The sequence below is a fragment of the Bacillus sp. EE-W1 genome (assembly GCF_009760835.1).
In the GTDB taxonomy this organism is placed as follows: domain Bacteria; phylum Bacillota; class Bacilli; order Bacillales; family Bacillaceae_G; genus Bacillus_A; species Bacillus_A wiedmannii.
This window is the reverse complement of record NZ_WIPE01000032.1, coordinates 6057-63727: the sequence shown is the minus strand read 5'-3', so window position 1 is coordinate 63727 and position 57671 is coordinate 6057. Positions and strand designations below refer to the sequence as shown.

Below are 57671 nucleotides of genomic sequence, written 5' to 3'. Positions count from 1 at the left end.
TAAATGTACAAATCAATCCAAATACTGCTGGACAAGCAACTCTTCGTCTACGCCAAAATACGACAGCGAAATACAATGAAACTGTAATAATTGATAAGAAATAATGAAGAAGGCAATCCGCATGCGGATTGCCTTTTTCTCACTTCTCTTCTTTCGAGAAAAACATTCTTGAAATAACGATACCTATACTTCCTACAATTAAGAATAACACAGCCCTGATCATCATCGATACTTCTGGTAAGTCCAGAAGGAATAGCTTCCCTATCGTTACGACTAACACGACTAAGCCGGCATACAATATTTCATTCATATTTTTATTCCGTCCAAGCCAAACGGCAAATAATGCATATACCATCCATAATAACGATACAGATACGCTTATTATACTTCCATCTGTAGACAGCACTTCACCGACTCTAGTAATTGCAATAAATACGATAACCATAAACCAATAGAGCGTTATAGAATAAACATATTTTCCGAAGCTCCTTAACACATCTTTCGCTTGTTTCATGCAGTAATAAAATGTACCTATTAAAATAATATGGGCAACAAACCCAGCTGAAATGAAATGATCAAACGGACTAAAAATAGTTTGTATCATTCCAATCGCGTAAATCGTCGCACTAACATACAATTTCACCTGTTGTTTTACTTTAATAGCAGTCACCATACCGAGGAAACCTTGCAATAATAATACAATCGCTGCATTTACTAAACTATACTCATATAAAATCGCTAAACTAAATGCACCCATTGCGAAACCAAATAAAAGATTTGTAAATGTAGAATGTCTATTCTTCCTATATTCAAACACAAACATAGTAGCGTGCACGAGTGCACTAATCATTAATCCCCATGTTGTAAATTCAGGTATTTTTGAAATGGCTAATATAAAGAGAACTGCATTCGCACTAAATATCGCCAAGCGTGGCTCTAATATAAAACTTCTCTCCGTAAACATATGCCAAAATAATAGTAAGTGAATCAAACCATAAACAACCGTTAACTGTATTTGCAAATCCTCTACTAACATTGACATAATAGCAAAGAAAACAAAAAGGACAATAGCAGCAACAGCATAAGAAATCATATATAAATACTGATAACGATTTTTCAACGCATACCATAATAAGCTAAGTGTTAGTATCGTCTCATATCCAAAGAAAATATAAGGATTAGGAGTCGTACTATTTAATAAGAATGGCACGAAGAACGCTCCTACGGCTACGAATATAGTAAGATATTCCGATTGATACCTCTTCGCTACATAAATACCTAAAATGACCCATGCAATATTACATACAAACGCAACACTTGCTGGAATAAATCCATATAAATAATGCGCCGCAAATGTCGTTAAAACTATACCCGTAATACTTCCTCCTGCTAATACTAAACCCAACGCTTGCCGCTCTCGTTTAATTTGAATATCACCTATATAATAAAAACCGATTGATAGGACAATACCAAACACAATTCGTATTACAGGTGTTAATAATCCAGCATCTACCCCTGCTTTAAATAACCAGATTACTCCAAGTAACATAATGCCGACAAATATACGTGGCAACCAAGTTTGGCAAAACTTAATAATATTAAATGGTTCTGGTTTAAATGCAGATATATCTACTTGTTTTACCTCACGTTCTTGCACGGGCTCCTTTATTGTAACTACTTCTTCTTTTTGCTTTTCCTCCATTACCGTTTCAATATATTCTTTCTTTTCTTTACTAACATGTTGCTGAGCATTTTCTACTTCTATTTCTCTTTGTTTTGCTTTCAATTCAAAAAGCGCTTCTTGAATTGTTTCAATTGCCGTTTCGAGCGCTTCTATTTTCTTATTTAAATCCTCCTTCATACGCTCCCCCCTCACCATTCATTCAAAATCTATATATTACCAATTATCTTTATCATACTCTTAGTCTATTCATTTTCAATACTATTTTTCCTAAAAAAAGAAAGGTATCTTCCGAAATAGGAAAACACCTTTTTACTCATTTATTCTTATTTAGAACAACACTAACGATGACACCAATACAAACACCTATAATAGCTGGAACAATCCATCCAACACCTTCTGTATAAAACGGAATGTATTTCAATATTGACGTCCACTGATTCATCATTACATTTTTATTGAAAATATCGATTGCACTAAATACCGCTACAATCCCAACAGCTACTGCATATACGTATGCATACTTTCCAATATATTTATGGAATAACCCTAGAATAATGAGTGTTAATGCAACTGGATAAATAAATCCAAGAATCGGTACTGATACTTTTAAAATTTGTGTTAATCCTAAATTAGCTAAAATCATACTAGCAAAACTTAATATAAATGCCCAAACTTTATACGCTACTTTCGGAAATGCACTTGCGAAAAATTGACTACAAGATGTAACAAGCCCGATTGAAACGCATAAACAAGCGATCGTAAAAATAAGACCTAATAAAACGACTCCGCCTTGTCCAAATAATGTAGTCATAACTTGCGCTAACACGTTCGCCCCATTATCAAATGTACCTAACGAACCGCTAATTGAACCAACATATCCAAGTATGACATAAATAATAGATAATAATAGTCCTGCACCAATTCCAGCAATACTCATATATTTCGCTAAACCTTTATCATCTTCAACACCTTTTGCACGAAGAGCATTTGCAATAACAATCCCAAAAATTAAAGCGGCTAGCGCATCCATTGTTAAATATCCATCTAAAAAGCCTTGGAACATAGGAGCTTGTCCATAGTTTCCAGCAGCCTCTTTCACACTGCCTACTGATGTAAACATACTCTTTATAAAAATAAGGGCAATCATCCCTAATAATAACGGTGTTAAAACTTTTCCGAACAACCCCATTAATTTAGACGGTGATAAACTTAACCAGTACACAATACTAAAGAAAATAACCGTGTAACATAATAAAACTACACTTCCCGATTCTGTGAAGAACTGACCTGGTCCCATTTCAAAAGCTAAACTTCCTGCACGTGGTATACCAAGACCTGGTCCAATAAATAAATACACGATACATGGGAAAATAATGGCGAATGAAGAATGAACCCTCCCCGCTAACGTTTGAAAGCTTCCCGCTTTCGCAATAGCGATAACACCCAATATAGGAAGACCTGTTGCTGATATAATAAATCCTATTAATGAAATCCACACATGTTCTCCTGCTTCATACCCAAGGAAAGGTGGGAATATAAGATTCCCCGCTCCAAAGAACATCGAGAATAACATAAGGCTAATCAGTAAAATTTCTTTTTTCTGTAACAATTTCATTTGTTTCTCCTTCTTTAATTTCATCTTTTATGAAATCAATTTCACATATAAAAAAGTGCAATAATTCGCTTCCTAACAAAGAAAACATAGTCCATAGTCTAACATAAAAGAAACACCCATTCTATAGCTATCCCTCTTTTCCAATTTCTTCTGAAAAATCAACCTTTATTGACTTATAATAGTTAATAAGGTAAAATATTAAATGTACAAAATTATTAACTTTGTTTTTGTTTGTGTCAGGAGGAAAATAACATGGAATCAGCGATACAACTAGAAAGAGAACAACAAAGAAAAAAGAAACATCCTCCAGGTTTATACTTACTCTTCTTTACAGAAATGTGGGAAAGATTTAGTTACTATGGATTACGAGGATTATTAACATTATATTTAACGACAGCTTTAGTAAGCGGTGGTCTTGGGTTTAGTCCTGCGTGGGCACTATCCATTTACGGATTTTACACTGGAGCCTGTTATTTCACACCAATGATTGGTGGATACTTAACAGACCGGTTCCTAGGTAGACGAAAAGCGATCACAATTGGTGGTATAACAATGGCAATTGGTAACCTTACACTATTTGCCATGCAAAACCAAGCCGGCCTATACCTCGGATTAGCGCTTATTATTATCGGTAACGGATTCTTCAAACCGAACATCTCTACACTGGTTGGGGAATTATACGAAGAGAACGATCCAAAACGTGATAGTGCATTTACCATTTTCTATATGGGTATTAACGTCGGATCATTTTTAGCTCCACTCGTTTGTGGTTTTTTATCAGAAAATTTATTCAAAACAACAGTTGATGGCGTTGTACATTACGGATTCCGTTACGGTTTCTTAGCCGCTTCAATTGGAATGATCATTGGACAAATTTTATTTACAACATTATCAAATCGCTTCCTTGGTGATATCGGTAAAAAACCAACTCGTGATTTGCAAACAACAGATGGACAACCATCAGTAGGAGATACACCGTTAACAAAAAAAGAAAAACAACGTACCGCAGTTATCGTCATTTTAACATGCTTCGTTGTCTTCTTCTGGGCTGGCTTTGAACAAGCTGGTAGCTCATTAACATTATATACAAACAAATTTGTAGACCGCTCTGTGTTCGGATGGGAAGTTCCAACATCTTGGTTCCAATCGGTCAATCCATTATTTATTATTTTACTTGCTCCAGTCATTTCAGCATTATGGGCAAAACTTGCAACTCGCAAGCGCGGGGATTTAAAAATCCCAACTAAAATGGGACTTGGTATGATCTTGCTTGGTATCGGTTATATCATTCTCGTTATCGCTACATTAAAAACAGGTAGTGATGAACATAACATTACAGAAAAAGCAAACTTACTATTTATCGTCTTTACGTATCTTTTCCATACGTTAGGTGAGCTATTCTTATCACCTGTTGGACTATCAATGGTTAGTGCACTTGCCCCAGTAAAACTTGCTTCTTTATTAATGGGAGTATGGTTAGCAAGCTCAGGAATTGCTAACATTTTAGGCGGACAACTTGCAAGCTTCACAACTTCACTTGGATATGCTGAAGTATTTACAGTAATCGGAGCTGTAGCAATTGTATTAGGTTGTGTTTTATTACTAATTTCTAAGAGATTAGTGAAATGGATGGATTAAAAAAAGATGAGGGATTCCCCTCATCTTTTTTATTTCTTCGCCTTCGTTCCTACTAAATCACCAGCAACAACGTAACGTTTAGAATTATCTTTCACAGATACACATGTAATAAGCGTTATCTCATCTTTCCCATGATCCTCTACAACTTCCCACTTATCAGGAGTTACTTCAGATACACCAGTAACCGCATATTCATATTCATTTTCATTATCATACAAATAAATTTTGTCGCCTTTTTTTAAAGAGGCTACATCACTAAATAAAACACCTTTTTTAGACATGTTATGTCCTGCTAATGCATAGTTCCCTTTTCCCATTACTTGATTTTCTTTTACTGTTGCTGCACCTGATAATAGGTTTTTCTCAGTAGAAGATTTTAAAACAGGAAGTTCTAATGAAACACTCGGGATCGAAATACGACCAATTACTTGTTTCTTATCTAATGATGCAGTCGCTACTTCTGCCAAGTCTGGTTGATCAATTTTCGAAGCATCTACAAATTCCGTCTCATGTTTTTCATAATCCATTTTTTGAACAGCCTGTACATTTTCAGTCTGTTTCTTTTCAGCCTGATATCCATCATAAAATGGCTTTCCGATTAACACACCACCTACAACAAATAGAAGGATTGCTACTATACTATAAATTCTTTGCTTATTCATATACAATTCCTTTCCCTTACAAAATCTTACTCTATATAAAATGATAAGATAATATTGCTATATGTACAAGTATAAGCTAAAAAGAAACCTTCTCGCACGTGCAAGAAGGTTTCTTTTTAAGCGATTTTATTTCGATATAAGGATACGTGAAAAATCGTCATTTGAATAAAGAAAATACTAAATGCAATATATATTGGATATGCAGGAACATATAGATTAGCAATTGGAGAAAGAGTTAAAAAACCAACCGCACAAGGCAGCACGTACCATAGTGACATAAATGTAGTACGACAAGCCTTTTCTGTAATTGCCTTTTCTCGCTCATCCTCTTGAGGAAATAATAGTGGAAACATCCAATACGAGAGCTCTTTATATTTTTTCTTTTGAATTTTATAAAGAACAGTCGATACAATACCAAATATTAAAAGTAATACTAGCGGCATTAAACTCAGTGAAATTTCAGATGGTACTCTCTCCGTTTGAATAAAATTAGCGACTTCAATAGTAAAATAATACAACTCAATAAACGCCCAACCTGCTAATACCATTAAAAGTACATTTAGCATATAAGAAAATACGAGTCTATTCATCCTCTTCCCCCTCCTTATTTAAAACAAACACATCTTCCATCTTTAACTCGAATACATCACAAATCGTAAGTGCTAATAACAATGAAGGAACATAATCACCTTTTTCAATTGCAGCGATTGTTTGTCTCGTTACTCCAACCTTTTCTGCTAATACACTTTGCGAAAAATTAAATCGAGCTCTTAATTCCTTCACTCTATTTAAAATGGACAAATTTACCACCTCTTAATTTCATTGTATGCTTTCCTTAACAAAATGTAAACTCAACTTAACATTATTTTCACAAAAAATCCAACTTTACGTTTTGTAAAGTTGGATTACGTTTTAGTTTAAAATTGTAACTTTAACATTTTTTCTGCCCCAATTACTAGACGAAGCTTTATCCGGCATTAAAACATCGATTTTGTGACCTTTAATCGCGCCACCAGTATCTGCTGCAATTGCAATTCCATAGCCTTCAACATTTACAGTAGATCCTAATGGAATAACAGATGGATCCACCGCAATTAATTTCATTCCTGGGTTTGCAGTTAAATTATAGCCTCCCCATGCAGAATATACTTGTTGACCTGCTGCATAACCATTTTCAGCTGGGTCTGCTGTATAAGCTGTTGCATGTACATAAAGTTCTTTTCCACCAGCAGTTGGCTTAGAAGGTTGTGCAGGTTCTACCTTCGAATTATTATTAGCAACAGGTTCGGCTGGTTTACTAGCTGGTTTACTAGCTTGTTCTTGCTTTTTCTTTTCAGCAACTTCCGCCTGTGCCTTAGCTAAAGCTTCTTGCTCAGCCTTTGCAGCTGCTTCTGCTTTCGCACGCTCTTCTGCTGCAATTCTTGCTGCTTCTTGCTCACGAGCAATTGTTTCTTGCACTGCCTTCATATTTGACTCAATTTTAGCTTTCTCTTCTGCTGCTAAATTAAGTTGGCTTGCAACCTGATTATATTTATCTTGAACTGTTTGTAAGTTAGCTTGACGCTTTTTCAAGTTATCTTGCAACTCAGCTTGTGCTTTTGCTAATTTTTGTTTGTCTACTACTAAAGATGCTTCTTTTTCATCAATTGTTTTCTTATCTTCTTCAATTTGACGAAGATCTTGTTCTTGTAGACGTAAAATTTCTTTATCAGCTTCTAGAATAGTAGAAACTGCGTTCATACGTTGTAAGAAATCTGCAAAGTTTTTTGACTCTACTACAACTTCTACTACTAAACTCGTATTTGAACTGTTTTGAACAGAAACCATACGTTTTCTCATAATATCCTTACGAGCAAGGACTTTATCCTCTAAAACGACAATTTCATTCTTTTTTTGCTCAATCTGCTTATGTGTTTCATCGATTTTACGTTGAATAGCAGCTTGATCCTCTTTATTTTTTGCAATTGTATTATTTAAATTATGTAGTTCGTTTTCGATACCTTTAATTTCTTTATTAACAGCTTGCTTCTCTTGCTCTTTCTTTTGCATTTCTGCATCGTTTTGCTGCAATTGCTGTTGCATGTTGTTAAGTTTCTCGTCGTTTGACTCTGCTTTAACAGCGACTGTACTAGAAAGACCTATAATTCCTGCTAATACTAGACTACTGATTCGCTTAAAATAGTTCATAATCCGACTCCCTTCTTATACAGTTATACATGATTTATTTTACAGTTTGTTTACAATACCATTAAATACAGTTTATTTTTCATGACAAAAAAAAGGGAATTATGCATAAAATGTAATAGATTCTTAAATATTTAACAATTCCTATATTTAAAAATTATAAAAGATGCTAAAATCCAAATATAGAGAAAATATAACTTCTAAAGGCGGTTGAAATAAATATATGTTTACTCAAAAGAAATCACTCCAACATAAAATTGATCAATTAGAAAGTCGTATACAAGAACTAGAAGCAGAATTAAAACAAAAGGATATCGAACAACAAGAGACTATTTCTTCTATCCACGATCGTGTACAAAGCGTTGTTCAAGAACATAAACTTGTAAATAGCCAGCACCATACACTTCAAAATTTAGTTCAACAATTAAACTTATGTTTCGAAAATGTTTCAACGCGCACGACACATTCCAATGAATTGAATAACGAAATGTTACAAAAAGAACAAAGCTTAATTCAATCTATTGAAGAAATTATTGACTGTTCTAATGAAGGTAAAGAATCTGTTCACCGTTTACTTATTGTAATTAACAAATTAGGTGAACAATCTCAGCGTACGTCTAACAGTATGAATCATTTAAGTGAACGTTCAAAAGAAATCGAGCAAATTGTAGAAGTCATTCAAAACATTGCAGCACAAACAAATTTACTTGCTTTAAATGCGAGTATTGAAGCTGCTCGTGCTGGAGAGCACGGTAAAGGATTCGCTGTCGTTGCTAATGAAGTAAGAAAACTAGCAGAAAGTACAGCGGAAAGTACAAAAAACATAGGCAACTTAACGAAAAAAATTCAAGAAGAAATTGAAAAAGCATACGATAACACAAAAGATAATTTACATTTAGTCGATGAAGGTGTAGAAATGAGTGCCGATACAAACGCTAGAATCGAAAATATTTTAATTATGATTCAAACGTTACAAAACGGTGCTACCAATGTTATTAAAGCTATCGAAAACCAAAAATCTTGTAATGATGATATATTACGTGAATTCGCTAATACACAACAAATGTTCCAAAAGTTAAATACTACTATTATGAATCACATTCATGATGCTGAGAAAGTCGATGTTCAATTAACGAAAAGTCTTGAAGAAACAGTAGTTTCTCATTAATAATAAAAATCCCTTATACTTTTATAAGGGATTTTTATTATATTTCGAATATTTATTTCTTCTCAATATTCATCCGTATCTTTGTTATAATGGACAAGTTGTTTCTTTCGACTAATAAACAAGGAGGTTATTATGGAACAATTTCACTACATTTTAAAATATTTAATTCTCGGTCTGTTCCAAGGGCTAACAGAACCAATTCCGATTTCTTCAAGTGGTCACCTCGTTTTAGCACAACATTTGCTAGGACTAAAAATAGAAGGGTTCAGCTTCGAACTACTTGTTAATTCAGCTTCATTATTAGCTGTATTACTTATTTATAGAAATGATTTAATTCGTCTAACGAAGAATGGTCTATCTTATATCTTTACAAGAGCAGAGGACGCAAAATCAGATTTCTTCTTTATAATTTACCTTGTTATTGCGACCATTCCAGCAGGTGTTATCGGTGTTTTATTTAAAGATTACATCGACCAGTACTTAAAAGGTGTGAAAATGGTTGGGATTTCCCTTCTTATTACTGCTGTCGGCCTTTGGATTATTAGAAACTTACGTGGACGTAAAAATGATGGCGATCTTTCTATGAAAGATGCAATTATTGTCGGATTAGCACAAGCTTGCGCATTAATTCCTGGAATAAGCCGATCAGGTGCAACAATCGTCGCAGCGATGTTACTTGGTATGAAGCAAGAAACAGCTCTTCGTTTCTCATTCTTACTATATATCCCTGTTAGCTTAGGTGGTTTATTACTAAGTATTACAGACATTGCAAAAGATCCAAATCTAGACACATTATTCGTGCCATATATCGTTGCGTTTATCGCAACATTTATCATGACGTACATTTCATTAAAATGGTTTATGAACATTATGGCAAAAGGAAATTTAAAATATTTCTCTTTCTATTGTATTATCGTAGGTGTACTTACTCTTATTTTCTTATAAAGTGAAACTTACAAAGCGAAAAACGAGTCATTCTATTAAACTAGGATGACTCGCTTTTTTATATCTTTATAATGATAAAGCCCCTCTTTCTGTACAGTAAGAGGGGTCCCTTTTATGCGTATACTTTCTTTTCTTGACAATACAAACGAATAACATGTTTATTTTGTTGAAATACATCATGCGTTAGGCGGATAATAATAAAATTTCGTTTTGTTTGATCATCATGAACAAAAATCTGTTCTCCCTCCTGAAAACGCCATGCACTTTCAAAAGTTGTAATATGATCCCCACTTACAGAAAAAAGCTCATATCGCATATCTTGTACCCTCTCTCAACTTATAATAATCACTATATCCTTATATTAAATTTATTATAACTTAATCCCGTTTAAATTTGAAATTTTTTCTATTTCGAAATATTTTAATTTTGTTTTCAGGTTCTTTTAACGTTATAATGATAAACGAATTTTCATTGAAAGGAGCTTCATTTTGACTGCATATTTATTTCCAATAAAAACAGCATTTATTTTATTTCCTATTTTAGCAATGTTTCTATTAATCCCTTTTTTAATATTTAATTATCGTAAATACGGTTATTTAAATAAATGGCGTTCATTTATTTTATATTCATTATTACTTTACTTATTAAATGCCTATTTTCTTGTGATTTTGCCATTACCACAAACGTATGATACTTGTAGCCTACAACCGGCTAATACGCAACATTTGCAACTCTCGCCATTTTATTTCATACAAGAGATTAGTAATCATACCTCGGCGATTTTAACGAAGCCAGCTACGTACTTCTATTTATTAAAGGAATCTGCGTTTTTACAAGTCGCTTTTAACGTTTTACTAACCGTTCCGTTCGGTATGTACTTACGTTATTATTTCCGACGTAGCTTCTTACAAACAGTGTGTATTTCTTTTTGTCTTTCACTATTCTTTGAATTAACACAAGTAACTGGATTATATGGTATTTATAATTGTGCATACCGCTTATTTGATATTGACGATCTGTTTTTAAACACGCTAGGCGGCGTAATTGGTTTTATCATTGCACCAATCTTTACGTACTTCCTTCCGAAAACAAGCGAATTAGATATTCATATTGATTTAGAAACGAAACCAGTCGGATTCATTCGTCGTCTCATCGCTATGCAAATTGATTGGATTTTCTTATCTATCGTTGTACCTTTCATTAAAAATAAAGGAAATTCACTATTTATCGCTAACATCCAATCTTATACAAATGTATACGAACTCCTTTTCATTACATGTTCAATCTTAATTTACTTTATTATCATTCCATACTTTACGAATGGAAGAACAATAGGAAAAGCGTTGCTTCGGATTTACATTAAAGGACAAGCTGAGCGTATTACACTAAAAGAATTATTCATTCGTTACGGGATATTCTATTTCATTTTAGGCGGAATCAATTATATTCTTTCGAGTAGCTCTATCTTAAATCATACAGAGCCTTTAGTATTACTAGTTATACTATTATTCCAATTTGTAATTAACGGTCTATTTATTATTCATGTTTTATTACATGTATTTAGTCGTGATAAGTTACTATTTTACGAGCGCATTAGTCAAACAAGAAATGCGATTATACTAAAAAAAGCTGACAAGTAATACTTTGTCAGCTTTTTTTCATAATCGTAAATAATTTTTCTGTGTAAGGGTTTGAAAACATTTCTGCTTCATCTAGTAACTTTCTCGCCTTTAGAAACGAATGCATTTCTGGATATATATTTTGTAATTTTTCGTACGTTAACGTATGCATTTTCCCCCAATGCGGGCGCCCTTCATACTTTAGAAAAATTTTCTCCACCTCACCAAAATAAGCAGCATACTTCATACCTTTATACATATGAACGGCAATATACGCTGAATCCCTTCCGTACGCTGGACTGAGCCATATATCATCCCTTTTCACATAACGGCATTCAATTGGGAAGTGCACTTTATACTTTTTCTTTTCAATAAGGTTTGAAATATCTTCTACAACAGCCCGCATATACTTTGAAGGAACACTATACTCCATTTCATAAAATGGAACCGCACGCGATGTAGCAAATACTTCATAACTCGGACCAATTATTTTTGTATTCGGTACAGCTTTAGCCGATAATCGACTTACACCTTTACTTATAGAAGGAAACCATTTACATCCTTTAGATAACAAAGAGAACATCTTATTTTCAAGCAACTCTACCTTTAGTTTATACCATTTCAAGTCACTTTTTTTACCCGTTGTTTCATTTGTAAATTTCACTTGTACTTCATCTGAATAAGGAAAAACAAAAAATTCAAAATGGCGATTCTTCTTATATTCTTCTAGCTTGTTCATTACAGTAGATAATGACTGTTTTTCACTTTTATAAACGAGTGAATAGGCTGGAATAACCTTCAATTTTATTTTTACAATGATACCTAACATTCCTAGCGACAACTGAAAGGCTCTCCAATATTCCACATTCTCAGTTTCCGAACAAACTATACTCTCGCCTGTAGATAAAACTGCGGTAATCTCTATAACTTGTGTTGATAAACTTCCAAAGGTAATACCCGTTCCATGAGTCCCTGTACTAATCGCTCCTGCAATCGATTGCGAATCAATATCCCCTAAATTTTCTTGTGCATAACCTTTTTCTTCAAGTAACTTCCCTAAATCATGTAGCTTTGTTCCTGCCCATACTTCGGCAACCATCTTCTCTGCATCCATATCCAAAATACCTTTCAATTCATCTAAAGAAACTAAAATTTCTTCCGTTTGCACAAGAGGTGTAAACGAGTGTCCTGAACCGACAACACGAATTTTCTTCCCTTTTTTTCGAGCAAGCCCTACAACTTCTACTACATCTTGTATACTTTCTGGATACATCGTATAATGCGGCGTTCCTTCTACATTCCCTGTCCAATTTCTCCATTTTTGTCCCTTTATAGAAAGCATTGGCCATCCCCCCGATATGTTGAATACTCCCCAACAATCTCTCCTTCTTTCACACGATATAAAAAAGGAAAACGCTCACATAATTCTCCAGCTTTACTATGGCGAAACAAGATAGAATCTCCTATCTCTACTCGTTCCTCACCGTTATAAAAAATCGGTGTTTGCACTTCGCCAGCGCCTTCTAAAGCTAATAGTTTGGCACCATTTGGTCTCCAAATCTCAGGTTCTTTATCTTTCCCGATTGCACCTGAGGCAATATATCCACCACCTAAACAAGTGTAAATAAACGGGGCTGGTTTACGCACAACTGGTAAAGCAAATCCGACGGCTGGATGAAATTGCACCTCTTTATAATAATCGAACAGCTTCGGGGCATAAAAAGCAGAACCTATTGTAATCTCTGAAACTGAATTATCTTGCTCAGTTGTTTTTATACTTCCTGTGCCTCCCCCATTTACAAACCTTAGTTCAATACCTAGATTTTGTATTTCTTTTACGATATGTCCTCTTCTTTCTTTAACTTCTAACACTGACTTCTTCTTTAAATACGAAATTACTTTACTTTTCACTCTTTGATTCGGTATGTGATCTCCTACCCCAGCAATTTGAGCTTCATATCCCATTACCCCATCTAGTATTAAAAATGATGATTCTTTTACCCTTTTTACTATTTTCAAAGCACCTTGCACATCTTTTACCGGTGATCTGTTTACCCCAAAATGAAATTGAAAAAAACGACTACTCATATCAATATCCAAACAAACACGAAAACACCCTTTAGACTCCTCAGCAATTTTTTCTAAATAAACAATATGGTCTTCACAATCCACCATACAAGTTATAATGAGGCCTTGCTTTGTTAGCAAACTTATTTCATGTAAAGCCCTTTTATCATAAGCAGGATATCCGAGCAATAAATCATTGAATCCTTGTTCAATTAAAAACAAAGCCTCTCTAGGTGAAAAACACATAATACCTTGAAATCGATCATTTGTAGCTAAAATCTTTTGCATAACCGGAACAGAACGTAGCGATTTACTCGCTATACGAATCTTCTTGTTTCCACTTAATTCCATAACCGATTGAATATTTTTATCTAAAGCTACTTCATCCAAAAATGCACACGGTAATGGAACTTCTTTAAAAATTCCTCGATCCACATTTTTCTCTCCTCTTTTCAATATGTCTTATACATATTGGAAAGAAAGTTGAAATTTCCTCTACAAAATAAAAAAGTTTCTTCCTATTAAGAAGAAACTTTTTTAGGACTATTTCATAGAAATAGTTGCCTCTACTGGATAATGATCAGAGTAATCATTATATGTATATTTTTTAAGCCATGATGTAACAGTCCACTGTGGAGATTTCGGTTGTAATACTTTATTCTCTATAAATGACGGATTCGCATGGTCCTTACTTGCAATAATATAATCTAAATACTCGGCAGGGCTATCAGGGAAATTATATTTTGCTATACTGTTTGTCGTCGCATCCCAAGTTGCTGTATGTCCCGTATAAGATGGAATAGAAGCGTGCAATGTTTTGAACATGGATGCGTACTCTGAGTCACTATTGTTCTCTGCATTTATTTTATTCACGTTCATATCACCACCAAATAGGACGTACTCGTCATTTGGTATATTCTTATTTTTAATAAAGTCTTGAATTTCTTTTAACTGATTTGTACGTACAGATGCAGGTGAAGTTTTTCCGCACATACTATCTTCAGCCTGCAAATGCGTCCCGATTACATGAACGAAACGATCATTCTTCTTAATTTTTGTGTATACAAATCCTTTATTTGATAAATTATCTGGCCCGCATCCTTTTGCAAATACATATTGAATCTTTTCAACGATTGGCCATTTACTCACGATTGCAACGCCCCCATCTTCAGGAGTTGAAGATGAATAGCTACCTAACGTTTTATCCCATACATTTCCGTTACTACGACCTAATACCGCTGTTTGATTTGGATATTCTTTCTTCAAATTCCCTAACAAACGATCTGATGCGCTATTATCAAACACTTCATTTAATATAACAACGTCTTGATTCTTTATATAATCTGCCGCCCCAATTAAATCAGCACGCTCACTTTGTCCCCAGTTCGGATATAAATTTGTTGATAGCATGTACACATTATGTGTCATCACTTTCAAAGTATTATTTTGATTTGTAGACGTTTCTGCTTGAGCTGAAGATCCTCCGTATAAAACTCCTAAACCAATCCCAAAGCTAAGTACACCTTTTAGCAATTTTCCTTTCACGCTTCATACCTCCATGTATTAGTTGTAAAAAGGCCAAATACTCTATTGTGAGATTTGACCTTTTTTTTAATACTTAACGATCTCCGTACGTATCAAACCAAAGCTGAATGTATCCGGCAGTAACACGTTGTGCATCCATTAATCGCTTACCTGTCATTGGTGTAACTTCAGCGCGCCATTTATCTGCATATTCTTGTGATACAGCTGCTTTTACGAACCAATCTTTCGTATTATCATTTACAATGCCAGCGTAATCTTGTTTCGCTGCTACTGCCGCTCCGTGAATCCACTCTTCTGGATTTGTACCTTTCCAGTTCCAATATCCATTTCCATCCGTTACTTTATAATTATCTTTTATCGTATCTACAAAGTTTTCATATTTAGAATGGAATCCTTGTGGGTACGAAAGATTTGTAAAGTTTGCCGCATGCATCGGTTGGTTTACATCTCCTAAATAATGAAGAGATAATCCTAAATAGAAGAATGCTTGTTTCATATCTTTATTTTTATATGATTCACCAGCTAATTTAAAATATTTAGCGCCAGTTTCTTTTGCCTGCTTTGCAAATGGAATATATGTTTTTCCATTGTCTGGATCATAGAAATGTGAAGCAAATGTGCTATTATCATAATAAGGATTTTCATAGTCAGCAGCATAAATACCATTTTCTAATTCCGTACGCCATTCATTTAATTGTGCAACTCGATCCTGTTTTACAAGTGTTGTATTGCGAGACATAATATCAATGGCACGGTTTACAATCCATAAATGAGAGTTTACGCCTTCTTTATGTTTATCTTCAGCAGACCAGCGATGAACTATTTTTATTTTACTTCCCCCATCGTTTTCATGAGCAAATGCAACACTTTGTAACGGCGCTACTAATGTAATAGCTGCTGCTAAAGCAAGTACTTTCTTTTTCATCTGAAATCCTCCATTTTATAATTGAATTATTGTAAACTTTTTGTTAGGATCCTATGATATCCTCCGGTTAACCTATGACTAGAATATCCCACCTTTCATGAAATTTCTATCAATAAATTAAAATATGCAAATGTTCATATCATTATAACTTTATACATAGTGAATATAATGAATGCACTTATATTGTAGTAAAGTATTGTTAAGCTACTACGAATGATTGTCTAAACTAATGTAAAAAAAGAGTAAAGCATCCACATGCTTTACTCTTTTTTTCTATTCGATAATATACTTGGCAGTTGTACATTAACTGCCAACTTATGAATAAATCCAAACACTAATCCAATCCCAATAAATATGTATAAGATTGTAAATACCTTTCCGAAATCAGTTTGCGGACTAAAATTCCCATCACCGACAGTCGTCAACGTGACTACACTAAAATATAAAGCGTCAAGAGGACGTAATCCTTCAACTGTACTATAAAAAATCGTACCAGATGTTAATGTTAAAAATGTTAATACGAATAATACTTGAAATTCTTTATCTTTCCACGCTCGTAAACAAGCTTTTAGCATTCGTTTCAATGTCAACATAAATGAAAGCATTAGACTTCCCCTTCCAAACAAAATACCTGTAGTTAAAGGAAAGTCTATCACCTTTCTGTATAGAAAAAAAGTAGCCCTCTTCTATTTCTAGAAAAGAGCTACTTTTTACTATTCTCTATTATTTAGGTGAAACAAGAATTTTCACTTGTGTTTTATCTTTTACAAGTGCTTCAAATCCTTCTTCAACAACTTGATCCACTGTGATTTTTTTCGTAATTAATTTCTCTGCTTGAATTTGGCCAGAGCTAATTAATTTAATAACAGCTGGGAAGATATGACGGTATCCAAGAATACCGATAACTTCTTTTTCTTTTAGTACAAGGTTGTTTGGCGTAATTGTCGCATCTTTTTCCCACACACTAACAATTACAGTTTGTCCTTCAAAGCTTGTACTTTCAATCGCTTGACGAAGTACTACTTCGACACCTGTTACTTCAAAGCTCACATTTACACCTAAACCATTTGTTAAGTTACGAATTTCTGCTAGTACATCTTGAGTAGCTGGATTTAATACATAATCCGCACCTGCTAATTTTGCTAACTCTTGACGTTCTTTAGAAAGTTCTACTGCAATCACAGGAGTTGCTCCTGCTGCTTTAGCTGCTTGAATGACAAGAAGTCCAATTGGACCACAACCAAATACTGCTACAGCTTCCCCTTCTTTTAATTTACTTTGACGTACTGCATGAACTGCTACCGCTGCTGGTTCTACAAGTGCACCTTGTTCATACGTCATTTCATCAGGAATATGGTGGACCATATCTTCTGGTACTACTGTATATTCAGAGAAACCGCCGCCGTCTCCGCCAAGACCGTGGAAAACAAGTTGTTCACAAACATTGTAATGTCCATGTTTACAAGCTTCACATTTACCACAAGAATAAATTGGTTCTACAACGACGCGATCTCCCACTTTATGAGAAGTAACGCCTTCACCGATTTCAACTACCTCACCACTAATCTCATGACCTAAAATAACCGGTGCTTTTACGTGTGTTAATGGGTGCTCTTCTGTTGGAATAAAAATAGGTCCTGCTAAATATTCATGCAAGTCTGTTCCGCAGATACCACACCATTTCACTTTAATCTTAACTGCTCCTGGTCTTACAGTTGGTTCTGGTACTTCTTCTACTCGTACATCGCGTTGATTATGCCAAAGTAATGCTTTCATTTTATACATCCCTCTCTACGTATATACTTAACCTGGTGAAGTTTACAAATCTATTATAATACTTCTATCCATATATTTCAAAAAAACAATCTCATTCCCACTAAATTTTAACAAATAACGTTCAATATTTTGTCACTTTGTACTTTTTGCCACATCTGTTAATGCTAATTTCATTGCGGTTGAAATTAGCATTATGCCATAATAGCATAGGAGAGGTGAATATCGCTTGAAATATTTTATTTACTTTATTGTTATCGTAGCGTTTCTAGATACATTTTCACAATTACCTATTATGAGTACGTTCGCTCAAAGTCTTGGAGGATCTCCTCTTATTATTGGGCTAGTTGTCGGTATGTACTCATTCGCTAATATGATCGGTAATATTATTGCTGGCGCTGCTGTCGATAAATTTGGTGCAAAAAAAATACTTTATATAAGCATGGGACTTACGAGTTTCATAGTCTTGTTATACACCGTTGTTCAAAGTGGTGAACAACTATTAGTTGTGCGCTTTATGCACGGCTTTAGTGACGGATTTTTAATTCCTGCTGCCTTTACGTTTTTATCAAAACAAACAAATTCAGCAAGACAAGGTAAGGCAATGGCCCTATCTGGTGCTGCTGTTGGAACAGCGGCAATTGTAGGACCGGCTTTCAGTGGAATTATGAAAGCAACTGCTGGTATAGAGTTGGTGTTCATTACCATTTCTATTTTAATGGTCCTTGGTACAATCGTATCTCTATTCTTCTTACCAAATAACGTATCAAGAAAAGATACTTCAAGAACACAAATGATGAACAAAAAGGATATGATTGAACTATTGAAATCAGAACCGTTATTGCAAGCATATATTGGTGCCTTCACGCTAATGTTTTCACAAGGAATTGTCACTTATATGCTACCAGTGAAAGTTGAGGCATTAGCACTTAAAGCATCTACAACAGGCATGATGTTAAGTGTATTCGGTATTACCGCTATCCTCTTCTTCTTGCTGCCAACAAACCGTATTTACGATCGATTTAATCGTTCAAAACTCATGCTAATTGGGATTGCAGTAATGGCATTCGCGTTATCTTTACTTGGATTATTCGCAACAAAAGGTATGCTCTTTATCGTTATGATGATTTATGGCATTGGATTCGCTATCCTTTTCCCATCGATAAATGCATTACTTGTTGAAAATACGACAGATGATAAGCGCGGAAAAGCATTCGGATTGTTTTATGCTTTCTTCTCATTAGGAGTTGTTGCTGGATCCTTTACAGTTGGTGCAATCGGGGCATCCCCTAGCGTCAGCTTCGTTATCGGAACTGCATTCTTATTAACATTCGCTGGAATGATTTATGTAAGAAGCAAAATAAAAAGTAAAGCAAACAGCAAAGTAAAAAAGACAATGATGGGTTAATTCCATCATTGTCTTTTTTTTCCTAATATATTACTTTTGTGTCTAACCAAATAACAATGTAAATAAATTGAACTGTAAAGGCAACACTGCAGTTCTTCTTTTACAAAAAAAGTGTATAAATACCAACGATACTTCGACAATTTCCTCGGAAATATTTCCTTTCCCCACATAATTTGATACACTACATATGGACAGACACTTGTATTACATAAGCTAAAATAATAACTTACTGTACAAATTGAAAAGCACACTCTTCATATGAAGAATGTGCTTTTATGTTATTAACGTTTAATCCAAACAGCGCCTGCCGATTTATCCTCTGCCTGTCCAACAACTTGGAATTTAAGTCCAAGGTTTGGAACTTTTCTTCCTGCATCTGCAATTTGTTTGTTACTATATACTTTTGAATCATCAAATGTTGTAACACCTTGTAATCCAGAATAGTTAAACTGTCCACGTGTTAATGAATTTGCACTCCATGCTGGTGTTTGATCAAATGAAAATGCAGCATCTGCAATTTGCATACCTGTATTACCGTAAGTTGGTCTTCCGTTTAAATTCCCAACAAATGCCTCTGGATGCGAATCCACAACACCAAGGAATCCTTCACCTGGATGCACCCCAACCCAGTTATCTTTGAAGCTATCATCTGCATACCAAACGACAAGACCTGTATTATACACTGGACCTTTTCCTGCTTTTAATCCATTATCTGATCCCGCATAGTTTCTCCACTCTAAGTAGTAATAATGAGCTTTCTTTTCTGTCCCATCAGAAACAACAAAACCATTTAAATTCATTTTAGCCTGTCCTTCTGTATCATCAGAAAATACAACTTGTCCATCAACAGTTACATTTACATTATCCATCGCGAAACCTTTATATGTTACAGCCGGATCTGTAATATAATCGAATTGCAGTTTCACTTTTTTCCCTTTAAATTGACTTAAATCATATGATTTATCCATCCATTTTCCATCTGTTGTATCTTTATCTTCTTGGACTACTTTTTCTCCAAGTCTATCAATTAACGTTTTCGTTCCATCTTCTGTTACTGCATGCACTTCGACAAAATCGCACTCTGCTTCTAACTCATAATTTGCTTTATAATCGAATTTTGCATTTGTTCCTTTTGTTAAATCAAAGAATGGTGTCTCTAGTGTTGTATGCATATCATCTCCTCTTGTACTATAATATGCATGCTTTCCAAACTCCGGTTTAATCGTTTCAACACTTTTACCTGGTAAGTTAACACGTACAACGCCTGGACGATTGGATTTTGTAACACTTTGATCAATATATGTAGGAACTCCTACTCCACGCTTAATTTTATCGTAATCTACTTCTAAAATTTTTGCCCAGTTGCCACCCATATTCTTTTGTAAGAAGTCTTTATTTTGTGGTGAGAAACTAGTTGGCTCTGTTCCTGCAATTTTCCCTGTCCAACTACCTCCACTCATTAATGACCACGCTTCGACAGGTGAACCAGTTCCAGTATATTTCGTGTCATATTCATCTGGTAAACCAAGATCATGTCCAAATTCATGCGCAAATACACCTACTGCTCCATCTTCTGGTTCAATTGTATAATCATGCGCCGCTACTTTTCCACCAAAGTAATCTACCTTTGATTTTGTACCTTCAACCGCTACTGGATCTATTGCTAATTTTGAACGATGTGACCAAATTGCATCATCACCTAATTTACCGCCACCAGCTTCTTGACCAACGCCAGCATGGATTACCATTAAATGATCAATTACACCATCAGGTTCATTTTGATTTCCATCACCATTTGTATCATATCTATCAAATTGATCAAATTGAGATAAATCTAGCCCTTTCTCAGCAGCTGCATGTAAAGCTTCTTTCACTAAATCACGTGCGCCTTTTGGTCCTTTATTATCGTGACCACTACTACCATCAGCACCGTAGTCAGACGCTTTTCCTGGAACAGTTAGCCATTCCGTTACATATCCATCTGTCGTATAACTTCCACCAGACTGCTCTTCATAATATTGTTTAAACGTTTTTACTTTTGAACCATCAAATAATGTGTACGGTTCATTACCAAATAACATTTTTTGATAATGCTCTCTACTAAAGTCATTGGAATACATATACCCTGGTGTTTGATCAATATTATTATGTTTATAATCACTAAATTCAACGAGTAATACTAATACTTTATCATTTCGAACTGACCCTTTATATGGCGCTTGCTTTGCTTTAGAAGTTGGGACTTGTCCATTCAATTGTTTTTTATTTGGTTCTGGTTTTTGCTCAGGACTAACATTTTTTTCAGGTTTCTTTACTTTCTCCTTTTCTTCCATTTTCTTCTCTTTTACTTTTTTCACGAAATCAGATGCCTCTTTAGCAGTATCCGCTGGAAGAATTTCTTTATTTGCCTGATCGCCTTGTTTCTTTTCAATATACTTTTCTACAGCTTTTTTCGTTTCTTCTTTAGAAGATGCTGGATTAATTGTTCCCTTTCTTTCAACGCTTCCGCTAAACGATCCTCTTGAATTAAATTGTAATCAATTGGTGTTGTAGATACATTTTCTTTCTCTTTTGCTGGCGTTTCTGCGTATGCTAGCGGAGTACTCATTACAGATGTGCATCCGATAATTGCCGCAATTGCTAATGATGACAACACTTTAAATGGCGTTTTTCTTCTCATTCTATTTCTCTCCTTTTATAAAACTTAAAATTCAGATAAATGAGTGCATTTAAATCGAAATCCCTATTTTCTGCCCTCCCTATATAAAAAGGCATAATTCTATAAACGTTAAGCTTTCTGTTATAGAATCATGCCCCTCCAGTTTTCTGGTCAGAACCTCTACCTTTTTATGTCGAAATATGAAAAATAAAAAGTGATTTGATATATATTAAATAGCTTATATAACAAATTTAAAAGACAATATGCAAAATTGCATGAAAATTCTTTTAAATAAAAAAAGAACCCTAGTCAATTAAACTAGGATTCTCGATTTTCTATTATTTCTCTTGTGTTTTTTCCCAATCAGCTAAGAACTTCTCAATTCCTTGATCTGTTAATGGGTGCTTCACTAATGAAGCAATTACGTTTGCTGGGATTGTTGCAATATGTGAACCGTTTAATGCTGCTTCTGTTACGTGAACACTGTGACGTACAGATGCTGCAATGATTTCTGTTTCAATACCGTGAATTGCAAAGATTTCTGCGATTTGACGGATTAGGTCCATACCGTTATGACCGATATCGTCTAAGCGACCTAAGAATGGTGAAACGTATGTTGCACCAGCACGAGCTGCAAGTAATGCTTGAACTGCTGAGAATACTAATGTAACGTTTGTACGAATTCCTAAGTCAGAGAATGCTTTTACTGCTTTTAAACCTTCTGTTGTCATTGGAACTTTTACAACAACGTTTGGAGCAATTTTCGCTAACTCTTTTCCTTCTTCGATCATTTTATCAGCTTCTAAGCTAATTACTTCTGCACTTACAGGTCCTTCTACAACGTTGCAAATTTCACGAATACGCTCGTGGAAATCTACGCCTTCTTTTGCTACAAGTGATGGATTTGTCGTTACTCCAGCTAATACTCCTAATGCATTTGCCTCTTTAATTTCGTTAATGTTTGCTGTATCAATAAAAAATTTCATTTGTTATTCTTCCTTCCTGATTTTCATTTTATATTTATTTGTTTTTCTTAATAAGCTCTAATTCAATCGGAATAGATTTGTCCACTTTTTTACCTTGTGTTATCTCTTTTGCTGTTTGCATCGCCTTCTCCCCGATTAATTCCGGTTTTTGAGCAACTGTTGCAGCCATACGCCCATCGTTAACCGCTTTTACAGCATCTTCTGTTGCATCAAAACCAACAACGACTACATCTGTTTTTCCAGAAGACTTCAATGCTTCAAGTGCCCCTAATGCCATTTCATCGTTATGCGCAAACACGGCTTTAATATCACCATTCGCTTGTAAAATGTTTTCCATAACAGATAATCCTTTAGCTCTATCAAAATCAGCCGCTTGTTTTGCAACTACTTTTAAAGACTTATCAGCTACGTTATGGAATCCTTTCCCACGCTCACGAGCAGCAGAAGATCCAGGGATTCCTTCTAACTCAGCAACGTTTGCTCCCCCGCCAACTAATTCACGAATGTAATCACTAGCCATTTGACCACCTTCGATATTATTAGATGCAATGTGAGAAACAACCTTACCCGAATTTGCAACGCGGTCTACTGTAATAACAGGAACATTTGCAGCATTTGCCGCACTTACTGCTGAAGCAACAGCATCTGAATCGGTCGGATTAATAACAACTACATCGACACCTTTTTGAATTAAATCCTCAACATCGTTCGTTTGCTTTGCTGCATCATTTTGTGCATCAACAGCAATCAATTCAATGCCGCTTGCTTTCGCTTGCTTTTCTGCTCCTTTTTTCAAAGTCACAAAAAATGGATTGTTTAAAGTTGAAACAGAGAATCCAACTTTAATAGTTTTATTTCGACCTTTATCGCTAGAATCCTTTGCCCATTCTGGTGGTTCCATTGAACAACCAGCAGTAATGACCATAATACATGCAACGAGTATAAGTAACCATTTCTTCATGAACTATCCCTCCATTACGCTTCTTTTCGGCGATCAATTAATACAGCTAGTAAGATTACAAGTCCTTTTACAACTTGTTGGAAGAAAGAAGATACACCTAATAAATTTAAACCGTTATTTAGTACACCGATAATAAGTACACCGATGAATGTACCAATAATCCATCCTCTTCCCCCAGAAAGACTTGTTCCACCTAATACAACTGCTGCAATTGCATCTAATTCATAAGAAGTACCTGCAGTTGGCTGTGCAGAATCTAGTCGTGATGTTAAGACAATACCTGCAAGCGCTGCCAAAATTCCGGAAAGACCGTAAATCATTACTTTAATTCTCGTAACATTTATACCTGATAGTGCTGCTGCTTCTTCATTTCCACCAATTGCAAATGTACGGCGACCAAATGTCGTTTTCTTCAAAATGAAGTACAGTACTGCGAAAGCGATCATCATTGTAACAGCTGGTACCGGAATACCTAGAAAATAACCGCGACCAAACATTTGGAACATTAAATGATCACCAAGACCAGTGATCGGACGTCCGTCCATATAAACAAGCGTCAACCCACGAAAAATAGTCATTGTTGCTAAAGTTGCAATAAATGGAGCTACTTTTCCCTTCGCTATGATGATACCGTTTACAATTCCCATTACAAGACCAGCTAATAATCCAACTGCCATCGCAAGGAACGGGTCCATGCCACTTGCCATCATTCCAGCAACAAGTGCACTTGATAATGCTAAAATAGAACCTACCGATAAGTCAATACCCCCTGTTAAAATTACAAAGGTCATTCCGAATGCAATAAGCGCATTAATCGATACTTGACGCAGTATATTAAATAAATTTGGAATCTCAATAAATGCCGGATTTAAAGCTGTAATTACGACGATAATTAATACTAAACCGATTAAAGAACCGAGTTGTTGTAATACATTCCCCTTCTTAGCCATCCTTACTCTCCCCCTGTAGCTAGTGCCATAATAGACTCTTGTGATGCCTCATCTTTCTCTAAAATGCCGCCGACTTTTCCTTCATGAATAACAAGAACACGATCACTCATTCCTAAAACTTCTGGAAGCTCAGATGATACCATAATAACGGCATCGCCTTGCTCAGTAAGCTTATTCATAATAGAGTAAATTTCTTTTTTCGCTCCAACATCTACACCTCGTGTTGGCTCATCTAAAATGAGTAACTGCGGGTGGATACCTAGCCATTTTGCAATAACAACCTTTTGCTGATTTCCACCAGAAAGAGATTTCACCGCTTGCTCTCCACTAGCTGCTTTCACATTAAGAAGTTTCATCATATCCGCTGTAAACTGTTGTTCTAGTTCGTTACTTAAGACACTTCCCTTTGAAAGACTTTCTAAATTCGGTAAAGCTAAATTTTCTCGAATTGAGAAATCTAAAACTAACCCTTCAGATTTTCTATCCTCTGTAATAAAAGCTATTCTTTGTCTAATCGCATCTATCGGACTATCAATCTTTACTTCTTGTCCATTTATAAAAATTTGGCCAGAATCTAAAGGTTCGTATCCAAATATCGCTTTCATAATATCTGTACGGCCAGCTCCCATCAAACCAGCAACACCAAGGATTTCACCTTTTCTTACTTGAAACGAAACATTTTCAAACTTCCCTTTTTTCGTTCCGTTACGCATCTCAAAAATGACATCGCCAATTTGACTATTTCGCTCTGGGTAACGTTCACCAATGCTGCGCCCCACCATCATACTCACTACTTCATCAAATGATGTTTCCGGAATGAGTCTCTTTCCTACGTATTCCCCATCACGTAAAATCGTAATGGCATCACATATTGAAAAAATTTCTTCCATTCGGTGTGAGATATAAACGAACGAAACGCCTTCTTTACGTAATTTATTAATGACAGTAAACAACGTTTCAATTTCACGATCTGTTAATGCAGCTGTAGGTTCATCCATAATAATAACGCTCGCGTTTGTCATTAACGCTTTCGCAATTTCGATAATTTGCTGTTGTCCAACCGATAACTCTCCTGCCAACATAGCGCCTTTTACATGTAACCCTAACTCCGCTAGTTGCTGCTGCGCAATCGCGTTCATTTGACGCGTACGCAAAATACCTGTCTTCCCATACATTAACTCTTTACCGAGAAACATATTTTCAGCTACTGTTAAATTCGATAATATGTTCAATTCTTGATGTATAAATGCAATACCGTACTCTTCTGCTTCTTTCGCATTTTTAAAAGTTCGTTCTTGTCCATCAATCGTGATTGTTCCACCATCTTTTTTGTATACACCTGTTAAAATTTTCATGAGCGTTGATTTGCCCGCTCCATTTTCCCCCATCAATGCATGGACTTCCCCTGTTTCAATCATAAACTGTGCATTCTTCAAAACAGGATTGCCATTGAACGCCTTTGAAATATTTTTCATTTCAATACGCATTCCCATCACTTCCTTTTATTAAAAAATCACGCCTGCATGTAAAATTACATTGGCATAAGGAGTAGCCTCTCCTGTACGAATAATTGCTTTCGCTTTCTTCGTGTGCTCTTTAAATTGTTCATGCGATACATATTCAAATGCTGACTCTATTAATTTCAGCTCGATTTCTTTATTTACTTCCGCATTATTATTAATGACTTCTTCTGCTAACGTTACTTTTTCAATTGCCATATCATCAGCTACCACTTGCAATACGTCTAAAAAGCTAGGTTTTCCAATCTCAACAGCTAAATCAATTCGTTTTACTCCGGCAGGAATTGGTAACCCGCAGTCTGCAATTACAATCGTATCTGTATGTCCAAGTGAAGCAAGGACTGATGCAATCTCACTGTTTAATACACCGTGCTTTTTCAACCGACAATCACCTGCACTTCACGTACTCTATCTCTCGTTGGCATACCGCCCTGTGCTCCAAGTTTCGTTACAGAAAGGCCACCAGCAATATTCGCAAAACGAATTGCTTTTTGAAGTGTTTCTCCTTCAGAAAGCGCAACTGCTAATGCACCATTGAATGTATCACCAGCTCCAGTCGTATCTACTACATCAACAGCGATGCTAGGAACATGTACAATCTCCGTACCATTATGGAAACGAACACCTTTAGAACCTTCTGTTATCAATAGTTTATTTGGATATTTAGCCAGTAAACCTTCAATTGGTGACGTGAAATCATCTAATACGATGCGACACTCATGTTCATTTGGTGTAATATAAGTTGCCTTTTCTAAAATATCTTCTGATAACACTTGTGCTGGCGCTGGATTTAACATAACTGGAATATTATGCTCCTCACAAATAGCCAATACATATTTTACTGTTTCAAGTGGAATCTCTAGTTGAAGAACAACCATATCTGCTTTTATAAGAAGATCTTTTGAACGATCTACAACCGACTCATTTACAAGAGCATTTGCCCCTTGCACGACAACAATACTGTTATCCTCTTCTGCTAAAACGATATGAGCAATTCCTGTCGCTGTATCTGTAACCGGTACCACATAGTCGATAAAAACGCGTTCGTTCTCTAAATTGTTCCTAACTACAGTTCCATAATTATCGTTTCCAACCGCCCCAACCATCGCTACATTTGCGCCTAATCTAGCTGCAGCAACTGCTTGGTTGGCTCCTTTCCCTCCCGGGATTGTATGAAATGCTTCACCAATTACTGTTTCTCCTGCTTTCGGACGTTTTTTTGAAACAGCCACTAAGTCCATTGAAATACTACCTACCACTGCAATATTTGGCATCTGTTTCATCTCCTTACTTCGTTGTATTTCGTTCTATAATTTCAATCGGTAAACGATAGTGTTTCTCTTCTAATACGTTTCCTTCCATCTGCTCTAACAACAGCTCTGTTGCAATTTTCCCCATTTCATAAATTGGCTGTGCAACAGTTGTAATAGATGGATACATCATTTCTGTTAAAGAAATTCCATCGAATCCGATAATTTGTAAATCATCTGGAATAGAAATCCCCTTTTGGAGTGCAGCCTTTACAATACCTATTGCAATTAAATCATTTCCAGCAACAATTCCATCAATATGTGGGTATTCTTCTAATAATTCCACTGTTACACGCTCACTATTAGCTGGATCAAATGTACTCTCTGCAATCATATAAGAAAGATTATTTTGCGTAATAACGTCTACAAAACCTTCAAAACGTTCATTAGCAGTGCTTACATCACGCGGTCCGCGAATATGCGCAATATGTTTACAGCCTTTATCTATTAATAGCTTTGTCGCTGCCTGACTCCCTGCATAGTTATCTGCATATACAGTAGGGATACGCTCATTAAACATACGGTCAATTGCAACAACTGGAACAGACAACTTCATGTAATTAACACTATTTTGTGGATTCGTTGCTACAATAAATCCATCCACATTATTTTGCCTAAGTACATCAATATATTGCTTTTCTTTCTCTAAACTCTCATCAGAGTTACAAAGGACAACTGTGTATCCTTGTTTATGCGCTACATCTTCTACGGCACGTGCAACTTCTGGAAAGAATGGATTCACGATATTTGGAACAACTAAGCCAATTAAACGTGATTTTTTATTATACAATGAACGCGCTACTGTACTAGGTTTATAATCTAGCATCTCAATCGCTCGTTCTACTTTCTTTAATGTATCTTCATGAACATATCCATTTTTATTTAACACTCTGGAAACGGTCGCCACAGATACTCCCGCTAATTTCGCAACGTCTTTAATCGTACTCATTCTCTTTCCTCTCCATCCCATGTAACCGTTTACAGAAAACAATATAACGTATTTCTAGAAATACGTCAATCATTTCTCATGAAAAAGCTTTTAAGGTTATACTCAAAAAAAGCACCGCCATAAGGCGATGCTTTTTCATTACGAATAGGATACAGTTTGTTCTTTTTCCTCTGTAGCTGGCTCTTCAGCATCTTTTTTACGATCTGACAGTTTAATCTTCTGTAAGAAAATCGTAAAGATAGCGCCTACTACGATAAATACTAATCCTGTTAAGAATACAGTATGAAGTGAGTCTACTAAAGAGTTTTTCAAGATTGGTACAATGCTGTTAGCGAATGCTTCTGGCATTTGTTTTAATGCCTCTGGACTAAATAGCATCGAATATAAACCTTGTGGATCTGTGTGAATCATATCTTTAAATTTCGTTACCATTTGGCCCGCTTCTTTCGGGAACGTATCTAATACAGGTACTAATTTATTTGTTAATGTTGTACCTGAAGTGTTATTCATGATTGACCCTAAAATTGTAATACCAAATGTTCCACCGATTTGACGGAAGAACTGACTTGATGATGTTACGACTCCAAGATCTTTTTTCGGGAAACTTTCTTGTAACGCTAATGTTAATGTCGGCATAACAAGACCCATTCCTAAACCGATAATACTCATATAGAAAGTAGCAGTAAGTTTAGTCGTGTGCATATCCATCGTTGTTAATAACCAGAAACCACCAGCCATAATAAGCATCCCTGTAATAATTTGTGGTTTCACACCAACTTTTAATACAAGTTGACCACCGATAATACTCATCACTATCATTGTAATCATCATCGGTGTCATAATTGTTCCTGATTCAGCAGCACTTACTCCTACAATTCCTTGCATGAAGAATGGTACGAACATAATCGCACCGAACATTCCGATACTCATAAAGAAACCAATCGCATTCAGTATTGTAAACGTGCGATTTTTAAAGAAATGCATCGGTAAAATCGGTTCTTCTGCTTTCGTTTCAACGATAACAAAGCTAATAATACCAATTAGAGCTAATGCAAATAAACCGATAATTTGCCAAGAATCCCATGGATAATCTTTTCCGCCAAACGTTAATGCAAGTAATAAACTTACAACACCGAGAATCATCGTAAAGATTCCAGCAATATCAATCTTGATCGGTCCTGTTTGTTTATGTGACTTTAATCCCATTGCAATAAAGATTGTTGCTAAAATACCAACTGGTAAGTTAATGTAGAATACCCATCTCCAGTTCACTGCGTCTACAATCCAACCACCCACTTGTGGTCCAATTACAGAAGCAAGACCGTATAACGCACCAAAAATACCTTGCCATTTCGCACGTTCTTTTCCCGTAAACATATCTCCGATAATAATCATAGCCATTGGCATCATAATACCGCCACCAAGACCTTGAATACCACGGAAAATAATTAATTCTGTCATACCATTTGCCATACCACATAACGCCGAACCAACCATAAAGATAACTAGTCCTGTAATATATACGTTACGACGGCCAAGTAAATCCGCTAATTTACCTGCAATTGGTACAACTGTCGTTGATGTTAACATATAAGCTGTTGTTAACCACGTCATTAAACTTAATCCGCCTAGTTCACCGACGATACGCGGCATTGCTGTACCAACAATCGTTCCATCTAATGCAGCAAATAGCATCGCGATTATTAAACCAATTAACAGCAACTTTCTATTTATGTTTTCTTGTTGCTCCATGTAATCTCCTCAATTCCTCTTAGTTATTCTCTTTTTTCTCTTGTGTCCCGCAAATAATTGTTTCTAACTTCTCAAAGAGGCGTAACAAATCTTCTCTTTCTTGTAATTCTAAATGTGAGAAATATTTTGCAATATGCTCATTACGAGCGGTCATTGCCTCTTCTACTCTAGCTTTCCCCTTTTTTGTTAACTCAATGATGACAACACGACGGTCATCTTTGTCGTGATAGCGTTCTACAAGCTCTTGGTCAATTAGGCGATCAATCATCACTGTAATTGCACTAGGCTTTACATACATCTTTTTTGCTAATTTTGTCGCTCTTGAAGCACCGTAATGATCTAAAATCTTTAAAATATAAAACTGCGGTGGTGTAAGTCCTGTTGCTTGCATTTGTTCTAATAACTCCGTCTGCATTTTCTTTCCAATCGAAAAGGCAAGAGCTTGAATTTTATCGATATGCGTCATATCATTTGGCATGTTATCCACCTCTTATTTAAGCAATAAAATATTTAACGTATTTAAATATTAATCCCACAAACAAAATCCGTCAACACTTTTTATTTATAAAAACGTTTACATTTCTGTCACAAAGTTGTATAATTTTCGACGAAGTTAATATTGACAGTCACGGAGAATCGGAGTATACGGCTATGAATCATAAAAAAGGAAACTTTTTTATATTTCATGGCCTTTTTATATTCTCTCTGACTTACAACATTTCGAATTCATTAGGGGAGGATTTTCATTTTATGTTTTTCACACAATTATTTAAGCCTGCGCCCTACGCGGAACGCTTACCAGCTGATCGCGTTGATAGCGAATACCGTAAATTACGTTTACAAGTATTCTTAGGTATCTTCATCGGCTACGCAGGTTACTACTTTGTTCGAAAAAACTTTTCACTAGCGATGCCATACTTAATCGAACAAGGCTTTAGTAAAGGGGAACTTGGGGTTATCCTTTCAGCAGTATCTATCGCTTACGGATTAAGTAAATTTCTTATGGGTATCGTATCCGACCGTTGTAATCCTCGCTACTTTTTAGCAGCTGGGCTATTTTTATCAGGTATCATTAATATTATTTTCGGCTCATTTTCTTTCATTACAACGAGCATTATACTTATGTTTGTCCTTCAGTTTTTAAATGGATGGGTACAAGGTATGGGATGGCCTCCTTGTGGTCGTACGATGGTTCACTGGTTCTCTATTAGTGAACGTGGTACAAAAATGTCTATTTGGAACGTTGCTCATAATGTCGGTGGCGCTCTTATGCCTTCTCTTGTGACATTAGGCTTATACTTCTTCGCAAATGACTGGAAGAGTATTTTTTACTTCCCAGGTATTCTTTCAATTTTAGTTGGTATTTATGTATTAATTACGATGAGAGATACACCTCAATCTTGTGGATTACCTTCTATCGAAGAACATACTGGAGAATATCCATCAGATGAAAAAGTAAAAGATCGAGAACGCGAACTTTCAGTAAAAGAAATTTTATTTAAATACGTACTAAACAATAAATTTTTATGGTACATCGCTATCGCGAACGTTTTCGTTTATTTCGTACGTTACGGCGTTGTAGACTGGGCTCCTACCTATTTAGTAGAGGAAAAAAGTTTCACTCATAGTAGCTCCCGTACAGCTTACGCTCTATATGAATGGGCTGGTATTCCAGGTACACTTCTTTGCGGATGGATGAGTGATAAACTATTTAAAGGGCGCCGCGCACCTGCTGGTATTTTATTTATGGTTGGTGTATTTATCGCCGTTCTTGTTTACTGGCTAAACCCTCCTGGTAATCCAATGGTTGATAGTATCGCACTTGTCGCGATTGGATTTTTAATTTACGGACCTGTTATGTTAATCGGCCTACACGCACTAGACTTAGCACCAAAAAAAGCTGCTGGAACTGCCGCTGGTTTAACTGGGTTCTTCGGTTACCTAGGTGGAGCTACTTTTGCTAGCGCAGCTATGGGCTTTATCGTCGATGCATTCGGATGGGATGGCGGATTCATCTTATTACTTGTATCTTGTGTACTTGCAATGTTCTTCCTTGCTCTTACTTTAAAGACAGGATCTGCAAAACCAAAACAAGCTTAAGTACTAATATTATTCTTATCAAAAAAAGAGAGACTGTTCTTTCCAGAACACCTCTCTTTTTTCTACATATAATACTTTTTTCTTACAAAAGATTTATTTCCCTCTCACATATATGTTAGCGTTTTCAACTAACTTCAATCCCTTATATAACAGCATTCAATCTCTGTATAAAAAGATTTTTGAATATTTTCTCAACTTATGCTTGTCAAACATTGTCAATTTATATTAAAATAACAACAACATACAAAATATTTAGTCTTTTCAGAAAAGATGGAGGTATAGCCATGAAGAATCCACTTCTTCGCATTGAAAACTTACAGACTTCCTTTCGCATACAAGATCACTATCATGCCGCAGTTGATGATGTTTCGTTAACTGTCCATGAAAATGAAATTGTCGCGATAGTTGGTGAATCAGGTTGCGGAAAAAGTGCACTTGCCCTTTCTATTATGCGACTGCATAATGAAGCAAATACAAAATTACAAGGGCAGCTTAACTATAGAGATAAGGATCTACTAACTATGTCAGCCGCAGAGATGAATAAAGTACGCGGATCAAACATCGGTATGATTTTCCAAGAACCTCTTACAGCACTCGATCCTCTTATGACAGTTGGAAAACAAATCGAAGAAAACTTAGACTACCACACAAGCCTTTCAAAAGTTGAAAAAAAAGAACGCACCTTAGAACTACTTCATCAAGTTGGTATTCCAAAACCAGAACTTACATATAAACAATACCCACACGAATTATCTGGCGGAATGAGACAAAGAATTGTTATCGCAATTGCAATTGCTTGTAACCCAGCACTCATTATTGCGGATGAGCCAACAACGGCCCTTGACGTAACCATCCAAGCACAAATTTTAGACTTACTAAAATCTATTCAAGAACAAACGAAAATGGGCATCATTTTAATTACTCATGATTTAAGTGTTGTCGCAGAAACAGCAGATCGTATCGTCGTTATGTACGCTGGACAAGTTGTAGAGACAGGAAAAGTTGAAGAGATTTTTAACAACCCTCTTCACCCATATACTCGTTCTCTATTAAACTCCATTCCATCTGCGTATGGTGAAAAAGAAAAATTGCATGTAATTCAAGGGGTCGTTCCTTCGTTAGCGAAGCTTCCTCGCACAGGTTGTCGCTTCCAAGCTCGAATTCCATGGATTAGACCTGATCAACACGAGGAAAATCCAATTTTACATGAAGTAAAACCAGACCATTGGGTACGTTGTACTTGCTACAAGCATTTCAACTTCCAAGATAAGAAAGGAGATGACGTAGCTCATGGCACTGCTTAAAGTAGAAGATTTAAAAGTACATTTTCCAATTAAAGGTGGTTTCTTCGGCCGCACATTAGATTACGTGCGTGCTGTCGATGGTGTAAGTTTTGAATTACAACCGGGTGAAACATACGGGATCGTTGGTGAATCCGGAAGTGGCAAATCAACAACGGGTAAAGCAATTATGCATTTAACGAAAGCAACAGAGGGTAGCATTCATTTTAATAATAGAGATTTAACAAAATTAAGTCGCTCTGAGCTACGTGAACAACGAAAAGATATTCAAATGATTTTCCAAGATCCTTATTCATCATTAAATCCGAAGAAACGTGTTCTCGACATTATTGCTGAGCCTCTTCGAAATTTTGAGAAGCTCTCACCTGATGAAGAACGTAGAGCGGTTCAAGAATATCTTGATAAAGTTGGTCTAAATCCAGAGTCAATTTATAAATACCCACATGAATTTTCCGGCGGGCAAAGGCAGCGGATTGGTATTGCACGCGCACTTACATTAAAACCGAAGCTTATTATCGCTGATGAACCTGTATCAGCACTAGATGTTTCTGTACAAGCTCAAGTATTAAACTTCTTACAAGATTTACAAGCTGAGCTCGGATTAACATACTTATTCATTAGTCATGATTTAGGTGTAATTCGTCATATGTGTGATCGTATCGGTGTTATGTATCGCGGACGCATCGTCGAAGAAGCAACTAGTGCAGAAATTTATAGTAATCCGCAACATATTTATACGAAGCGCCTAATATCAGCAATTCCTGATATTCGTCCTGAAAACAGAGAGAGACAGCGTAAGCTCCGTCAACAAGTAAGCTCTGAATACGAGAAGTCATACGAAAATTATTTCAATGAAAACGGTCGGGCTTATGATTTAAAACCAATCTCGCCAACGCACCGGGTGGCATTACCATAAGGGAGTGATAAAACATGTGGAAGTTTATATTACGGAGATTTTTAGTGATGATCCCGCAATTATTCGTGTTAAGTGTACTTGTCTTTCTATTAGCTAAGGCAATGCCAGGCGATGCCTTAACCGGCAGAGCAATGAATCCAAAAGCGGATCCAAAAGTGATTGAAGAACAACGTGAAAAGCTTGGATTAAATGACCCAGTTGCAACACAATATGTTCGCTGGATTAAAAATGCAGCCCAAGGTGACTTCGGTATTTCCTATGCACATAAAATGAAAGTAACCGATTTAATTGGAGAACGACTTGGAAATACAGTATCTTTAGCACTTGTTATTCTTATCCTTACTTATTTAATTGCCATACCACTAGGAGTTATAAGTGGGCGGTGGAATGATACATGGGCTGATCGACTCATTACCATTTATAACTATCTAGGTTTTGCTACACCACTATTTATATTTGCATTAATTATGCTCTTCCTATTCGGATTTAAGTTTGCAATATTCCCAACCGGCGGTAGCGTTGATCCTCAAGTTGCAACAGGTACATTTGCTTACTATTTAAGCAAATTGAATCACATGCTATTACCAGCTTTATCTGGTGCATTAATTGCGACAGTTGGTACGGTTCAATATTTACGAAGCGAAATTATTGATACGAAACATAAAGATTTTGTGCGTACAGTAAGAGCAAAGGGTGTTCCAGAATCAAAAATCTATTCTAGACATATTTTACGAAATTCATTCTTACCAATTGCAGCCTTCTTAGGCTATGAAATTACAGGATTAGTTGGCGGTGCCATCTTTTTAGAAAGTATTTTTAGCTATCCAGGAATTGGACAACTATTTATACAATCTATCTCTCAACGTGATTTTAGTGTAATAACTGCACTCGTTATGTTTACTGGATTTGCAACGTTACTTGGAACTCTCCTTTCAGATATTATTCTAAGCATCGTCGATCCACGTATTCGTATTGATTAAAGAAAGGAGATGACGTTATGTTAGCAAACCCTGAAAAACAAACTGAAGTTATTCATTACGAAAAAAGCCCTTCTGGTTTCTCTATTATGTGGCGAGAACTTCGTAAAGATAAATTAGCAATGTTTTCACTTATTTTCCTAGCAATCTTATTACTAGCAGTCTACGCAACATCTTTTATTATGAAACAAGAAGATATTGTACGAGTTGATTTATTCGCTATTTATGCTCCTCCCTCTGCTGAACATTGGTTAGGAACAGATTACGGAGGACGCGACATTTTCGGCCAACTTATTATTGGTACACGTAACTCCTTTACAATTGGATTAGCAATTACTATTCTTTCTTGTGTAATTGGCCTTTCAATTGGATTAATTGCCGGTTATTTTGGAGGAGCAATTGATAATATCATTATGCGCATTATCGACTTTGTTATGGTTTTACCATTTTTAATGCTTGTAATTGTATTTATTACACTTGTTCCTACATTCAATATCTTCACTTTCATTTTAATTATGAGCGTGTTCTTATGGACAGGAAAGGCAAGATTAATTCGCTCAAAAGTATTAACTGAAAAAGAACTCGATTATGTCTCTGCATCAAAAACTTTAGGAACACCAAACTGGAAGATCATTCTTTTCCAAGTACTACCTAACTTAAGTTCCATTATCATTGTTAGCGTTACATTAAACCTTGCTGGAAACATCGGTATTGAATCTGGTCTAACCTTCTTAGGATTTGGTCTACCAGAAAGTACACCAAGCCTTGGTACACTTGTTAGTTATGCTAGAAATCCAGATGTATTACAAGAGAAGTGGTGGATTTGGTTACCCGCATCAATCATGATTTTAACATTGATGCTTTGTATAAATTTTATTGGTCAAGCGCTACGCCGTTCGGCCGACGCAAGACAAAGAAAAGGATAAGGGGTGGAAGAAATGACAAATAAGCCAAAGTTTTTCAAAGTATTAAGTACACTTGCAGTTTCAACATTACTACTTTCAGCATGTGGGGGCAGTGGTGGTAGTGAAAAAACGAGCAGCACAAAAAAAGTAGATACAAATAAATTTAGTGCATCTGTTAAAAATGATAAAAAGGAAATTAAAGATGGTTCATTAACATATGGTCTTGTTTCTAACACACCATTTGAAGGACTTTTGAACTTCGCTGTATATGAAGGAGATCCTGATAACCAGGTCATTACAATTTTCGATGAATCTTTATTATCAAATGACGAAAACTGGGAATACACGAATGATGGTGCTGCTACATATGAAATTTCTAAAGATAAAAAGACAATTACACTAAAAATTAAAGATAATGTAAAATGGCATGATGGAAACCCTGTTACTGCTGAGGATTTAGAATACTCTTATCTAGTAATTGGTAGCAAACAATATGCTGGTTCTCGCTATGACACTCAAATGCAAATGATTGAAGGTATGGAAGATTACCACAATGGAAAAGCTGAAAAAATTTCAGGTATCAAGGTAACGGACCCAAAAACAATTTCGATTACGTTTAAAGAACCGAATCCTTCAGTGAAAACTGGACTTTGGGCATATCCTCTTCATAAGAAATACTTAGGAGATGTACCAATCGATAAATTAGCAGAGTCTGATAAAATCCGTAAAAACCCAATTGGTTTCGGACCTTTTAAAGTGAAGAAAATTACTCCTGGAGAATCCGTTGAATTTGAACGTTTTGATGACTATTATGGCGGAAAACCAAAGCTGAAAAGCATGGTTTTAAAAGTTGTTAACCCTTCCGTTGTTAACGCGTCCTTAAAAAATGGTGATATTGACATTGCTGAAGTAAGTGCAGATCAGTATCCAAATGTAAGTAAATTAAAAAATGCACAATTAGTCGGTAAAACCGATTTATACTATAGCTATATCGGCTTTAAGTTAGGCCATATGGATAAAGAAAAAGAAGAAGTAGTGATGGATAAGGAGAAATTTAAAGATGTTCGTGTACGTCAAGCAATGGCTTATGCTATTGATAGAAAAGAAATTGGTGAAAAATTATATCATGGCCTACGTTATCCAGCTAACTCACCAATCCCACCATCTCTACCAAAATATCATAACAATAAAGTTGGTGCCTATGATAAAGATGTAGAAAAAGCTAAAAAGTTATTAGATGAAGCTGGCTATAAAGATACGAACGGAGATGGATTCCGTGAAGATCCGAATGGTAAAGAATTTAAAGCTAATTTCTTATCAATGAGTGGTAGCGATGTAAGTGAACCACTTGCAAAATTCTTTATTCAATCTTGGAAAGACATCGGCCTAAAAGTAGAACTTCTTGATGGTCGCTTACACGAATTCAACTCCTTCTACGATATGATTAAAAAAGATGATCCAAAAGTTGATCTTTTCGCTGCCGCTTGGGGAACTGCATCTGATCCAGACCCTTCTGGTATTTGGGCTAAAAATGCAGCGTTCAATTACACACGTTGGTCTACTGACAAAAACACAGAATTATTAAAACAGGGTATTTCTAAAGAAGCTGCTGATGAAAAGTACCGTAAAGATGTATACGATAAATGGCAAAAATTAGTTCATGATGAAGTACCATTAATTCCACTTCATTATAAATTTGACTTAAAAGGTGTAAATAATCGCGTAAAGGATTATAAATATACACCAGAAGATCAATATAAATGGGGTAACGTTAGCGTAACAAGTGATAAAGCAGAAACAGAGAAATAAGAAAATAGCTCCTAGCACTGAGGTACATGCTAGGAGCTATTTTTTATTTATAACCCTTCTCTCGCTATTAATAACAACCAATTCCTTTCCTACTGTAAGATTAAAAGATTTGATGAATCATCTTTATTACAACAGCTAACGTAACAGATGCAGCAAATCCTCCTAAACAAATTAAGCTTACCCCTTGACTGTATGATAAATTTTGAAATGATTTCATTGCTTCCATCCTCCCTATCTCCCCTTTGATACTCTTATTTTACCAATGGGAAAATTTTCATAACATCGATTTTACTAACAACTAACTTACAAATTTGTAAGTTAATAATTTCCCTTTAAACTTATATATCTAGTATGTCCAAGCTCTCTCCCTTTATACGTCAAAAAAGACCTCGAATTACATCAAGGTCTTGCTTACACTACAAAATATCTCATTCAATTTACTTTATAATCATCACCGGGCATTTTACACGCTTTGCTATTTTATGACTGACACTACCAAGTACCATCTCTTGCAATGTATTTAACCCTCTACTGCCAGCGATAACGAGATCTATATCCCCTGTATTTACATATTGAACAATCGTATCTCCTGGATCGCCATGTAATATCGTAATTTTATAAGAAATGTTCTCTTTCTTTAATAAACCTTCAATCTCTTTTAATTTATCTTTTCGACTAGCCGATATTGTTTCTAAATCTGTTTGACCTTGTATAATATCTGATTTTGCCGTTCTATTATCTACTACGTACACAACTTCAACATTTGTTTCTTCGCTACATTTCGCAATATATGTTGCATGTTCCGCTGCTCGAAGTGCATGTTCAGAACCGTCACATGCTAATATAATTTGTTTGTACATATGCTGAATCCCCTTTTCGTTATCCTACCCGTATTATATAATAAAGCCCCCTAAAAAGGAGGCTTCTAACTTGCGATTCTTTTATTATAAGTAGCTAAATTTGAAATAATTTTCGAGCTTCGTTCATTTAATCCCGTTATACTTACTTTCACGTCACTTTGTTCATACTTCATGATAACTTTATCAATTGCGGCTACTGCTGAATCATCCCATACGTGTGCGTGAGTAAAATTCAACTCAATTTCTTTTACATCTTCCTCAAATGTAAAATTATTTATAAAGTCTGCTGTAGATGCAAAGAAAAGTTGACCATGAATTTCGTATATTTTCTTATTTTCAATATATAAATGTTTCACGTGAATCTTTGCCATATTGAATGCAAATAAAACCGCACTAATTACTGTTCCGATAATTACACCTAATGCTAAATTATGTGTAATTAAGACAATCACAACTGTTACGATCATAACAAATGCGTTTCCTTTTGGTACTTTATGAATCGTTGTTACAGAGTTCCAATCAAATGTTCCAATTGAAACCATAATCATAACTGCAACTAAAGCTGCCATCGGAATATGAACGACATAATCACCTAAAACGAACAGTAATACGATTAGAAATCCACCCGCTACAAATGTTGATAAACGACCTCGTCCACCTGATTTAATATTAATAACAGATTGTCCAATCATTGCACATCCTGCCATTCCTCCGAAGAAACCAGCGACAATGTTTGCGATACCTTGACCACGTGCCTCTTTATGTTTATTACTTTCCGTATGCGTCATATCATCTAAAACTGAAGCTGTTAATAAAGACTCTAGTAAACCGATAATTGCAAGCATAACTGCGTACGGTAAAATAATCCCTAATGTCTCAAGTGTAAAAGGCACGTCAGGCATGCTAAAGAACGGTAATTCTTTCGGCAAGCTTCCCATATCCCCTACTGTTTTTAACTGTAATCCGCTCATAAGTGCAATACCTGTCACAATAATAATGGAAATAAGTGTAGACGGTACAGCTGTCGTAATACGTGGAAATACATATATAATTACAAGTCCTAATGCGACAAGTGCATACATTTGCCAAGTTGCATTTTTAAAATGTGGCAATTGCGCTGTAAAAACTAAAATTCCAAGTGAATTTAAAAAACCACTCATAACAGATTTAGGAACAAACTTCATAAATGAGCTCAGTTTGAACACGCCAAAAATAATTTGGACAATACCGGTTAATATTGTTGTAGCAAATAAGTATTGCAAACCATGATCCTTAACGAGCGTGACCATTAATAATGCCATTGCACCTGTTGCAGCTGAAATCATCCCAGTTCGTCCGCCAACAAATGAAATGGTAACTGCAATACAAAAGGCTGCGTATAACCCAACGGTCGGGTCCACGCCTGCAATAACTGAGAAAGCAATCGCTTCAGGAATTAACGCTAAAGCAACGACAATTCCCGATAGCACGTCTCCTCTCACATTGGAGAACCAGTCATTTTTTATCGTTTGAAACAAAATACCACTCCTCTACTCTTTTATCATTTGATTTTCTCCATAAGAAAATCTCGGCCGACTGCACGAAGGATATTATATAACGAGTAGAGAGATTTTTGCTATGTAAAAGTTTCCTAAAGAAAAAGACGCTACCTTAGCAGCGCCTTTACTCACTTTATTAATGTCCACCGTGCCCTTGACCACTTTCTTGAACAATCTCTAGCCTCTCATCCAATATACCTTGTGTTTCAAATGAAATATCACTCGTACTTCCTAATAAGAAGCCGTGGTTATATGGTCCAAGCGTTGGGTCATCTTTAAACTTCGGCTGAATACTAGCAAGGAAGTCATACACTGGTTGTGAAGCTTTCCCTTCTTCTAACAATACAATAGGTGCGTGTTTACCCATATGTGAAAATGGTGCTCCTGCAACTGCTAAATCTGGTGTTTTGCTTGAAACAAATGATAAACCGTGAACTGGTTTTGTGAACCCCCAGCCAAATTTCGTTTTTTCATCTTTAAACTTCGCAAATGCAACCGAATTTTCTGTTGGAGTCTCTCCACTAATACGCGTTACTTTTCCGTATTTACTTAACTCTTTTGCTACTGCTTTTGAAATGATTTTTTCTGGTCCTAATACATATATATTCGCTTTATCTTTTCTCATTTTTAATGCCTCTATCGTCGCTTCTGGCACCTTATCTTTTTCTGTATATAAAAGCGGTTCTGGCATATGAGAAATCCAATTTACAGCTGGTGTTGTGTATAAACGCCCTTCTTCTTCAGACGAACCGATAATAACACTATTTGGATAACTTCCTGTTATATCGGCATATTCTTTATCCACATCTTTAGCAAATATAGCTGGATCCGTTTCTTTTATTTGCTTTACTTTATATGCTTTTAATTGCTCAAGGATAGATGGACCTACATCCCCCATCACCATAATTTGTGTTCCATCTTTCGTTCCGAGCGGATTTAATCGTTTTATTTCTTTTAACGTCATTTCGGGTACCTTTTCTTTTTCTATAAATAAAATTGGACCGTTATTCGGATGGTGAATAAGATCCGCACTCGCAATACCTAATTGCCACTCGTTTACTGGCACTAAAATAACAGCGCCTGGCTGATTCTCTTTATGCGTTGCTGGCCATATCGTTTGCGAAGTTACTACTGCCATTTGCAAAGGATCGTTTGTGTTTAATCTCGTTACATTTTTTAAACTTGTCGTTAATAAACCATTCGATGCACCTTCGTTCATTTCTTTCGGCGCAGTTACCTCCTGATTCATTTTCATTTCCGTTTGCTCTGTTTTTTTCTCTTCTTTAGATTCATGTTTTTTATGATCCGTGTTCGTTTGTCCACATGCAGCAAGACCAACTGCTGTAATTATTGTTATCCCAAAGATTCGGGTCATCTGTTTCACTATACCGCCTCCGTTTGAATCGTTTTCGAGCCAATATGATTACCTAAAATGAAATTTCAACTTTACAATAACAAGCAATTCTGAAGAAATTATGCAGATGCATGATAATCTGCACCATTTCTTCATGATTTTGACTTACAATTTAAGTAATAACTACAAATGCGGAGGTACTCTATGGTCGATATACTACTCGTAGATGATGAGCCGAGAATGCTTGAATTATTAACGCTTTATCTTACTCCAATCGGATATAACTGCGTATGTGCAGTGTCCGGGGAAGAAGCTATTTCACATATAGAAAATCAAAATTTCAAATTTGTTTTACTCGATATTATGATGCCAAAGATGGATGGATGGGAAACGTGCAAAAGAATTCGATCCTTTAGTAACGTTCCTATCATTATGGTAACGGCTCGTGATCAAACGGTAGATGTCATCCAAGGGTTAAAACTTGGAGCGGATGATTACGTAACGAAACCTTTCCATGAAGAAGAGCTTTTCGCAAGAATTGAAGCTGTTTTAAGGCGAACGAATCAACACGCGCAAATCCAATATCACGGCATTTTATGGGATGAGGCAAAGCATTTCGTTTCTGTCTATAATGAAGAACTTCTTCTCACTCCAATCGAATTCTCTTTACTCGGGTTATTTTTACGTCATGTGAACTACGTGTTAAGCCGTGATCAGCTCATTGAACGAATTTGGGGATTAAATACAAATACAGAAGATAGAACAGTCGATTCACATATTCGTAATTTGCGTGATAAATTACGAAAAGTAAATTTCCCTATTGATCATCATTTAAAAACTGTTTACGGAGTCGGATATCGGTGGATTGATACTCTAGATTAAGGAGCAAAACGATGAAGCGAATATCTATTCAACTCGGATTTTATTTTTTAATTGTTACACTTTTAATCGAAAGTGTTCTATTTGTCTTGCTTTATTATAGCCTTGTCAACAATAGAGTAAATGAAGAAATGACAGCTTTATTAAAGCGCGGAAATAGTCATCGGGATGTCCTTGAAAAGTATTTTGATAAGCAAACAATCTCCCATGTTGCACTAATGGAATCCGAAGCCGAAACCACTGTCGTTATTACAAATGCAAATAAGGATGTGCTAGCTAAATCCAATGAAATAAATACTACGATAAAAAAGCATATTGAAAAGATGCAAACACGCACAGATCATGATGGAGCAATTATAGAGAATCATTGGAAAACATCTAATTATATATGTACAGTTAGCCCCATTGTAGTGGCTGAAAAAACGGAAGGCTACGTATATATGTTTCTCGGAACAGAATCAATCGAGGAAATGGTTAACGGGCTAACAAGACAATTCATTATTGCAGGAGTCATTACGTTTCTATTAACAGTCATCACCATCTTTCTCTTATCACGGTTGTTAACAAAGCCATTGTTACACATGAAACATGCCACTGAAAAAATGAGTAAAGGCGATTTATCCGTTTCGTTAACGACTACTCGAAATGACGAAATTGGTGAACTAGCATCGTCTATTCAAACGCTTGCTAATGATTTACATTATATGAAAACAGAGCGAAGTGAATTTCTAGCAAGTGTTGCTCACGAATTACGAACACCGTTAACATACGTAAGAGGTTATGCTGACATTGCTTTAAAGGAAAACACATCTCCTGAGCAACGTTTGCGATATTTATCTATTATAAAAGATGAGTCTGATTATATTACGAACTTAGTTCAAGATTTATTTTCACTTGCACAAATGGAACAACATAACTTTTCTATTCAAGTAAAGGAAGTATATTTACACACCTTCCTTACTCGCATAGCCGAAAAGGTAAATGCCATGTATAAAGAAAGATACATTAAAGTTTCTTTCTCTTGTCCTCCTACACTGCTAATAAACTTAGATGAACAGCGATTTGAACAAGTTGTGGTAAACATTTTAAATAACGCTTATAGACATTCACAAAAGCATTCTCATATAAATATTTCTGTTACAGAAGAACATAAACGTATTTCCATTACAATTGAAGATGAAGGCGAAGGTATTCCGCCTGAAGACCTCCCTCACATTTTCGACCGTTTTTATCGAGTTGATAAAGCAAGATCACGAGCTACAGGCGGAACTGGTTTAGGACTATCTATCGTAAAAGAAATTGTAGAACTACACGGCGGGAATATTACTGTAACGAGCGAAGTCGATCATGGGTCTTGCTTTATCATTTCATTGCCATCTATACAAAAACACGACTACTGATAGTAGTCGTGTTTCTTTATCATTTTACTTTATAATATAAATTTACAAATTGCCCAAAACGTTTCGTATCCGTTAAAGTTAAATTAATTTCTGGATTCTTGTCTTGAAATAACGGAACTCCAGAACCTAATATATGCGGTGTAATCGTAACAACATATTCATCAATTAAATTATTCTTAAAGAATTCTCTTAATAGACTCCCTCCACCGACCATCCATATTTTAGATCCTTCTTGCTCTTTCAACCTTTTCGTAAACTCCACTACATCTTCATTTACAAACTCCACGTGTTCGTTTGAACCTTTTTCTGAGTTAGAGAAAACAAAACATTTTTTATCTACATACGGGAATGGTTCTATATGCTCTACTACATAATCGTACGTTCTTTTTCCCATAATTATTGTATCAATCGTTTCATACATTTCTGTATAACCGTTATCTCCCTCTCCTTCCGTTTCCATTAACCACTCTAAATCATCATTTTCTTTCGCAATATATCCATCCAAACTAACAGCTATAAATAAAACAACTTCACGTGACATCTCTTTTCCTCCTTGCAACGTATATTGATAAAATGACCTTATACACACTATACTAACCTTAAAACATGACAATTCATGTCATGTTAAAAAAGAAACGAGTGAGATAGTTGTCAAAAGCAAAACGTTTACTAGACATTCTTATATTCGCTTCTGCGAAAAGAACATTTACAGCTCAGGAAATAGCTGATGAATTTAACATTTCTGTTCGTACTGTCCATAGATATATTTTAGATTTAAGTGATATGGGATTACCCCTTTACGCAGAACAAGGTCGTAACGGAGGATATAAAGTATTAACGAATAGAGTCATTCCGCCTATTTTATTTACCGAAGAAGAAGCAGTATCCATCTTTTTTGCTTTTCAATCTTTAAGTTACTATCGAGACTTGCCCTTCAACGCAGAAATCAATTCCGTTACACATAAACTGTATAGTTCTCTACAACATGATGCGAAAGCGAAAGTTGCTAAAATACGTTCTTATATCACTTTTTGGAATCCGAAGAGAACAATTGAGACACCACTTTTAAACGAAGTGTTAACTGCGGCTATTGAAAATAAAAATTTACACTTTCAATACGAATCTAAATCGGGAATAAAAACAAAGCATGTTCACCCTATCGGTGTATATGCTCATGACGGGCTATGGTACTTACCATCCTATGACTTCAGTAGAAAAAAAGTTTTACTGTATCGCGTTGATCGTATTCTTTCTATATTATCAACAGAAGAAAATAAAAATACGTTCATGAATTTAGAAGAATGGTTTGCCTCTAGCTCTAACGTAGTACACACTCCTACTCAGTTACATGTCTCATTAACAGCAGAAGGTGTGCGCCAATGTAAAAGCGTTCCTTACCTTGAAGAATTCGTAGTAGTAAACGAAGACGGGACAGGATATATACATTCAACAATTGATAAAGGTGAAATTAACTTTATTACTCCTTTATTTTATAGAATTGGAAAAGATGCACAAGTTTTAGAACCGAAAGAATTGATAGATGGTTTACGTATACGCGCGAAAGAAATTTTACATATGTATGGAGACTGAAAAAGCTGCTAAATATAAGCAGCTTTTTAGTCTAATTATTCCATTACACTTTCTCCTCTCTCTAAAACATAAAAACGTGAGAGCCGTATTCTCACGTTTTTATGTTTCACTTTATTAGTTCAATTGTTTCCGTAACTTTTATACTATCTTTTACCGATTGAACAATCGTGCAATTTTTCACTGCAAGTTGTAGTGCCTTATCCAATTGCTCTTCTGTAGTGTTTTGTGCTTTAATTTTATAGTGCAAATGAACACTTTCAACTGGTTTTGATAAAGCTTCACTTCTACCAATTTCCGTTTCAATTGTAAACGTATCGTATGTAATACGTTTCTTTTCTAAAATTGTTCGAAAGACAATTGCACTACATCCTGCGATAGAAGAAACGAGTAATTGTAACGGTGAATACCCATTTTCTTTTCCAATAGCTAATGGACCATACGATAAATCTGCCTCTATACCATCATGCTTAATTTTTATTTTCATACTTCGCTTCCATCTCCACTTTCATCGGTTTCTTCCGTTTCTTACTCATATAATAATATATATAGCAGAAAATGATAAATGGAATACCACAGTATAACGCCATTCTTTGTTCTGGAATAAACGCTAAACTAATAACAACGATGCTATTTGTAATTAAAGCTAAAATAGGAACAATTGGATATAACGGCGTTCTATACTTTAAGTCCTCTAACTTTCCTCCGCCTTTTATATACTGACTTCTAAAGCGAAGTTGCGATAAAGCAATAATGATCCAACTTGAAACAGCTGACAAACCAGCTATAGATAATAAGTACATGTACACTGTATCTTCTGCAAGGAAACTTGTGAATAAAGAAAGGCCAGCTACTGCAATCGTTACAACCAGTGCTGTAATTGGAATACCACGCTTATTTACTTTCTGGAACGATGTTGGTGCCATTCCTTCATTTGCAAGTGACCATAATATACGAGTTGCCGCATATAATCCTGAATTCGCTACAGATAGTAACGCTGTAATAATAACGAAGTTCATAATATCAGCTGCGTATGGAATACCGATTTTATCAAATACGACTACGAATGGACTTTCAATTACCCCTGCTTCTTTCCAAGAAATTAATCCTACTAAAATCGTCATTGTTAAAATGAAGAATAACATAATGCGCCATACTGTATTACGAATTGCACGTGGAATTGTTTTTTCTGGATTTTCACTTTCTCCCGCTGCAATCCCGATTAACTCTGTTCCTTGGAATGAGAAGTTAACCGTAATCATTGTAAGTAATACGGCAGCTAGTCCATTCGGGAATAATCCACCATCGCTTACAAAGTTAGAGAAAAGAGGTGCTGCTTCTTTTCCGTCATATGATATAAACCCTAATAATGCACCACCACCAAGAACAACAAACGCAAGAATTGTCACTACTTTAATACTAGAGAACCAAAATTCTAATTCAGCATAACTTTTCGCCGAAATTGCGTTTGACGCATATAGAATAACGCCGAATACGAGACACCATACCCAAACATCAACATTTGGAAACCATCTTTTCATCATTAAACCAATTGACGTTAATTCTAGTCCTACTGTCACTGCCCAGCCAAGCCAATATAGCCAGCCAATCATAAAGCCCGTTCCTGGCCCAATAAACTTCGTCGCATACTTTTGGAAAGAACCTGAAACCGGCATTGCTACCGTTAACTCTCCAAGACAAAGCATTGTTAAATACATAATAAATCCGCCCACTAAATATGAAAGGATGGCTCCCCCTGGTCCAGCCTGATTAATGGTATAACCTGAACCTAAGAAAAAACCAGTCCCAATTACCCCACCTAGTGCGATCATAAATAAATGTCTACTCTTCATCGTACGATGTAATTTCTCATTCGTTGGTTGCTGCATCTAAATCCTCCCCCTACCGATACCCCTATATCTTGTTAAAATTTTCTGATAATAAAAATATACACGAAAGCGATTACAATTTCTATATAAAATTAAAACTTTTCTGATAAAACAATATAAAAAATCGAATTATCGCGAGATTTAGATTATAATTAAAGGAAAATAAGGAGAAACAAGGAAAAACCTTTACATATATTGTAAAGGTTAACGAATTTCTAATCTTCTCGATAAAATTGATAAACTATAATTTATGATAAAGTACATACAAGCTACTACTATAAACGTTGGAATCATATAATTCACATTCTGTCCGCTAATAATTTGAGCATTATGCATAAGCTCTGGCAGTGATATAACAACTGCTAATGATGTATCTTTCAGCAATGAAATAAACTGACTAACAAGCGGCGGGACCATTCTTCTTAATGCTTGTGGTAAAATAATGTGCCAAAGCGCTTGAACATACGTTAATCCTGAAGATCTTGCAGCCTCAATCTGTCCTTTTTCAATAGATAATAAACCACTTCGAACAATTTCAGATATCATTGCTGCTTCAAATATTGTTAAAGCAACAATTGTAGCTGTTATAATTTCTAATTTCAAGCCTGCTTCTGGAAGTGCAAAATACGTGAAAAATATAATTAAAAGTAGTGGTAAATTTCGAATTACTTCAACGATAATTCCTAATACTTGTGAGACGATAGGTATTTTCATATACCGCAATATCCCTATTACACTACCAATAATAAAGCTAAGTACAATCGCTACGAGCGCTACCTCTAGTGTTATAAGTAATCCTTTTAATAAAAACAGAATATGATCTCCTGTAATTGCTCCCTTAAAATCCATTTACACCGCCTCCTTTGCTAAGCGTTTTTCTAAATAACGCACTAGCATACTGAGCGGAATTGTTAATATTAAATAAAACATCCCGACAAATATATAGACGTCGAACGTAACCAATGTCTTCGTTGAAATTAAGTCTCCTTGATACATTAAATCCGTACCAGCGATAATTCCGAGTATGGAAGAGTTTTTTACTAAATTGAGAAATTGATTTCCTAGAGGAGGAATTACGATTTTCATCGCTTGGGGTAAAACGATATGGTACATTGCTTGCGTATAAGTCAATCCTGAGGAACGTGCTGCTTCCATTTGGCCTTTTGCGACTGATAAAATACCAGCGCGAATAACTTCCGCAATAAACGCTGCCGTATATACGGTAAGCGTAACTGTTCCTGCTACAAACCCATTTAAAGTAATTCCTATTACAGGTAAAGCAAAATAGAATATAAATGCAATTAATACAAGTGGAATATTTCTTACAAACTCCACAAAAGCTGATCCTATCCAATTTAAAATACGAATAGGTGCAATACGCATTACAGCCAAAATTACTCCTAAAATAAAGCTTCCTATTAATGCAATTACACTAGACATAACTGTATACTTAAAGCCTTCTAAATACATATCAATGTTATTCGTTAATATAGAAAAATCAGGCACATATTCTCCTCTCTTTCTTTACAAGAAGAGGATGAGCATTCCTCATCCTCTCACTGTTACTATTCACTAGAAATAAAGCCCCACTAATTAAAGTTTCACTTTACTTCTCTTGTTTTTGTCCAATCCATTTTTCATACAATTTATCGTATTCCCCATTCGCTTTCATATCTTTTAGTAAGCTATTAATCTCTTTCGTCAAATCATCTGCACCTTTTTGCACTGCAATTCCGTACGGTTCATCCGTAAAAATTTTCCCTACAACTTCATAATTTGAATCTTGTTTTGCCATGCCGTAAAGAATCGCATTATCTGTCGTTAAAACATCGCCTTTCCCCGCTTTTAACGCCGTAAATGCCTCACTGTAATTTTCAAATTCTAATACAGTCGCTTCTGGTGACTTTTGACGAATATTATTTGTAGACGTTGAACCTTTTACAGCTAACACTTTCACACCCTTTTTCACATCATCAATACTTTTAATATCGCTCCCTTTTTTCACAAGTAACGATTGCCCCGCTTTAAAATATACATCTGAAAAATCCACTTCTTTTTTACGTTCTTCTGTAATTGTCATTGTTGCGATAATTGCATCAATATCACCGTTTTTCAATAGTGGAATACGCGTTTTAGATGTTACTTCTTTTAATTCTAGTTTCTTTTCATCTCCGAGAATTTTTTTCGCAAGTGCTTTCGCGACATCAACATCAAATCCTTCTACCTGCCCAGTGGAAGGATTTTTTAATCCAAATAAGTTCGTATCATTCTTCACCCCAACTACTAGTTTCCCGCGCTTTTTAATTTGCTCAACAGCCCCACCTTGCTTCGTATTCGTTTCTTTCGCCTCATCTTTTTTACTTCCGCATCCGGCAACGACAAGTACGAATAAACATGAGAATACGATTAACGTAAACAGCTTTTTCATTTTAAGCATGAAATTCCTCCTTTAATGATTTAACACTCGGCTTAAAAATAGACGAGCTCTTTCCTGTTCAGGATTTGCAAAAAATTGTGTTGGTGTCGTATCTTCAATAATTTGACCATCATCCATAAATAAGATCCGATCTGCTACTTCTCGCGCAAATCCCATTTCATGCGTGACAACGACCATTGTCATTCCTTCTTTAGCTAGTGTTTTCATAACATCAAGTACTTCCCCAATCATCTCCGGATCAAGAGCAGACGTAGGCTCATCGAATAGCATAATTTCCGGCTGCATTGCCAATCCCCTAGCAATCGCTACCCTTTGCTGTTGTCCTCCGGATAATTGATGCGGGTATACACTAGCCTTCTCCGGAATTCCTACTTTCTCTAAATAAAACATCGCTGTTTGCTCAGCTTCCTCTTTTGAAACTTTATTTACTTTAATCGGTGCTAGTGTAATATTTTGAAGAACCGTTTTATGTGGATATAAATAAAAATGTTGAAAGACCATCCCAATATTCCGGCGTAATTCATTCATATCTGTTTTTGTATTGTGTACCTCCGTATTTTGTACAAGTAACTCTCCATCTGTAATTGTCTCTAGCTGATTTATACACCGAAGCAACGTGCTTTTTCCTGATCCTGAAGGACCAACAACTACTACCACTTCACCTTTTTTCACTTGCACATTAATATCTTTTAAAACTTGAAAGTTGCCATAATATTTATTTACATTACGAAACTCTATCAACATACTCTCCCCCTCCTTCCCCTAACAAAGCATGTACATTCTTTTTATATTCAAAAATGGGCAAAAAAATAACTTCCAGCCTCATTTTGTCCATAAAAAAAGCAAAGGGATTTCCCTTTGCTTCTTCATTTCTATCATGCCTTTCGAGAGAACTCCCACCTCTAAACGTAAGTGAAGGTGGTGAGGTGAATCGAAAGAAATATTTTATTTTCAAGAAAAAAACAGAAACATACGTTCTATTTTTGCTATAATATCCTTAACAAGGAGGTGAATAAAATGACAAAGGAAAATCCATCAAACTATAAAACTCTTCAAATTTGGATTAAAAAAGGGCATCGTATGTATTCTTATTTTCAAGAATGTTGTCATAACGCTAAGAACATGTACAACACCACAAACTTTTATATACGCCAGGTGTACACTGGATTAACACAAGAAAAAAAGTTGCAGCCTTTGCAAAAAGAAGTTCTGGATAATATTCATAAAAATATTGGTAAGATGAATGACACACAACGTCTTGCCTATGAGAAGAAATTGGAAAAAGAGAAATTAAAGCCTAAAGAAGAACAGAAAGAGATTAAATGTAATTTGTTTTCAGAACCTAATTTTGAAAAACCTTATGTAGATTACAACTTTCTAGATGCACTATTTAAGGTTATGATTCAAAATGATTATCGAGCTTTGCCTACGCAATGTAGCCAGTCAATCATGAAAGGTCTGTTCCAAAATTGGAAATCTTTTTTTGCTAGTTTAAAAGACTATAAAAAGAATCCAACCAAATATGCTGGAATGCCTAGGATTCCAAAGTATATTCGTTCTTCTGAAAAAGAGATTCTGTATACAAACCAAGATTGCATTATTAAAAACGGTAGATTTTTAAAGTTTCCAAAGACGAAATTACAATTAAATATTGGGAAACTAGGTTTCACTGAAGGTAAACTGAAACAAGTTCGTGTGATTCCAAAATACAATGAATATGTAGTGGAATTGGTAATTGATGTTCCTTCTGAACAACAAATTATTGAAGAGAATGCTCGTTATATGAGTATTGATTTAGGGATTGATAACCTTGCAACCATCGTAACAAACACAGGTATGAAACCTGTCCTTGTTAAGGGCAAACATGTCAAAAGCATAAATCAATATTACAACAAAATGAAGAGTCATTTTACAAGCATTCTTAGAAATGGAAAACAAACTAATGAAGGACCTTTTACTTCTAAAAGGATAGAAAAACTTCATCAAAAACGTTACTTGAAAATAAAAGACGTCTTCCATAAAGTTAGTCACCGTATCGTAAAACTAGCTCAAGAAGAAGAAGTTTGTAAAATCGTTATTGGTCAAAACAAAAGTTGGAAACAAGAAACGAATATAGGAAAAAGAAATAACCAATCGTTTTGTCATATCCCACATAGTTTACTGATTCAAATGATTACATACAAAGCAAATGCTGTAGGCATTCAAGTTGTTGTAACTGAAGAATCATATACATCGAAAGCAAGTTTTCTGGATAACGACTTCATTCCAACGTATGGAGAAAATGACCAAAATACAACTTTTTCAGGAAGACGAATAGAGCGCGGCATATATCGTTCAGCAAATAAAACTTTAATTAATGCAGATGTAAATGCTGCGGCTAACATTTTACGAAAAGTAGTCCCAAATGCATGGACAAATGGGATAGAGGGGTTAGGCGTCAAACAGCTCGCTAATGTGTTAACTCCCCTGACGTTAATCGTCCGTTAGGTCGAAACGTTAGAAACCCCCACTTCAAGCTTTGCTAAGTGGGGGAGTGTTCATTAAGATACTTCTTCTTTCTTATCTTTTCCGTATTCATGCTCCCAGAAATCAGCATTTTTAATTCCTAATGGCTCTGGATCGAATACCGGATCTTTTCCTTCTTTTTTCTGCTTTTCATAATCCTTTAATGCGACTAATGCGGGTTTTTGTAGTAGTAAAATCGCAATGATATTTACCCATGCCATAATCCCTACACCAATATCACCTAAAGCCCAAGCTGTTGCTGCTGTTTTTATACAGCCGTAGAATACAGCTCCTAAAAATACAAATTTTAGTACCATAGACAGCCAAGGACGGTCTTTATCACGATTTAAGTACGCGATATTCGTTTCTGCAATGTAGTAATACGCCATAATTGTTGTAAATGCAAAGAATAGTAACGAAATTGCAACGAAACCGTTTCCAAATCCAGGGAAAACAGATTCTACCGCAGCTTGTGTATATCCCGGTCCCGGCTGAGCACCATTTAATTTATTTACGATAAAGTTTTTTCCGCTTGCATCAAATACGTTATACATGCCTGTAATAATCATCATAAATGCTGTTGCTGAACAAACAAATAATGTATCAATGTAAACGGAAAATGCTTGCACTAAACCTTGTTTAGCTGGATGTGATACTTCCGCAGCAGCTGCTGCATGTGGTCCAGTTCCTTGCCCTGCCTCATTGGAATAAATACCACGTTTTACTCCCCAAGAAATTGCTAAACCGATAATACCACCGAAAGCCGCCTCTAATGCAAAAGCACTTCTTATAATTAACATAAATGCTTCTGGCAACTTTTCAATATTCATAGCAACAATAACGCAAGCTACTAAAATATAACCAACTGCCATAAACGGTACGACAACTTGTGCCACGTTAACAATTCGCTTTACTCCACCGAAGATGATAAGAGCTAATACAACAACTAATAAAGCCCCTGATACGGTAGTGTTAATTCCAAAAGCTGTTTCTAAACTTACAGCAATACTATTTGCTTGCACACCTGGTAGTAAAAGCCCCGTTGCAAGAATTGTCGCTGCAACGAATACTAATGCATACCATTTCACACCTAAACCTTTTTCAATGTAATAAGCAGGTCCACCACGAAACTGCCCTTGATGTTTCGTCTTATATATTTGTGCTAATGTAGATTCTACATAAGCTGATCCTGCTCCTAAAAAGGCCACTGCCCACATCCAAAATACAGCTCCTGGTCCACCGAATGCAACCGCTGTTGCTACCCCAGCTATATTCCCTGTCCCAACGCGCCCTGATAACGAAAGTGCTAACGCTTGGAATGAAGAAACACCAGCCTCTGATTTTTCACCTTGAAATGTCAGCTTTACCATTTCGCCTACATGCCTTACTTGTAAAAACCTCGTTCGAATGGAAAAATATAAACCTACTCCTAAACATAAATAAACAAGTGCTGGACTCCAAACAATATTATTTAACCAATTTACGAAAGCTTCCAACATTCCCCCTCCTCCTTTATAAAGAATATTCAGAATATATATAAAATTATAAGTGTATACTGAATCTATAACAATATTATTTTAATAAAACAAACATATTTTTGTATAAAAAAACAAAGCATACATTTATTCTGTATACTTTGTTTTCACAAAAATGTATTATATATTCACAATTGCTTCTTTTTTTATAATTCTTTCATATAGCTCTTCTGATAATTCTCGGAAGTTATCTGGCATATCTTTCCCCTTAAACTTCTTTTGAAGTGTACCGTATAAACCAACATCACGTAGACGTAAAAACAACGGTAACGATTCGTACCAACTATCCGCTAGTCTGTGCTCATACTCATAGCCTTTTCGTAACACTTGTAGCTGTTTACGAGCAAAGTCTGTCTTCTCTTCCGCTGTCCACGGTGTAAATAGAACAGAGTAATAGAGAACCATCGCTAAATCATGTATAAAGTAATTATAAGCCGCATCATCAAAATCAAAGATTGTTAGCTCTTTACCATCATAATGAAAATTACCGGGATGGATATCACCGTGCATAAGGCCGAACGTTTCTCTTTCAATTGGAAGAGCCTTTATTTCATCCATTAATACCGCTGCAATCTTTTTCACTTGATCATCTTCTAATTCATTAACAATCCCACTTTCGTCTTCTTCCCACGTATCACGATAGTCTGTTTTAGGATAGTTCATTGTTAGGCGATGCAGTTGGCCAATCGCTTTTCCCCATGCTTCAAAGTAAGTCTCTCCCCAATAAGGAGATTCTTCTCCTTTTACTTGCTCACCTTTTGCATATGTAAATAAGGAAGCGAAAAAGAAAGTTTCATCCTCTGCTCTAATTTCTTCTACAAAATTTTGAGACGTTGAATAAAGAGGTCCTGCTACCTTTGCCCCATTCTCCGCAACATATCGTAAAAAATCTAGTTCAGCTTCGACTCCCTTTTTAGAACGATGAGAAGAGTGAGTTAAACGTAATACATAATCTTCACCACGATCGCCCTTCGCCTTAAAAATATAATTTTCAAAATCTCCAAGTGGCTTCTCTTCCACTGTTACATGAAACAAACTCGCTGCTCTTTTTAAAACCTCTTTTGTAAAAACACGTTCTACAGCTATTTCCATATGTATCCCTCCTATATATCTTCTTAATTCGACACAAATGTTAAAAGTACTGCTATGAAATTAAATAGTGCGTGGGCAATTATAGCTGATAAAATAGAATTTGTTTTCTCATATAACCACGCAAATACTACTCCACTTAAAAAATTCACTGGTAATGTGTTATATGTTGGAATATGAACAACGGTAAATATTATGGAACTTATAAGCACTCCGCCCCATATACCATATTTATCACGAAAAAACGTATAAAAAACCCTTCGATACAAAATCTCTTCATAGATTGGTGATATAACTGCTGCTCCGATTACCGCGATACAGAATGAATATATTGATTTATCATTTTGGACCGTTTCCGTTTTACTATTTTCAAAAGAAATACCCATTTTCTCCATTATCATTAATACAGCAATACTAACTACAATTAAGAAAATAACCGCTCCAAATGTCCATAAGAAATCTTTCCATGAAAGCTTCCGAATTCCAATATCTCTCCACGAGAGCTTATATCTTTTTATACAAAAAAAATAAACTACAGTAGTAAATATCACTGCCATTATAAATCCCATTAATACTCCAGCATATAATGAGTTCCCTATTATTTTTAAAGCATAGTTATAAAAAAGAGATTCAACTGTTACTGGGACAATAATAAATACAAACACAAATAAATATAAAATTTCTTTCCATCCCCACATACTTTTCAAAATTATATACACCATCCCTCTACTCCTTGTTTCCTTAAGTATAAAAGATGACGTAACGTAACTTTCAAGCTTATTTTTTTTTCAAATAATCCAAGCATAATTTTCTCTCAAAACACAAAAAAGGTTGATTCACTAAATCAACCCTTACACTATTAAAAATTTTATTTCTCAATTCTTTATCAATTTATTCTTATATATAACATTTATCTTTATCTCTCTTCACCTTTTGTCTGCATTGAATTGAAAGTCCAATTTAATTTTAATGAATCTCCTTGAAATACATTTTGCTCTTCATTGCTATCTACAAATGTGAACATTACATAGAAAGTATCATCATCACCAGGAGCAAGTCCATTTCCTTCTCGGTCTACAACACCTTTTTGTACAAGATCAGGAATACTTCCGTTTTGCGTAGCTACCTTTAATTCAGATAATGTAGTAGACCAAATTGGAACCTCATTTTTATCCAAATTCCATAAGAAATCGACACGGATATGATCACCAAAATCAGCACTTCCATTATCTCCTTTAGCATCGATTACACTATAATCTGTAAGAAGTTTCACGTCTCCTATCGCTAAAGTTCCTTTGTTAACTAATTGAAAACCGCGTTCCATTTCATCACCTGGTTTAATATTGTCGACATTAATAACAACTTCAGGATTAACACTCAAATCTAAAGTACCCGCTGCAAACGTGTTTTGTGATACTTCCTTATCACTAAAATACGCATATGTCCCCCCGCCAATTAAAGATAAACCAAGCCCTGCAGTTACAACACCCATACCAAGTTTTTTCTTAATACTCATTTCACAAGTCCTCCTATTTTTAAAGTTCAAACTCCAAACCTTATTTCCATCCCACAAACAATACTAATTAAACAAATAATATTCCCCATAACGAAACCTAACCAACGTTAAACTATTTACTTCATGTATACAAATAACTATCACTTTAAGAATAACCGGTAATGTTACATCGAATCATTACCGGTCCATTGTTAGTAAATCCTATTTAATTCTATACTCATTGTTTTATCACTTAGTTTACTCTAGAATTGTGCCCACTTATTTTTTTGGCTCTAATCCAATGGAACGTAAGATTTTATCTAACGTCACTGGCCCTACATTTTCTTTCGGTTTCTGATTTTCTTTGGCATCTGGACCCTTTTTCAAGAAATTCTTCTCAATAAAACGAATATCTGTTTCATTTACAACACCATCTTGATTGACATCTCCATCTTTTACAGCCACTTTTCCTTTTTCGTATGAAAGAGCTGCTATTCTAGCATCTTGAATATCTACCATTTTATCGCCGTTTACATCACCTGCAAGGCTGTCATCCATATCAGCTCTAAAGTTTTGTCCCACTAATTCTCCATCCTGCATTTTCCCTATTTTTGTAGTTAATTTACTATTTAAATGACCTGGCATTTCTACGAAAATATTATATTCTGTATCACTTACTGGAACACTATGAATTTCAAATTGCCCATTATCATCAACCGTTCCTGTATATTTCTTTCCATCCTTACCAACTGCATACACTTTTGCTCCTAGTTTT

General features: G+C 35.6%; 54 protein-coding genes and 1 pseudogene (1 of these 55 only partly in view). 16 read left to right on the top strand and 39 right to left on the bottom strand.

Going from position 1 to position 57671, the window contains the following annotated elements:
- Positions 1–104: the end of a DNA-binding protein gene (locus GFJ36_RS03010; protein WP_088061919.1), read on the top strand. It extends 1444 nt beyond the left edge of the window; 104 of the gene's 1548 nt are visible here — the last part of the coding sequence; its start codon lies off the left edge, out of view; its stop codon occupies positions 102–104.
- 35 nt (positions 105–139) lie between these two features.
- Here GFJ36_RS03010 and GFJ36_RS03005 read toward each other — a convergent pair whose 3' ends face one another.
- A complete protein-coding gene (locus GFJ36_RS03005) occupies positions 140–1861 on the bottom strand; it encodes a DUF2339 domain-containing protein (RefSeq protein ID WP_088061917.1) in 1722 nt (573 codons plus the stop codon).
- A gap of 136 nt (positions 1862–1997) precedes the next feature.
- Positions 1998–3299 (bottom strand): branched-chain amino acid transport system II carrier protein BrnQ1, encoded by a 1302-nt coding sequence (gene brnQ1 / locus GFJ36_RS03000; RefSeq protein ID WP_088608989.1) that lies wholly within the window; start codon positions 3297–3299, stop codon positions 1998–2000.
- A gap of 252 nt (positions 3300–3551) precedes the next feature.
- On the opposite strand from brnQ1, the gene GFJ36_RS02995 reads away from it, so the two are divergent.
- On the top strand, positions 3552–4937 hold the full coding sequence (locus GFJ36_RS02995; RefSeq protein ID WP_088061913.1) for a peptide MFS transporter: 1386 nt from the start codon (positions 3552–3554) through the stop codon (positions 4935–4937).
- A 29-nt stretch (positions 4938–4966) separates the two neighbouring features.
- Here the strand turns inward: GFJ36_RS02995 and GFJ36_RS02990 are convergent, their stop codons facing one another.
- The 4 genes from GFJ36_RS02990 to GFJ36_RS02975 form a co-directional block, all read right to left on the bottom strand.
- The gene (locus GFJ36_RS02990; RefSeq protein ID WP_088061911.1) at positions 4967–5599 is read right to left on the bottom strand and encodes a class A sortase; all 633 of its coding nucleotides are present in this window, start codon (positions 5597–5599) and stop codon (positions 4967–4969) included.
- Positions 5600–5715: 116 nt separating this feature from the next.
- On the bottom strand, positions 5716–6189 hold the full coding sequence (locus tag GFJ36_RS02985; protein ID WP_088061909.1) for a DUF2178 domain-containing protein: 474 nt from the start codon (positions 6187–6189) through the stop codon (positions 5716–5718).
- A complete protein-coding gene (locus GFJ36_RS02980) occupies positions 6182–6400 on the bottom strand; it encodes a helix-turn-helix transcriptional regulator (RefSeq protein ID WP_141542835.1) in 219 nt (72 codons plus the stop codon). The genes GFJ36_RS02985 and GFJ36_RS02980 overlap by 8 nt, the downstream gene beginning before the upstream one ends.
- A 111-nt stretch (positions 6401–6511) precedes the next feature.
- Positions 6512–7786: a 3D domain-containing protein gene (locus tag GFJ36_RS02975; RefSeq protein ID WP_088608988.1), complete on the bottom strand. Its 1275-nt coding sequence runs from the start codon at positions 7784–7786 to the stop codon at positions 6512–6514.
- A gap of 220 nt (positions 7787–8006) precedes the next feature.
- Between GFJ36_RS02975 and GFJ36_RS02970 the strand changes: the two genes are divergently transcribed.
- Together GFJ36_RS02970 and GFJ36_RS02965 are read left to right on the top strand one after the other, a co-directional pair.
- Positions 8007–8951 carry a methyl-accepting chemotaxis protein gene (locus tag GFJ36_RS02970; protein ID WP_087983311.1) on the top strand — a complete coding sequence of 315 codons (945 nt, stop codon included), beginning with the start codon at positions 8007–8009 and terminating at the stop codon, positions 8949–8951.
- Positions 8952–9083: 132 nt separating this feature from the next.
- Positions 9084–9896 (top strand): undecaprenyl-diphosphate phosphatase, encoded by an 813-nt coding sequence (locus GFJ36_RS02965; protein WP_044791332.1) that lies wholly within the window; start codon positions 9084–9086, stop codon positions 9894–9896.
- Between the two features lie 112 nt (positions 9897–10008).
- Here the strand turns inward: GFJ36_RS02965 and GFJ36_RS02960 are convergent, their stop codons facing one another.
- Positions 10009–10212 (bottom strand): hypothetical protein, encoded by a 204-nt coding sequence (locus GFJ36_RS02960; RefSeq protein WP_001268332.1) that lies wholly within the window; start codon positions 10210–10212, stop codon positions 10009–10011.
- Between the two features lie 172 nt (positions 10213–10384).
- Between GFJ36_RS02960 and GFJ36_RS02955 the strand changes: the two genes are divergently transcribed.
- Positions 10385–11536, top strand: a complete 1152-nt coding sequence (locus tag GFJ36_RS02955) for a VanZ family protein (protein ID WP_087983313.1) — start codon at positions 10385–10387, stop codon at positions 11534–11536.
- Between the two features lie 7 nt (positions 11537–11543).
- On the opposite strand, the gene GFJ36_RS02950 is transcribed toward GFJ36_RS02955, so the two are convergent.
- From GFJ36_RS02950 to bdhA, 6 genes are all read right to left on the bottom strand, one after another.
- A complete protein-coding gene (locus GFJ36_RS02950) occupies positions 11544–12857 on the bottom strand; it encodes a D-arabinono-1,4-lactone oxidase (RefSeq protein WP_098082474.1) in 1314 nt (437 codons plus the stop codon).
- Positions 12845–14017 carry an amino acid deaminase/aldolase gene (locus GFJ36_RS02945; protein WP_097890006.1) on the bottom strand — a complete coding sequence of 391 codons (1173 nt, stop codon included), beginning with the start codon at positions 14015–14017 and terminating at the stop codon, positions 12845–12847. The genes GFJ36_RS02950 and GFJ36_RS02945 overlap by 13 nt, the downstream gene beginning before the upstream one ends.
- 108 nt (positions 14018–14125) lie before the next feature.
- Complete coding sequence (gene sph / locus GFJ36_RS02940; RefSeq protein ID WP_157349453.1) at positions 14126–15127, bottom strand: sphingomyelinase C; 1002 nt, start codon at positions 15125–15127, stop codon at positions 14126–14128.
- Between the two features lie 73 nt (positions 15128–15200).
- Positions 15201–16052, bottom strand: a complete 852-nt coding sequence (gene cerA / locus GFJ36_RS02935; protein WP_000731008.1) for a phospholipase CerA — start codon at positions 16050–16052, stop codon at positions 15201–15203.
- A 260-nt stretch (positions 16053–16312) separates the two neighbouring features.
- On the bottom strand, positions 16313–16657 hold the full coding sequence (locus GFJ36_RS02930; protein WP_000948239.1) for a potassium channel family protein: 345 nt from the start codon (positions 16655–16657) through the stop codon (positions 16313–16315).
- Between the two features lie 118 nt (positions 16658–16775).
- Complete coding sequence (gene bdhA, locus GFJ36_RS02925; protein WP_157349452.1) at positions 16776–17828, bottom strand: (R,R)-butanediol dehydrogenase; 1053 nt, start codon at positions 17826–17828, stop codon at positions 16776–16778.
- Positions 17829–18054: 226 nt separating this feature from the next.
- Between bdhA and GFJ36_RS02920 the strand changes: the two genes are divergently transcribed.
- Entirely contained in the window at positions 18055–19233 is a 1179-nt protein-coding gene (locus tag GFJ36_RS02920; protein WP_097890007.1) for an MFS transporter, read from the top strand.
- A 281-nt stretch (positions 19234–19514) separates the two neighbouring features.
- Here the strand turns inward: GFJ36_RS02920 and inhA2 are convergent.
- The 10 genes and pseudogenes from inhA2 to GFJ36_RS02870 form a co-directional block, all read right to left on the bottom strand.
- Positions 19515–21913: pseudogene (gene inhA2 / locus GFJ36_RS02915) on the bottom strand (M6 family metalloprotease immune inhibitor InhA2).
- A 317-nt stretch (positions 21914–22230) separates the two neighbouring features.
- A complete protein-coding gene (gene fsa / locus GFJ36_RS02910; protein WP_000667662.1) occupies positions 22231–22878 on the bottom strand; it encodes a fructose-6-phosphate aldolase in 648 nt (215 codons plus the stop codon).
- 34 nt (positions 22879–22912) lie between these two features.
- Positions 22913–23839 (bottom strand): ribose ABC transporter substrate-binding protein RbsB, encoded by a 927-nt coding sequence (gene rbsB / locus GFJ36_RS02905; protein WP_088061895.1) that lies wholly within the window; start codon positions 23837–23839, stop codon positions 22913–22915.
- A 14-nt stretch (positions 23840–23853) separates the two neighbouring features.
- Positions 23854–24789: an ABC transporter permease subunit gene (locus tag GFJ36_RS02900; protein ID WP_088061893.1), complete on the bottom strand. Its 936-nt coding sequence runs from the start codon at positions 24787–24789 to the stop codon at positions 23854–23856.
- A gap of 2 nt (positions 24790–24791) precedes the next feature.
- Positions 24792–26276: a ribose ABC transporter ATP-binding protein RbsA gene (gene rbsA / locus GFJ36_RS02895; RefSeq protein ID WP_046953796.1), complete on the bottom strand. Its 1485-nt coding sequence runs from the start codon at positions 26274–26276 to the stop codon at positions 24792–24794.
- Between the two features lie 18 nt (positions 26277–26294).
- Positions 26295–26690: a D-ribose pyranase gene (gene rbsD, locus GFJ36_RS02890; RefSeq protein ID WP_097890009.1), complete on the bottom strand. Its 396-nt coding sequence runs from the start codon at positions 26688–26690 to the stop codon at positions 26295–26297.
- Positions 26687–27583, bottom strand: a complete 897-nt coding sequence (rbsK, locus tag GFJ36_RS02885; protein ID WP_097890010.1) for a ribokinase — start codon at positions 27581–27583, stop codon at positions 26687–26689. Before rbsK ends, rbsD begins: the two co-directional genes overlap by 4 nt.
- 13 nt (positions 27584–27596) lie before the next feature.
- The gene (gene rbsR / locus GFJ36_RS02880; protein ID WP_088608981.1) at positions 27597–28568 is read right to left on the bottom strand and encodes a ribose operon transcriptional repressor RbsR; all 972 of its coding nucleotides are present in this window, start codon (positions 28566–28568) and stop codon (positions 27597–27599) included.
- Positions 28569–28706: 138 nt separating this feature from the next.
- Positions 28707–30320, bottom strand: coding sequence for an MDR family MFS transporter (locus tag GFJ36_RS02875; RefSeq protein WP_088608980.1), 1614 nt, complete (start codon positions 30318–30320; stop codon positions 28707–28709).
- 19 nt (positions 30321–30339) lie between these two features.
- Positions 30340–30798 carry a MarR family winged helix-turn-helix transcriptional regulator gene (locus GFJ36_RS02870; RefSeq protein WP_001132358.1) on the bottom strand — a complete coding sequence of 153 codons (459 nt, stop codon included), beginning with the start codon at positions 30796–30798 and terminating at the stop codon, positions 30340–30342.
- A gap of 272 nt (positions 30799–31070) precedes the next feature.
- Here GFJ36_RS02870 and glpT point away from each other — a divergent pair, with 272 nt between their 5' ends.
- The 6 genes from glpT (at position 31071) to opp4A (ending at position 38328) form a co-directional block, all read left to right on the top strand.
- Entirely contained in the window at positions 31071–32420 is a 1350-nt protein-coding gene (gene glpT, locus GFJ36_RS02865) for a glycerol-3-phosphate transporter (RefSeq protein WP_157349451.1), read from the top strand.
- Positions 32421–32704: 284 nt separating this feature from the next.
- Positions 32705–33724: an ABC transporter ATP-binding protein gene (locus GFJ36_RS02860; RefSeq protein WP_000795363.1), complete on the top strand. Its 1020-nt coding sequence runs from the start codon at positions 32705–32707 to the stop codon at positions 33722–33724.
- On the top strand, positions 33711–34637 hold the full coding sequence (locus GFJ36_RS02855) for an ABC transporter ATP-binding protein (RefSeq protein WP_001196373.1): 927 nt from the start codon (positions 33711–33713) through the stop codon (positions 34635–34637). Before GFJ36_RS02860 ends, GFJ36_RS02855 begins: the two co-directional genes overlap by 14 nt.
- A 14-nt stretch (positions 34638–34651) precedes the next feature.
- Positions 34652–35617 carry an oligopeptide ABC transporter permease gene (gene opp4B / locus GFJ36_RS02850; protein WP_088061882.1) on the top strand — a complete coding sequence of 322 codons (966 nt, stop codon included), beginning with the start codon at positions 34652–34654 and terminating at the stop codon, positions 35615–35617.
- 17 nt (positions 35618–35634) lie between these two features.
- Positions 35635–36540: an ABC transporter permease gene (locus tag GFJ36_RS02845; protein ID WP_088061880.1), complete on the top strand. Its 906-nt coding sequence runs from the start codon at positions 35635–35637 to the stop codon at positions 36538–36540.
- Positions 36541–36552: 12 nt separating this feature from the next.
- Complete coding sequence (opp4A, locus tag GFJ36_RS02840; protein WP_097890011.1) at positions 36553–38328, top strand: oligopeptide ABC transporter substrate-binding protein; 1776 nt, start codon at positions 36553–36555, stop codon at positions 38326–38328.
- Positions 38329–38428: 100 nt separating this feature from the next.
- On the opposite strand, the gene GFJ36_RS02835 is transcribed toward opp4A, so the two are convergent.
- The 4 genes from GFJ36_RS02835 to GFJ36_RS02820 all read right to left on the bottom strand — a co-directional run bounded on the left by GFJ36_RS02835 (position 38429) and on the right by GFJ36_RS02820 (position 42110).
- Positions 38429–38554, bottom strand: coding sequence for a DUF4027 family protein (locus GFJ36_RS02835; protein WP_082181333.1), 126 nt, complete (start codon positions 38552–38554; stop codon positions 38429–38431).
- 211 nt (positions 38555–38765) lie between these two features.
- Positions 38766–39188 carry a universal stress protein gene (locus tag GFJ36_RS02830; RefSeq protein WP_000277996.1) on the bottom strand — a complete coding sequence of 141 codons (423 nt, stop codon included), beginning with the start codon at positions 39186–39188 and terminating at the stop codon, positions 38766–38768.
- Positions 39189–39253: 65 nt separating this feature from the next.
- Positions 39254–40705 carry a SulP family inorganic anion transporter gene (locus GFJ36_RS02825; protein ID WP_097890012.1) on the bottom strand — a complete coding sequence of 484 codons (1452 nt, stop codon included), beginning with the start codon at positions 40703–40705 and terminating at the stop codon, positions 39254–39256.
- A gap of 157 nt (positions 40706–40862) precedes the next feature.
- On the bottom strand, positions 40863–42110 hold the full coding sequence (locus GFJ36_RS02820) for a cell wall-binding repeat-containing protein (protein ID WP_157349450.1): 1248 nt from the start codon (positions 42108–42110) through the stop codon (positions 40863–40865).
- Positions 42111–42284: 174 nt separating this feature from the next.
- On the opposite strand from GFJ36_RS02820, the gene GFJ36_RS02815 reads away from it, so the two are divergent.
- Together GFJ36_RS02815 and GFJ36_RS02810 are read left to right on the top strand one after the other, a co-directional pair.
- Positions 42285–42962: a response regulator transcription factor gene (locus GFJ36_RS02815; RefSeq protein WP_087983348.1), complete on the top strand. Its 678-nt coding sequence runs from the start codon at positions 42285–42287 to the stop codon at positions 42960–42962.
- Between the two features lie 11 nt (positions 42963–42973).
- The gene (locus GFJ36_RS02810; protein ID WP_087983350.1) at positions 42974–44359 is read left to right on the top strand and encodes a sensor histidine kinase; all 1386 of its coding nucleotides are present in this window, start codon (positions 42974–42976) and stop codon (positions 44357–44359) included.
- A 19-nt stretch (positions 44360–44378) separates the two neighbouring features.
- Here the strand turns inward: GFJ36_RS02810 and GFJ36_RS02805 are convergent, their stop codons facing one another.
- Positions 44379–44900: a dihydrofolate reductase family protein gene (locus GFJ36_RS02805; RefSeq protein ID WP_087983352.1), complete on the bottom strand. Its 522-nt coding sequence runs from the start codon at positions 44898–44900 to the stop codon at positions 44379–44381.
- Between the two features lie 107 nt (positions 44901–45007).
- Between GFJ36_RS02805 and GFJ36_RS02800 the strand changes: the two genes are divergently transcribed.
- Positions 45008–45949 (top strand): helix-turn-helix transcriptional regulator, encoded by a 942-nt coding sequence (locus tag GFJ36_RS02800; RefSeq protein ID WP_087983354.1) that lies wholly within the window; start codon positions 45008–45010, stop codon positions 45947–45949.
- A 106-nt stretch (positions 45950–46055) separates the two neighbouring features.
- Here GFJ36_RS02800 and GFJ36_RS02795 read toward each other — a convergent pair whose 3' ends face one another.
- From GFJ36_RS02795 to GFJ36_RS02770, 6 genes are all read right to left on the bottom strand, one after another.
- Positions 46056–46433, bottom strand: a complete 378-nt coding sequence (locus GFJ36_RS02795; protein WP_087983356.1) for an OsmC family protein — start codon at positions 46431–46433, stop codon at positions 46056–46058.
- Positions 46417–47835, bottom strand: a complete 1419-nt coding sequence (locus GFJ36_RS02790) for an amino acid permease (RefSeq protein ID WP_087983358.1) — start codon at positions 47833–47835, stop codon at positions 46417–46419. The genes GFJ36_RS02795 and GFJ36_RS02790 overlap by 17 nt, the downstream gene beginning before the upstream one ends.
- Positions 47836–48039: 204 nt before the next feature.
- The gene (locus tag GFJ36_RS02785) at positions 48040–48684 is read right to left on the bottom strand and encodes an amino acid ABC transporter permease (RefSeq protein WP_048541720.1); all 645 of its coding nucleotides are present in this window, start codon (positions 48682–48684) and stop codon (positions 48040–48042) included.
- On the bottom strand, positions 48685–49341 hold the full coding sequence (locus GFJ36_RS02780; RefSeq protein WP_048541718.1) for an amino acid ABC transporter permease: 657 nt from the start codon (positions 49339–49341) through the stop codon (positions 48685–48687). It abuts the gene before it with no gap.
- Between the two features lie 100 nt (positions 49342–49441).
- Positions 49442–50272: a glutamine ABC transporter substrate-binding protein GlnH gene (gene glnH, locus GFJ36_RS02775; RefSeq protein WP_000916483.1), complete on the bottom strand. Its 831-nt coding sequence runs from the start codon at positions 50270–50272 to the stop codon at positions 49442–49444.
- A gap of 12 nt (positions 50273–50284) precedes the next feature.
- Positions 50285–51016, bottom strand: coding sequence for an amino acid ABC transporter ATP-binding protein (locus GFJ36_RS02770; RefSeq protein ID WP_048541716.1), 732 nt, complete (start codon positions 51014–51016; stop codon positions 50285–50287).
- Between the two features lie 273 nt (positions 51017–51289).
- On the opposite strand from GFJ36_RS02770, the gene GFJ36_RS02765 reads away from it, so the two are divergent.
- Complete coding sequence (locus tag GFJ36_RS02765; RefSeq protein ID WP_097890014.1) at positions 51290–52759, top strand: RNA-guided endonuclease InsQ/TnpB family protein; 1470 nt, start codon at positions 51290–51292, stop codon at positions 52757–52759.
- 53 nt (positions 52760–52812) lie between these two features.
- Here the strand turns inward: GFJ36_RS02765 and GFJ36_RS02760 are convergent, their stop codons facing one another.
- The 5 genes from GFJ36_RS02760 to GFJ36_RS29345 form a co-directional block, all read right to left on the bottom strand.
- The gene (locus tag GFJ36_RS02760; protein ID WP_097890017.1) at positions 52813–54273 is read right to left on the bottom strand and encodes an alanine/glycine:cation symporter family protein; all 1461 of its coding nucleotides are present in this window, start codon (positions 54271–54273) and stop codon (positions 52813–52815) included.
- Positions 54274–54432: 159 nt separating this feature from the next.
- A complete protein-coding gene (locus GFJ36_RS02755) occupies positions 54433–55404 on the bottom strand; it encodes a phosphotransferase enzyme family protein (protein ID WP_098230519.1) in 972 nt (323 codons plus the stop codon).
- Between the two features lie 23 nt (positions 55405–55427).
- Positions 55428–56114 carry a CPBP family intramembrane glutamic endopeptidase gene (locus GFJ36_RS02750; RefSeq protein ID WP_097890018.1) on the bottom strand — a complete coding sequence of 229 codons (687 nt, stop codon included), beginning with the start codon at positions 56112–56114 and terminating at the stop codon, positions 55428–55430.
- Positions 56115–56317: 203 nt separating this feature from the next.
- Positions 56318–56917, bottom strand: a complete 600-nt coding sequence (locus tag GFJ36_RS02745; RefSeq protein WP_000023371.1) for a TasA family protein — start codon at positions 56915–56917, stop codon at positions 56318–56320.
- A 258-nt stretch (positions 56918–57175) separates the two neighbouring features.
- Positions 57176–57671, bottom strand: a 496-nt coding sequence (locus GFJ36_RS29345; protein WP_346265319.1) for a dockerin type I domain-containing protein, incomplete at its 5' end; no start/stop codon positions are given.

Bases quoted from the DNA above. Each gene is read 5' to 3' on its own strand.
- GFJ36_RS02960 (WP_001268332.1), bottom strand. From the start codon at position 10,212: ATGCGATATGAGCTTTTTTCTGTAAGTGGGGATCATATTACAACTTTT.
- bdhA (WP_157349452.1), bottom strand. From the start codon at position 17,828: ATGAAAGCATTACTTTGGCATAATCAACGCGATGTACGAGTAGAAGAA.
- rbsK (WP_097890010.1), bottom strand. From the start codon at position 27,583: ATGCCAAATATTGCAGTGGTAGGTAGTATTTCAATGGACTTAGTGGCT.
- opp4B (WP_088061882.1), top strand. From the start codon at position 34,652: ATGTGGAAGTTTATATTACGGAGATTTTTAGTGATGATCCCGCAATTA.
- GFJ36_RS03005 (WP_088061917.1), bottom strand. From the start codon at position 1,861: ATGAAGGAGGATTTAAATAAGAAAATAGAAGCGCTCGAAACGGCAATT.
- GFJ36_RS02930 (WP_000948239.1), bottom strand. From the start codon at position 16,657: ATGCTTTCATTTATGTTGACATTGAAACGAATGCTAAAAGCTTGTTTA.
- GFJ36_RS02860 (WP_000795363.1), top strand. From the start codon at position 32,705: ATGAAGAATCCACTTCTTCGCATTGAAAACTTACAGACTTCCTTTCGC.
- GFJ36_RS02845 (WP_088061880.1), top strand. From the start codon at position 35,635: ATGTTAGCAAACCCTGAAAAACAAACTGAAGTTATTCATTACGAAAAA.
- GFJ36_RS02855 (WP_001196373.1), top strand. From the start codon at position 33,711: ATGGCACTGCTTAAAGTAGAAGATTTAAAAGTACATTTTCCAATTAAA.
- GFJ36_RS02770 (WP_048541716.1), bottom strand. From the start codon at position 51,016: ATGTTGATAGAGTTTCGTAATGTAAATAAATATTATGGCAACTTTCAA.
- GFJ36_RS02755 (WP_098230519.1), bottom strand. From the start codon at position 55,404: ATGGAAATAGCTGTAGAACGTGTTTTTACAAAAGAGGTTTTAAAAAGA.
- fsa (WP_000667662.1), bottom strand. From the start codon at position 22,878: ATGAAATTTTTTATTGATACAGCAAACATTAACGAAATTAAAGAGGCA.
- GFJ36_RS02810 (WP_087983350.1), top strand. From the start codon at position 42,974: ATGAAGCGAATATCTATTCAACTCGGATTTTATTTTTTAATTGTTACA.
- cerA (WP_000731008.1), bottom strand. From the start codon at position 16,052: ATGAAAAAGAAAGTACTTGCTTTAGCAGCAGCTATTACATTAGTAGCG.
- brnQ1 (WP_088608989.1), bottom strand. From the start codon at position 3,299: ATGAAATTGTTACAGAAAAAAGAAATTTTACTGATTAGCCTTATGTTA.
- GFJ36_RS02745 (WP_000023371.1), bottom strand. From the start codon at position 56,917: ATGAGTATTAAGAAAAAACTTGGTATGGGTGTTGTAACTGCAGGGCTT.
- glpT (WP_157349451.1), top strand. From the start codon at position 31,071: ATGTTTTTCACACAATTATTTAAGCCTGCGCCCTACGCGGAACGCTTA.
- opp4A (WP_097890011.1), top strand. From the start codon at position 36,553: ATGACAAATAAGCCAAAGTTTTTCAAAGTATTAAGTACACTTGCAGTT.
- GFJ36_RS02970 (WP_087983311.1), top strand. From the start codon at position 8,007: ATGTTTACTCAAAAGAAATCACTCCAACATAAAATTGATCAATTAGAA.
- GFJ36_RS02990 (WP_088061911.1), bottom strand. From the start codon at position 5,599: ATGAATAAGCAAAGAATTTATAGTATAGTAGCAATCCTTCTATTTGTT.
- rbsB (WP_088061895.1), bottom strand. From the start codon at position 23,839: ATGAAGAAATGGTTACTTATACTCGTTGCATGTATTATGGTCATTACT.
- GFJ36_RS02975 (WP_088608988.1), bottom strand. From the start codon at position 7,786: ATGAACTATTTTAAGCGAATCAGTAGTCTAGTATTAGCAGGAATTATA.
- GFJ36_RS02790 (WP_087983358.1), bottom strand. From the start codon at position 47,835: ATGCAGCAACCAACGAATGAGAAATTACATCGTACGATGAAGAGTAGA.
- glnH (WP_000916483.1), bottom strand. From the start codon at position 50,272: ATGCTTAAAATGAAAAAGCTGTTTACGTTAATCGTATTCTCATGTTTA.
- GFJ36_RS02995 (WP_088061913.1), top strand. From the start codon at position 3,552: ATGGAATCAGCGATACAACTAGAAAGAGAACAACAAAGAAAAAAGAAA.
- GFJ36_RS02985 (WP_088061909.1), bottom strand. From the start codon at position 6,189: ATGAATAGACTCGTATTTTCTTATATGCTAAATGTACTTTTAATGGTA.
- GFJ36_RS02785 (WP_048541720.1), bottom strand. From the start codon at position 48,684: ATGGATTTTAAGGGAGCAATTACAGGAGATCATATTCTGTTTTTATTA.
- GFJ36_RS02900 (WP_088061893.1), bottom strand. From the start codon at position 24,789: ATGGCTAAGAAGGGGAATGTATTACAACAACTCGGTTCTTTAATCGGT.
- GFJ36_RS02965 (WP_044791332.1), top strand. From the start codon at position 9,084: ATGGAACAATTTCACTACATTTTAAAATATTTAATTCTCGGTCTGTTC.
- GFJ36_RS02870 (WP_001132358.1), bottom strand. From the start codon at position 30,798: ATGCCAAATGATATGACGCATATCGATAAAATTCAAGCTCTTGCCTTT.
- GFJ36_RS02950 (WP_098082474.1), bottom strand. From the start codon at position 12,857: ATGCTTTCTATAAAGGGACAAAAATGGAGAAATTGGACAGGGAATGTA.
- GFJ36_RS02805 (WP_087983352.1), bottom strand. From the start codon at position 44,900: ATGTCACGTGAAGTTGTTTTATTTATAGCTGTTAGTTTGGATGGATAT.
- GFJ36_RS02835 (WP_082181333.1), bottom strand. From the start codon at position 38,554: ATGGAAGCAATGAAATCATTTCAAAATTTATCATACAGTCAAGGGGTA.
- rbsA (WP_046953796.1), bottom strand. From the start codon at position 26,276: ATGCGTATTGAAATGAAAAATATTTCAAAGGCGTTCAATGGCAATCCT.
- GFJ36_RS02815 (WP_087983348.1), top strand. From the start codon at position 42,285: ATGGTCGATATACTACTCGTAGATGATGAGCCGAGAATGCTTGAATTA.
- GFJ36_RS02830 (WP_000277996.1), bottom strand. From the start codon at position 39,188: ATGTACAAACAAATTATATTAGCATGTGACGGTTCTGAACATGCACTT.
- GFJ36_RS02875 (WP_088608980.1), bottom strand. From the start codon at position 30,320: ATGGAGCAACAAGAAAACATAAATAGAAAGTTGCTGTTAATTGGTTTA.
- GFJ36_RS02795 (WP_087983356.1), bottom strand. From the start codon at position 46,433: ATGAAAATAAAAATTAAGCATGATGGTATAGAGGCAGATTTATCGTAT.
- GFJ36_RS02765 (WP_097890014.1), top strand. From the start codon at position 51,290: ATGACAAAGGAAAATCCATCAAACTATAAAACTCTTCAAATTTGGATT.
- rbsR (WP_088608981.1), bottom strand. From the start codon at position 28,568: ATGAGTACGATTAAAGACGTTGCGAAATTAGCGGGAGTATCTGTGGCG.